The sequence below is a fragment of the Blastococcus colisei genome (genome assembly GCF_006717095.1).
In the GTDB taxonomy this organism is placed as follows: domain Bacteria; phylum Actinomycetota; class Actinomycetes; order Mycobacteriales; family Geodermatophilaceae; genus Blastococcus_B; species Blastococcus_B colisei.
Genome location: NZ_VFQE01000001.1, coordinates 1,200,455 through 1,257,479 on the forward strand (window position 1 = coordinate 1,200,455; position 57,025 = coordinate 1,257,479).

General features: G+C 73.4%; 54 protein-coding genes and 3 tRNA genes (2 of these 57 cut by a window edge). 38 read left to right on the plus strand and 19 right to left on the minus strand.

All coding sequences use genetic code 11. From position 1 onward, the window contains the following. On the minus strand, positions 1–125 hold the 5' end (the start) of the coding sequence (locus FHU33_RS05710; protein WP_142024482.1) for an ACT domain-containing protein. 559 nt of this gene lie to the left of the window's left edge; 125 of the gene's 684 nt are visible here — the first part of the coding sequence; it begins with the start codon at positions 123–125; its stop codon lies off the left edge, out of view. A gap of 176 nt (positions 126–301) precedes the next feature. Here FHU33_RS05710 and gatC point away from each other — a divergent pair, with 176 nt between their 5' ends. From gatC to gatB, 4 genes are all read left to right on the plus strand, one after another. Then, positions 302–601, plus strand: a complete 300-nt coding sequence (gatC, locus tag FHU33_RS05715; protein ID WP_142024483.1) for an Asp-tRNA(Asn)/Glu-tRNA(Gln) amidotransferase subunit GatC — start codon at positions 302–304, stop codon at positions 599–601. 74 nt (positions 602–675) lie between these two features. Further along, entirely contained in the window at positions 676–2,199 is a 1,524-nt protein-coding gene (gatA, locus tag FHU33_RS05720) for an Asp-tRNA(Asn)/Glu-tRNA(Gln) amidotransferase subunit GatA (RefSeq protein ID WP_246063290.1), read from the plus strand. Beyond that, positions 2,196–2,390 (plus strand): hypothetical protein, encoded by a 195-nt coding sequence (locus tag FHU33_RS05725; protein WP_142024484.1) that lies wholly within the window; start codon positions 2,196–2,198, stop codon positions 2,388–2,390. Before gatA ends, FHU33_RS05725 begins: the two co-directional genes overlap by 4 nt. Next, positions 2,387–3,889, plus strand: a complete 1,503-nt coding sequence (gene gatB / locus FHU33_RS05730; protein ID WP_142024485.1) for an Asp-tRNA(Asn)/Glu-tRNA(Gln) amidotransferase subunit GatB — start codon at positions 2,387–2,389, stop codon at positions 3,887–3,889. The genes FHU33_RS05725 and gatB overlap by 4 nt, the downstream gene beginning before the upstream one ends. 22 nt (positions 3,890–3,911) lie before the next feature. On the opposite strand, the gene FHU33_RS26140 is transcribed toward gatB, so the two are convergent. Both FHU33_RS26140 and FHU33_RS26145 read right to left on the minus strand, forming a co-directional pair. After that, on the minus strand, positions 3,912–4,526 hold the full coding sequence (locus tag FHU33_RS26140; protein ID WP_142024486.1) for an aminotransferase class V-fold PLP-dependent enzyme: 615 nt from the start codon (positions 4,524–4,526) through the stop codon (positions 3,912–3,914). Between the two features lie 32 nt (positions 4,527–4,558). Further along, positions 4,559–5,038 (minus strand): aminotransferase class V-fold PLP-dependent enzyme, encoded by a 480-nt coding sequence (locus tag FHU33_RS26145; protein ID WP_170182333.1) that lies wholly within the window; start codon positions 5,036–5,038, stop codon positions 4,559–4,561. Positions 5,039–5,431: 393 nt separating this feature from the next. On the opposite strand from FHU33_RS26145, the gene FHU33_RS25690 reads away from it, so the two are divergent. Both FHU33_RS25690 and FHU33_RS25330 read left to right on the plus strand, forming a co-directional pair. Continuing rightward, positions 5,432–7,066: an HNH endonuclease signature motif containing protein gene (locus tag FHU33_RS25690; protein ID WP_246063291.1), complete on the plus strand. Its 1,635-nt coding sequence runs from the start codon at positions 5,432–5,434 to the stop codon at positions 7,064–7,066. 351 nt (positions 7,067–7,417) lie between these two features. Next, positions 7,418–7,678 carry a hypothetical protein gene (locus tag FHU33_RS25330; protein ID WP_211355011.1) on the plus strand — a complete coding sequence of 87 codons (261 nt, stop codon included), beginning with the start codon at positions 7,418–7,420 and terminating at the stop codon, positions 7,676–7,678. Positions 7,679–7,740: 62 nt separating this feature from the next. Here the strand turns inward: FHU33_RS25330 and FHU33_RS05760 are convergent, their stop codons facing one another. After that, positions 7,741–8,919 carry a PQQ-dependent sugar dehydrogenase gene (locus FHU33_RS05760; RefSeq protein WP_142024488.1) on the minus strand — a complete coding sequence of 393 codons (1,179 nt, stop codon included), beginning with the start codon at positions 8,917–8,919 and terminating at the stop codon, positions 7,741–7,743. A gap of 48 nt (positions 8,920–8,967) precedes the next feature. Here FHU33_RS05760 and FHU33_RS05765 point away from each other — a divergent pair, with 48 nt between their 5' ends. Next, positions 8,968–9,915, plus strand: coding sequence for a 2-hydroxyacid dehydrogenase (locus FHU33_RS05765; protein ID WP_211355012.1), 948 nt, complete (start codon positions 8,968–8,970; stop codon positions 9,913–9,915). Here FHU33_RS05765 and FHU33_RS05770 read toward each other — a convergent pair. Together FHU33_RS05770 and FHU33_RS05775 are read right to left on the minus strand one after the other, a co-directional pair. Beyond that, positions 9,909–10,316 (minus strand): PH domain-containing protein, encoded by a 408-nt coding sequence (locus FHU33_RS05770; protein WP_142024489.1) that lies wholly within the window; start codon positions 10,314–10,316, stop codon positions 9,909–9,911. The genes FHU33_RS05765 and FHU33_RS05770 overlap by 7 nt on opposite strands. After that, positions 10,313–11,134, minus strand: coding sequence for a helix-turn-helix transcriptional regulator (locus tag FHU33_RS05775; protein ID WP_142024490.1), 822 nt, complete (start codon positions 11,132–11,134; stop codon positions 10,313–10,315). The genes FHU33_RS05770 and FHU33_RS05775 overlap by 4 nt, the downstream gene beginning before the upstream one ends. Positions 11,135–11,218: 84 nt before the next feature. On the opposite strand from FHU33_RS05775, the gene ilvD reads away from it, so the two are divergent. From ilvD to ilvC, 6 genes are all read left to right on the plus strand, one after another. Then, positions 11,219–12,943 (plus strand): dihydroxy-acid dehydratase, encoded by a 1,725-nt coding sequence (gene ilvD, locus FHU33_RS05780; protein WP_142024491.1) that lies wholly within the window; start codon positions 11,219–11,221, stop codon positions 12,941–12,943. An 85-nt stretch (positions 12,944–13,028) separates the two neighbouring features. Continuing rightward, the gene (locus tag FHU33_RS05785; RefSeq protein WP_142024492.1) at positions 13,029–15,671 is read left to right on the plus strand and encodes a putative bifunctional diguanylate cyclase/phosphodiesterase; all 2,643 of its coding nucleotides are present in this window, start codon (positions 13,029–13,031) and stop codon (positions 15,669–15,671) included. Next, positions 15,668–18,370, plus strand: a complete 2,703-nt coding sequence (locus tag FHU33_RS05790; RefSeq protein WP_142024493.1) for a GGDEF domain-containing phosphodiesterase — start codon at positions 15,668–15,670, stop codon at positions 18,368–18,370. The genes FHU33_RS05785 and FHU33_RS05790 overlap by 4 nt, the downstream gene beginning before the upstream one ends. A 207-nt stretch (positions 18,371–18,577) precedes the next feature. After that, on the plus strand, positions 18,578–20,503 hold the full coding sequence (locus tag FHU33_RS05795; protein WP_246063292.1) for an acetolactate synthase large subunit: 1,926 nt from the start codon (positions 18,578–18,580) through the stop codon (positions 20,501–20,503). Position 20,504: 1 nt separating this feature from the next. Further along, positions 20,505–21,032: an acetolactate synthase small subunit gene (gene ilvN / locus FHU33_RS05800; RefSeq protein ID WP_142024494.1), complete on the plus strand. Its 528-nt coding sequence runs from the start codon at positions 20,505–20,507 to the stop codon at positions 21,030–21,032. A 45-nt stretch (positions 21,033–21,077) separates the two neighbouring features. Continuing rightward, complete coding sequence (gene ilvC, locus FHU33_RS05805; protein ID WP_142024495.1) at positions 21,078–22,106, plus strand: ketol-acid reductoisomerase; 1,029 nt, start codon at positions 21,078–21,080, stop codon at positions 22,104–22,106. A gap of 99 nt (positions 22,107–22,205) precedes the next feature. On the opposite strand, the gene FHU33_RS25335 is transcribed toward ilvC, so the two are convergent. Continuing rightward, the gene (locus FHU33_RS25335; RefSeq protein ID WP_211355013.1) at positions 22,206–22,934 is read right to left on the minus strand and encodes a hypothetical protein; all 729 of its coding nucleotides are present in this window, start codon (positions 22,932–22,934) and stop codon (positions 22,206–22,208) included. 155 nt (positions 22,935–23,089) lie between these two features. Between FHU33_RS25335 and serA the strand changes: the two genes are divergently transcribed. The 3 genes from serA (at position 23,090) to cimA (ending at position 27,671) form a co-directional block, all read left to right on the plus strand. Beyond that, positions 23,090–24,703 carry a phosphoglycerate dehydrogenase gene (gene serA / locus FHU33_RS05815; RefSeq protein ID WP_246063293.1) on the plus strand — a complete coding sequence of 538 codons (1,614 nt, stop codon included), beginning with the start codon at positions 23,090–23,092 and terminating at the stop codon, positions 24,701–24,703. Between the two features lie 16 nt (positions 24,704–24,719). Further along, positions 24,720–25,742 (plus strand): 3-isopropylmalate dehydrogenase, encoded by a 1,023-nt coding sequence (locus tag FHU33_RS05820; protein WP_142024496.1) that lies wholly within the window; start codon positions 24,720–24,722, stop codon positions 25,740–25,742. Between the two features lie 330 nt (positions 25,743–26,072). Next, complete coding sequence (cimA, locus tag FHU33_RS05825; protein ID WP_142024497.1) at positions 26,073–27,671, plus strand: citramalate synthase; 1,599 nt, start codon at positions 26,073–26,075, stop codon at positions 27,669–27,671. Positions 27,672–27,676: 5 nt separating this feature from the next. Here the strand turns inward: cimA and FHU33_RS05830 are convergent, their stop codons facing one another. Both FHU33_RS05830 and FHU33_RS05835 read right to left on the minus strand, forming a co-directional pair. Further along, entirely contained in the window at positions 27,677–28,006 is a 330-nt protein-coding gene (locus tag FHU33_RS05830) for a putative quinol monooxygenase (protein ID WP_142024498.1), read from the minus strand. Between the two features lie 10 nt (positions 28,007–28,016). Further along, positions 28,017–28,397 carry a VOC family protein gene (locus tag FHU33_RS05835; RefSeq protein ID WP_142024499.1) on the minus strand — a complete coding sequence of 127 codons (381 nt, stop codon included), beginning with the start codon at positions 28,395–28,397 and terminating at the stop codon, positions 28,017–28,019. 42 nt (positions 28,398–28,439) lie between these two features. Between FHU33_RS05835 and FHU33_RS05840 the strand changes: the two genes are divergently transcribed. From FHU33_RS05840 to galK, 8 genes are all read left to right on the plus strand, one after another. Next, positions 28,440–29,261: a fumarylacetoacetate hydrolase family protein gene (locus tag FHU33_RS05840; protein ID WP_142024500.1), complete on the plus strand. Its 822-nt coding sequence runs from the start codon at positions 28,440–28,442 to the stop codon at positions 29,259–29,261. Continuing rightward, on the plus strand, positions 29,258–30,754 hold the full coding sequence (gene gltX / locus FHU33_RS05845) for a glutamate--tRNA ligase (RefSeq protein ID WP_142024501.1): 1,497 nt from the start codon (positions 29,258–29,260) through the stop codon (positions 30,752–30,754). The genes FHU33_RS05840 and gltX overlap by 4 nt, the downstream gene beginning before the upstream one ends. A 206-nt stretch (positions 30,755–30,960) precedes the next feature. Further along, positions 30,961–31,971, plus strand: coding sequence for a CPBP family intramembrane glutamic endopeptidase (locus tag FHU33_RS05850; protein WP_170182334.1), 1,011 nt, complete (start codon positions 30,961–30,963; stop codon positions 31,969–31,971). Positions 31,972–32,049: 78 nt separating this feature from the next. Continuing rightward, positions 32,050–32,121: transfer RNA gene (locus tag FHU33_RS05855), tRNA-Gln, on the plus strand. A 48-nt stretch (positions 32,122–32,169) separates the two neighbouring features. Continuing rightward, positions 32,170–32,242: transfer RNA gene (locus FHU33_RS05860), tRNA-Glu, on the plus strand. Positions 32,243–32,340: 98 nt separating this feature from the next. Further along, positions 32,341–32,413, plus strand: a tRNA-Glu gene (locus FHU33_RS05865). Positions 32,414–32,561: 148 nt separating this feature from the next. Beyond that, entirely contained in the window at positions 32,562–33,644 is a 1,083-nt protein-coding gene (galT, locus tag FHU33_RS05870; RefSeq protein WP_142024503.1) for a galactose-1-phosphate uridylyltransferase, read from the plus strand. Further along, the gene (gene galK / locus FHU33_RS05875) at positions 33,641–34,795 is read left to right on the plus strand and encodes a galactokinase (protein WP_142024504.1); all 1,155 of its coding nucleotides are present in this window, start codon (positions 33,641–33,643) and stop codon (positions 34,793–34,795) included. The genes galT and galK overlap by 4 nt, the downstream gene beginning before the upstream one ends. Positions 34,796–34,821: 26 nt before the next feature. On the opposite strand, the gene FHU33_RS05880 is transcribed toward galK, so the two are convergent. Together FHU33_RS05880 and FHU33_RS05885 are read right to left on the minus strand one after the other, a co-directional pair. Next, positions 34,822–35,940: a sulfite oxidase gene (locus tag FHU33_RS05880; RefSeq protein WP_142024505.1), complete on the minus strand. Its 1,119-nt coding sequence runs from the start codon at positions 35,938–35,940 to the stop codon at positions 34,822–34,824. Positions 35,941–35,981: 41 nt separating this feature from the next. After that, on the minus strand, positions 35,982–36,683 hold the full coding sequence (locus tag FHU33_RS05885; RefSeq protein ID WP_142024506.1) for an IclR family transcriptional regulator: 702 nt from the start codon (positions 36,681–36,683) through the stop codon (positions 35,982–35,984). Positions 36,684–36,778: 95 nt separating this feature from the next. On the opposite strand from FHU33_RS05885, the gene leuC reads away from it, so the two are divergent. Both leuC and leuD read left to right on the plus strand, forming a co-directional pair. After that, on the plus strand, positions 36,779–38,191 hold the full coding sequence (gene leuC, locus FHU33_RS05890) for a 3-isopropylmalate dehydratase large subunit (RefSeq protein ID WP_142024507.1): 1,413 nt from the start codon (positions 36,779–36,781) through the stop codon (positions 38,189–38,191). A 2-nt stretch (positions 38,192–38,193) separates the two neighbouring features. Next, positions 38,194–38,793 (plus strand): 3-isopropylmalate dehydratase small subunit, encoded by a 600-nt coding sequence (leuD, locus tag FHU33_RS05895; protein WP_142024508.1) that lies wholly within the window; start codon positions 38,194–38,196, stop codon positions 38,791–38,793. A gap of 66 nt (positions 38,794–38,859) precedes the next feature. Here leuD and FHU33_RS05900 read toward each other — a convergent pair whose 3' ends face one another. The 3 genes from FHU33_RS05900 to cofC are packed head-to-tail and all read right to left on the minus strand — an operon-like array spanning position 38,860 to position 42,541. Next, entirely contained in the window at positions 38,860–39,792 is a 933-nt protein-coding gene (locus FHU33_RS05900; protein ID WP_142024509.1) for an NUDIX hydrolase, read from the minus strand. Then, positions 39,782–41,851 (minus strand): RNA degradosome polyphosphate kinase, encoded by a 2,070-nt coding sequence (locus FHU33_RS05905; RefSeq protein ID WP_246063303.1) that lies wholly within the window; start codon positions 41,849–41,851, stop codon positions 39,782–39,784. The genes FHU33_RS05900 and FHU33_RS05905 overlap by 11 nt, the downstream gene beginning before the upstream one ends. Before the next feature lie 60 nt (positions 41,852–41,911). Further along, positions 41,912–42,541 (minus strand): 2-phospho-L-lactate guanylyltransferase, encoded by a 630-nt coding sequence (cofC, locus tag FHU33_RS05910; RefSeq protein WP_142024511.1) that lies wholly within the window; start codon positions 42,539–42,541, stop codon positions 41,912–41,914. A gap of 118 nt (positions 42,542–42,659) precedes the next feature. On the opposite strand from cofC, the gene FHU33_RS05915 reads away from it, so the two are divergent. The 3 genes from FHU33_RS05915 to FHU33_RS05925 are packed head-to-tail and all read left to right on the plus strand — an operon-like array spanning position 42,660 to position 45,651. Further along, the gene (locus tag FHU33_RS05915; RefSeq protein ID WP_246063305.1) at positions 42,660–43,493 is read left to right on the plus strand and encodes a lysophospholipid acyltransferase family protein; all 834 of its coding nucleotides are present in this window, start codon (positions 42,660–42,662) and stop codon (positions 43,491–43,493) included. Beyond that, a complete protein-coding gene (locus tag FHU33_RS05920) occupies positions 43,490–44,518 on the plus strand; it encodes an NAD(P)H-dependent glycerol-3-phosphate dehydrogenase (RefSeq protein WP_142024513.1) in 1,029 nt (342 codons plus the stop codon). Before FHU33_RS05915 ends, FHU33_RS05920 begins: the two co-directional genes overlap by 4 nt. Further along, positions 44,515–45,651: a cystathionine gamma-lyase gene (locus FHU33_RS05925; protein ID WP_142024514.1), complete on the plus strand. Its 1,137-nt coding sequence runs from the start codon at positions 44,515–44,517 to the stop codon at positions 45,649–45,651. The genes FHU33_RS05920 and FHU33_RS05925 overlap by 4 nt, the downstream gene beginning before the upstream one ends. Here FHU33_RS05925 and FHU33_RS05930 read toward each other — a convergent pair. Then, a complete protein-coding gene (locus FHU33_RS05930; protein WP_246063306.1) occupies positions 45,625–46,431 on the minus strand; it encodes a CDP-alcohol phosphatidyltransferase family protein in 807 nt (268 codons plus the stop codon). The two genes, FHU33_RS05925 and FHU33_RS05930, sit on opposite strands and share 27 nt — an antisense overlap. A gap of 40 nt (positions 46,432–46,471) precedes the next feature. Between FHU33_RS05930 and FHU33_RS05935 the strand changes: the two genes are divergently transcribed. Both FHU33_RS05935 and FHU33_RS05940 read left to right on the plus strand, forming a co-directional pair. Further along, positions 46,472–47,620 (plus strand): D-alanine--D-alanine ligase family protein, encoded by a 1,149-nt coding sequence (locus FHU33_RS05935; RefSeq protein WP_142024515.1) that lies wholly within the window; start codon positions 46,472–46,474, stop codon positions 47,618–47,620. Next, positions 47,617–48,282, plus strand: coding sequence for a hypothetical protein (locus tag FHU33_RS05940; protein WP_142024516.1), 666 nt, complete (start codon positions 47,617–47,619; stop codon positions 48,280–48,282). Before FHU33_RS05935 ends, FHU33_RS05940 begins: the two co-directional genes overlap by 4 nt. Positions 48,283–48,290: 8 nt before the next feature. Here FHU33_RS05940 and FHU33_RS05945 read toward each other — a convergent pair whose 3' ends face one another. Continuing rightward, entirely contained in the window at positions 48,291–48,923 is a 633-nt protein-coding gene (locus FHU33_RS05945) for a DUF3515 domain-containing protein (protein WP_142024517.1), read from the minus strand. Then, complete coding sequence (locus tag FHU33_RS05950; RefSeq protein WP_116453110.1) at positions 48,924–49,157, minus strand: Lrp/AsnC family transcriptional regulator; 234 nt, start codon at positions 49,155–49,157, stop codon at positions 48,924–48,926. Between the two features lie 108 nt (positions 49,158–49,265). Between FHU33_RS05950 and FHU33_RS05955 the strand changes: the two genes are divergently transcribed. The 3 genes from FHU33_RS05955 to FHU33_RS05965 are packed head-to-tail and all read left to right on the plus strand — an operon-like array spanning position 49,266 to position 51,491. Then, a complete protein-coding gene (locus FHU33_RS05955; RefSeq protein ID WP_142024518.1) occupies positions 49,266–50,306 on the plus strand; it encodes a thiamine-phosphate kinase in 1,041 nt (346 codons plus the stop codon). Continuing rightward, positions 50,290–50,874 carry a GNAT family N-acetyltransferase gene (locus FHU33_RS05960; RefSeq protein WP_142024519.1) on the plus strand — a complete coding sequence of 195 codons (585 nt, stop codon included), beginning with the start codon at positions 50,290–50,292 and terminating at the stop codon, positions 50,872–50,874. The genes FHU33_RS05955 and FHU33_RS05960 overlap by 17 nt, the downstream gene beginning before the upstream one ends. Continuing rightward, positions 50,862–51,491: a cytidylate kinase-like family protein gene (locus FHU33_RS05965; protein ID WP_142024520.1), complete on the plus strand. Its 630-nt coding sequence runs from the start codon at positions 50,862–50,864 to the stop codon at positions 51,489–51,491. Before FHU33_RS05960 ends, FHU33_RS05965 begins: the two co-directional genes overlap by 13 nt. Positions 51,492–51,626: 135 nt before the next feature. Here FHU33_RS05965 and FHU33_RS05970 read toward each other — a convergent pair whose 3' ends face one another. Both FHU33_RS05970 and rpmB read right to left on the minus strand, forming a co-directional pair. Then, positions 51,627–52,241 (minus strand): MOSC domain-containing protein, encoded by a 615-nt coding sequence (locus tag FHU33_RS05970; protein WP_246063309.1) that lies wholly within the window; start codon positions 52,239–52,241, stop codon positions 51,627–51,629. Between the two features lie 7 nt (positions 52,242–52,248). Further along, complete coding sequence (gene rpmB, locus FHU33_RS26460) at positions 52,249–52,611, minus strand: 50S ribosomal protein L28 (protein ID WP_425456759.1); 363 nt, start codon at positions 52,609–52,611, stop codon at positions 52,249–52,251. Positions 52,612–52,626: 15 nt separating this feature from the next. Between rpmB and FHU33_RS05980 the strand changes: the two genes are divergently transcribed. The 4 genes in view from FHU33_RS05980 to coaD are tightly spaced (at most 19 nt apart) and all read left to right on the plus strand, a layout consistent with a single transcriptional unit that may run on beyond the window. Continuing rightward, on the plus strand, positions 52,627–54,246 hold the full coding sequence (locus FHU33_RS05980) for a DAK2 domain-containing protein (RefSeq protein WP_142024521.1): 1,620 nt from the start codon (positions 52,627–52,629) through the stop codon (positions 54,244–54,246). A 19-nt stretch (positions 54,247–54,265) separates the two neighbouring features. Then, the gene (gene recG / locus FHU33_RS05985) at positions 54,266–56,467 is read left to right on the plus strand and encodes an ATP-dependent DNA helicase RecG (RefSeq protein ID WP_142024522.1); all 2,202 of its coding nucleotides are present in this window, start codon (positions 54,266–54,268) and stop codon (positions 56,465–56,467) included. Position 56,468: 1 nt separating this feature from the next. Beyond that, entirely contained in the window at positions 56,469–57,023 is a 555-nt protein-coding gene (rsmD, locus tag FHU33_RS05990) for a 16S rRNA (guanine(966)-N(2))-methyltransferase RsmD (RefSeq protein WP_142024523.1), read from the plus strand. After that, positions 57,020–57,025: the 5' end (the start) of a pantetheine-phosphate adenylyltransferase gene (coaD, locus tag FHU33_RS05995; protein WP_142024524.1), read on the plus strand. Its footprint extends 480 nt past the window's final position; the window shows 6 of its 486 coding nt (coding positions 1–6); it begins with the start codon at positions 57,020–57,022; its stop codon lies beyond the right edge, outside the window. The genes rsmD and coaD overlap by 4 nt, the downstream gene beginning before the upstream one ends.

Here is a 57,025-nt window from a genome sequence, read left to right on the forward strand (position 1 = left end):
ACACCGTTGCCGCGCTCCAGGACGTCGAGGGAGACGATGTCGACGCCGGCGGTGCCGAGCGCCGTGGCGACGGCGCCCAGGATGCCGGGCTTGTCGGGCACCACCAGGCGCAGGAGATAGGACACGGTTCCTCCGGGTCGTCCTCGCGGGCAGGCCGATCTCCGTCGATCGCGGTGCGTGCAGCTTCTCACGCCGCTTCCGCAGCCGAGGCCCTCGAACGGGCCCCACGTAGAGTGGCCCGGTCACGTACGCGGCCGAGAGCCGAGCCGCCGAGCACTGCGAAGTGGAGTTCCATCCCAGCATGAGCACGCTCTCCCGGAAGGATGTCGCCCATCTGGCGCGGTTGTCCCGCCTGGCGGTGACCGACGAGGAGCTCGACCTCTACGCCGGCCAGCTGTCTGCCGTCCTCGACGCCGTCGCGCAGGTGCAGAAGGCTCCCGTCGAGGACGTGCCGCCGACCACGCACGCGGTGCCCATGACCAACGTCTTCCGCGAGGACGTCGCCCGGCCGAGCCTGCCCCGCGACGCCGTCCTCGCCGGGGCGCCCGCAGCCGAGGACGACCGCTTCCGCGTGCCGCGCATCCTGGGGGAGGAGCAGTGAGCGAGCTCGCGAGCTCACCCGAGGACACAGCAGCCCCGCGAACGCGCTCCGACGAGCGCCAGCGAGGAGGGCGCGTGAGCAGCGACGTCACCACCATGACGGTGAGCGAACTGCAGAGCGCGCTGCGGGACGGCGCCACGGCCGCCGGCATCACCCAGGCGTACCTGGACCGCATCGCGGCCGACGACGACGCCCTCGGCTCCTACCTGCACGTCGACCCGGAGGCGGCGCTCGAGCGTGCCGCCGCGATCGACGGCGCCGGCACCGCCGGCACCGGCCTCGCCGGCATCCCGGTGGCGCTCAAGGACGTCGTCGTCACCGAGGGCGTCCCGACCACCAGCGGCTCGAAGATCCTCGACGGCTGGAAGCCCCCCTACGACGCCACGGTCGCCGCGCGCCTCAAGGCTGCCGACACCGTGCTCCTCGGCAAGACCAACATGGACGAGTTCGCGATGGGCTCCTCCACGGAGAACTCGGCCTACCGCGTCACCCGCAACCCCTGGAACCCCGAGCGGATCCCGGGCGGGTCCTCCGGCGGCTCGTCCGCGGCGGTCGCCGCGGGTATGGCCCCGTGGGCGATCGGCACCGACACCGGTGGCTCGATCCGCCAGCCCGCGGCCCTCACTGGCCTGGTCGGCCACAAGCCGACCTACGGGTCGGTCTCCCGCTACGGCCTCATCGCCTTCTCCTCGAGCCTGGACCAGGCCGGCCCGATGGCCCGCACGGTCCTGGACGCCGCGCTGCTCCACGAGGCGATCGGCGGGCACGACCCGCTGGACTCCACGAGCATCGACGCCCCCATGCCCGTGCTCGCCGAGTGCGCGCGTCGAGGTGCGGAAGGCGACCTCTCCGGCCTGAAGGTCGGGGTCGTCCGCGAGCTGGGCGGCGAGGGACACACCGACGGCTACGAGGACGGCGTCCTCGCCCGCGTCGCGGAGGCCGTCGCGCTGCTGGAGAGCATGGGCGCCGAGGTGCGCGAGGTGTCCTGCCCCGCGTTCGACCTGGCGCTGCCCGCCTACTACCTCATCGCCCCGAGCGAGGCGTCGTCCAACCTGTCCCGGTTCGACGGCGTCCGCTACGGCCTACGGGTGGGGGACGACGGGAACCGCGACCTCGACGAGGTCATGGCGCTCACCCGCGAGCAAGGGTTCGGCGCGGAGGTGAAGCGGCGGATCATCCTGGGGACGTACGCGCTCTCCAGCGGCTACTACGAGGCGTACTACGGCCAGGCGCAGAAGGTGCGGACGCTGATCAGCCGGGACTTCTCGGCCGGGTTCGCGGACGTGGACGTCCTCGTCAGCCCCACCACGCCGACCGTGGCGTTCCCGCTCGGTTCCCGCGTCGACGACCCGGTCGCCATGTACGCCGCGGACCTCTGCACCCTGCCGGCCAGCCTGGCCGGGGTGCCGGCCATCTCGGTGCCCTGCGGGCTGTCCGACGGCCTGCCCGTCGGTTTGCAGATCATGGCCCCGGCGCTCGCCGACGACCGCTGCTACCAGGTGGCCGCCGCGCTGGAGGCCGCGCAGGACGCCGCCCGCGGGTCGCGCTTCCTCGACCAGCTGTCCCGCCGGGACGCCCAGCCGGTGGGTGGCGCATGAACGGCGCTCTCAAGGCAGCCTGGGCGCTCACCGCCTTCGTGATCCTGGCCGGGATCGTCGGCTGGATCGTCACCGACCGCGCCGTCTTCGCCGTCTTCATCGTCCTGGGCGTCGTGACGGCGGCGGGTGCGCTGCTGGCCCTCCGTCCCGCCTCGGACCGTCCCGCCCGCAAGGAGGGCCCCACGTCGTGAGCACCGACACGCTGGTCGACTTCGACGAGGTCCTCACCCGCTACGAACCGGTGATCGGCCTTGAGACCCACGTCGAGCTGGGCACCGCCTCGAAGATGTTCTGCGGCTGCTCGACGACGTTCGGGGCAGAGCCCAACACCCAGACCTGCCCGACCTGCCTGGGCCTGCCCGGCTCGCTGCCGGTGGCGAACGCGATGGCGATCGAGTCGACCATCCGCATCGGCCTGGCGCTCGGCTGCCGGATCGCCACCTGGTGCCGCTTCGCCCGGAAGAACTACTTCTATCCGGACATCCCCAAGGGCTTCCAGACCACGCAGTACGACGAGCCGCTGTGCACCGCCGGGCACCTCGACGTCGAGGTCGACGGCGAGACGTACCGCGTGGAGATCGAGCGGGTGCACCTGGAGGAGGACACCGGCAAGAACCTGCACGTCGGTGGCTCCACCGGCCGGATCCACGGCGCCGACCACTCGCTGATCGACTACAACCGCGCGGGCATCCCTCTGGTGGAGATCGTCACCCGGCCGATCCCGGGAGCCGGGGCCAAGGCTCCCGAGGTGGCCAAGGCCTACGTCACCGAACTCCGCGAGATCCTGCTGGCGCTCGGCGTCTCCGAGGTCCGCATGGAGCAGGGCAACCTGCGCTGCGACGTGAACACCTCCCTCGCGCCGATCGGCAGCCTGGAGTGGGGCACCCGCACGGAGACCAAGAACGTGAACTCGCTGCGGTCGGTGGAGCGCGCCGTCCGCTTCGAGATGCGCCGTCAGGCCGCCGTGCTGGACACCGACGGCCGGGTGCTCCAGGAGACCCGGCACTTCCACGAGGACACCGGGACCACCTCACCGGGGCGCAGCAAGGAGGAGGCGACCGACTACCGGTACTTCCCCGAGCCCGACCTCGTGCCGGTCGCGCCCGACGAGGAGTGGGTCGGCAAGCTCGCCGCCACGCTGCCCGAGCTGCCCGCCGCCCGCCGGGCGCGGCTGTCCGAGGAGTGGGGGATCTCCCCGACCGAGATGGCCTGGCTGGTCAACGCCGGCGCCGTCGAGCTGGTCAGCGACACCGTCGCCGCCGGGGCGTCGCCGTCCGACGCCCGGAAGTGGTGGCTGGGCGAGCTGGCCCGCCGCGCCAACGACGCCGGCGTCGAGCTGGCCGCGCTGGCCGTCACGCCGACGCAGGTGGCCCAGCTGATCGGGCTGATCTCCGCCGGCACGATCAACGACCAGCTGGCGCGGCAGGCCCTCGACGGCGTGCTGGCCGGGGAGGGCGACCCGGCCGCGGTCGTCGAAGCCCGTGGGCTGGCCGTGCTGGGCGAGTCCGACGAGCTCGTCGCTGCCGTGGACGCCGCCATCGAGGCCAACCCCGACGTCGCCGAGAAGGTCCGGGGCGGCAAGGTGCAGGCCATCGGCGCGCTCGTGGGGGCGGTCATGAAGACCACCCGCGGCAAGGCCGACGCCGCCACGGTCAAGCGCATGCTCGAGGAGCGCCTCAGCGTTTCGTGATCCGTCCGTCCCACACGGGACCTCAGCGCCGCGCGGCTACGCCAGCAGGTCGAGGCTTTTCTGCGGTGCGATCCAGGTCCGAGTCGCTGGTGAAGTAGTGGGGCGCGAAGCGCAGGCCGTCGCCGCGCGGGGAGCAGCGGACTCCCTGCGACAGCAGTCGTTCGTACAGGATCTGGTGCGGGATGGCCGGGCTGCTGGTGATCACGATGCCCGAGCGCCGGTCGTCCCGATCAGGGAGGTGGACGGTCATCCCGGCCTCCTCCAGCAGTGCCGCGAGTCGGGCGGCACGGTCGAGGACCCGTTCCTCGACCCGCTGGCGGCCCAGTTCGTGCAGGAGGTCGACGGTGGCACCGAGCCCGGCGATGCCGGCGCTGTTCTCGGTGCCGGACTCGAACCGGCGGCCGTCGTGGGCGAGCACCGGTTCGTGGTCGAAGGCGAACGGGTCCTCGACGCTGAGCCAGCCGACGGTGGACGGGGCGAGCCGCTCCATGGCCCGGGCCGACAAGTGGGTGAAGCCGATCCCGAAGGGGCCCAGCATCCACTTGTGCGCGCTGACCGCGAGAACGTCGATCCCGTGGAGTCCGGCGTCGACGGTGACGGCGCCGACGGCCTGGGTGCCGTCGACGACGAACAGCACGTCACCGTTCTGGCAGGTAGTCCGGAGCGCGGCTAGGTCGTAGCCGTGGCGAGGAGTACTGCACTGCGCTGATCGCCAGGATCCTCGTGCGGGCGTCGAGGGCGGCCACGATGTCGTCGACCGGGGCGTGGCCGTCCGTCACGGCGACCTCGCGGACCCTGCACGCCGCGCCGCCGCAGCTGCAGCCACGGGTAGAAGTTGCTGGGGAACTCCCCGGCGGGGACGACCACGTTGTCGCCGTCGCGCCAGTCCAGACCGTTGGTCACGGTGGCCAGTCCCGTGCTGGTGTTCTGGGTGAATGCGATCCGGCCGGCTTGGCCACCGACCAGACGGGCGACGGAGGCACGGACGTGGCCGGCGTGCTCGCGCCAGCTCGGTGCGGCCGCGATTCCGAGCTGTTGGTGCTCGGATAGCACGGCGGTCATGGCGTCCCGGACTCGGGTCGAGATCAGGCCGACGGCCGCGGAGTCGAGGTAGGTCACGCCCGCCGTGCCGGGGTAGAGCGTCCTCACCTCGTTCCAGGTCAGGGACGGCCGATCGCCTCGCGGGATGACCAGGACCCAGAACGTACGTGGGCTCCCGCGTGCTGTCCCTGACGCGTCTGCGGCCCGAACGTTGCTGGGCGGGACGGACCGCGACCTCGGCGTCGGTCCGCGCCGCGACCGGAACCATGCTCAGCAGCGTGGGCCTGGCCACCACACCGGCCGGCAGGAGATCGACCCACCAGGGCGCGACGTCGTGATGGGGACTCTCAGGTCAACGACGACAAGCCGAGCCTGAGCGCAGGTGTCGCCGGCCCGTGGCCGGGATGTACGTCCGGGCTGAACGGCACCGAAACTGTCGGTGGTCGCACGTATGTTCGACTCGTGCAGCGGACGGCGGGTACCTCCAGGGTGGAGGCCTTGGTGGATGACTGGCTGCGGGCCCAGCCGGAGTCCGGGTCGCGGCTGCCCGTGTCGTGGCTGGATGACGAGGACGTCGCCGCCGAGCTGGGGCGGATCCAGCGCAACCGGGCGCGGGACGCTGCCCGGGAGGCGGATCTGATCCTGCGGCTGGCCGAACTACGTCCCGACGCCGACGATCCGCCCGCGGGGACGCCGGGTGCCCGCAGCCGGACGTGGCGGAAGACCGATCCGGAGTTTCCCGGGGTGAGTGAGTTCTTTCCCGACGAGGTGGCCCACGCGATCAATCTGGGCCGGGGCACCGCCGCCTTCCGGGCCCGGCGGGCCTACACGTGGCAACAGAAACTGCCGGCCACGTTCGCCGCGCTGCGCCGCGGGGAGATCGACGAACGCCGGGCCGGGGTGCTCGCCGACGCGCTGCAGCACACCACGCCGGAGCTGGCCGGTGCGGTGGAGGCGGCGCTGCTCCCGGAGGCGGGCGATCTGTCGCCGGCCCGGCTGCGGTCGCGGGCGCTGGAGCTGCTGGCCGAACTGGACGCCACCGCGATCGACGAGCGCCACGAGGAGGCCAAGCAGGCCGCCGACGTGCGCGCCTACGACACCGGCGACGGCATGGCGACCCTGGCCGGGGACATGACGGCCGAGGAGGCGGCGGCCTGCTACGACGTGATCGACCAGCTGGCGAGGATGGCCAAGGCCGACGGTGATCCGCGGCCGATCGGGCAGATCCGGGCCGCGATCCACGCGATGCTCATCCTGCGGCCGGCCGACCACGGCCTGCCCGGCGTCACGGTCAATCTGGCCGTCAGCGCCACCCTCGAGGGGCTGGAGGGCGCGACCACACGCGGCGGGACCCGGGGCGGCGAGGTCAACGGGTTCGCGATCACCGCCGCTCACCTGCGTGATCTGCTCCGCCGCGTCGGCGCCCTCGGCCTGACCACCCCCGAGGGCGGGTCGCTGACGTTCGCGCTCACCGACGAGCACGGGCGACTGCTGGCCACCGTCACCGCCGCCGAGCTGGCTCGCCTGGCGGCGAAGGGCTGCCCCGACCACCCCGACACGCCGCCGGCGGCCCAGCAGCCGCAGGCCGACAACCCGGACGCCGACGACTGCGATATCGAGCAGCCCGACGAGGTGCAGCCTGAGCAGACGCATCCGCAAGCTGAGCACTCGGAAGCTGAGCACCCGGAAGCTGAGCATCCGGAGGCGGGGCGTTCTGACACCGACGGGACCGACGCCGATGCGGCCGATGTGGGGTGCAGCTGCCCGGTGGCCGGCATGCCCCCGCCGACCGACGGCTACGAGCCGACGGCCGCCCAGCGTCGGTTCGTGAAGACCCGGGATCGCCGGTGCCGCATGCCCAACTGCGGGCAGCGGGCCGGCTGGGCCGACCTCGACCACGTGGTCCCGCACGCCCAGGGCGGGCCCACGACGTGCACGAACTTGTGCTGTGCCTGCCGCTCCCATCACCGGTTGAAGACCTTCGCCCGCGGCTGGGTCTTCCGCATGGACCCCGACGGCACCCTGCACGTCACCAGCCCGTCCGGGATCACCCGCACCACCCGGCCACCCGGCCTGCGGCCACCGGAACCCGAACCACCGCCGTACGACCCGGCGGACGACCCTCCACCCTTCTGACCGCCGGGGGACGGCGCATGTCGACTCGACCACAAGTCGACGAGCCGACAAGCGCCGCCCCGGCTACCGATGGCCGCGTGCCCCCGCAGGGCTGCCGATCAGCGCTCCAGCTCGGCGAAGGTGTCAGTCACCCAGTCGGCGATGAACGTAAGGTGTCAGTCACCCAGTCGGCGATGAACGTGATGACGTAGGACAGGTGATCCAGGCCGATGTGCTCGGTCGCGCCCTCCTCCGGCGTGAACACGCGCAGCTCCCGCTGGGGGCTGTTGACCGCCTGCTCGTAGCACCGGGTGCGCGTACTCCAGCGGGATCTGCCGGTCGTCGGCCCCGTGGGCGATCAGGAATGGCACGGTGATCTTCGACAACGCCGTGACCGGACCCGAAGGATCAAGCGGTGACCGTGTCATCCGCCGGCCACACGCCGGGCGACCTCAACGACATGGCGAGGCGGTCGAACAGCACGAGCTGCTCGACCGCGTGCTCCCCGGGCCGCTGCTGACCATGCCGACATTGCTGGAACACGAAGTCCGCTGGACCACGAGGAGTACGGACCGCAAGCCTGACTACACCAGCCCCGCTGCCGCAGAGATGCCCTCGGATCAGTTGTTGTGACCCCCGCTTTCAGGCGGTGAGTCGGCCGAGCAGTAGCGGCTGAGGTCAGCGGCGCGCGTGGCTCAGAGCGGCGACGTACCGGCTGCGGACGGCGGCAGGATCCGGAGTACCCGGTCGTCCTCCTCGACCGGCGTGCCGATGCCGTCGCGGTTGGACGTGGTGATCCAGAGCGCGCCCTCGGCGTCCAGGACGACGGTGCGCAGCCGCCCGTACTGGCCACCGAGGAACTCCTCCGGGTCGCCCACCACCGCACCGGTGCCGTCGAGGGTGTACGCGTGGACCCGCTGGCCGTCCAGCGCGCCGACGAAGACCGCGTTGCCCGCCGCGGCACAGCCGCCCGGTCCGCCCTCCTCGGCGGGGATCTCGATCAGCGGAGGCAGGACGGAGTAGTCGCCTCCCTCGGCGACCCGGTCCACCGCGTCCGGGCCCACCGCGGCGTCGTCGGTGGCGTAGAGGGTCGCCGTCGGGGCGCCCTCGCCGCCGGGCGCTCCCACCTCGCCGGGCTCCAGTGACTGGCACAACGCCGTCACGTCGCGGTGGCCGGTGCTGTGGACGGGGCCGGCGCCCACCGCACCTCCGAAGACGTCGATGTGCAGCACCTTCCCCGCCAGCGAGGTCGGATCCTGGGCCAGCGCCGGGTCGCCGACGTCGCCGGTGCCGACGAAGAGGGTCCCGTCGGGGGCGAAGAGCAGGCCACCGCCGTTGTGGGTCTCGCCCCTCGGGATACCGGTGAGCACGGGGTTCGGCGTCCCGCCGAGCGGAAAGCGCACCACCCGGTTGTCGGTGGCGGTCGACACGTAGGCGTAGAACAGGCCGTCCTCGAGGAACGTCGGGGAGATCGCCAGCCCGAGCAGGCCTCCGTCGCCGGCGGTGTCGATGCCCGGCACCGTCATGAGCTCGCGGGCGGGGGAGCGGTCGGCGAACACCTGCAGCAGCCGGCCGGTGTCGCGCTCGCCGACGACCGCGCTCCCGTCGGGCAGCAGGACCAACCCGGTCGGGACGGCGAGCCCGGACGCGACCACGTTCGGGTCCCCGGCCTCCTCGCCGGACCCGGGCTGCGCGGGATCGCCCGGGATCGGGGCGCTCGACGACGGCGGCCCCACCTGCGGCGGCGGGCCCTCGGGCAACGGGCGGAAGGGCCCGCTGGGCTGGTAGCCGTCGTCCCCGCACCCGGACAGGACGACGGCGGTGAGGACCGCGGCGAGCAGCCGCGAGATCCGTGTGCCCGCCCGTCGTCCCACGCGGATCACAGTACGTGCGCCGGACGGCCCGCCGCCTAGAGTCCGGACGTGCCGAAGCTGCCCCTGGAACCCGACGAGACCCTGCACGTGCTCGTTCCCTCCCGCGCCATCGGGGCGGCCGTGGAGTCGCTCTCGCCCCGCGTCCGTGCCCACCGCATCGATCCCGACGACGGTCCGCCGGCAGGGGATGCCGCGCTCGCCCGGGTCTGGGTGCCGCGCTCCGCCGGCGCGACGCTGCCGACCGACGGCTTCTTCGCGGGGCTGCCTCACCTCGGGCTCGTGCAGCTGCTCACGGCGGGTGCGGAGAACTTCGCCGGCCGGCTCCCCGACGGAGTGCTGCTGTGCAACGCCCGCGGGGCGCACACCCCGTCGACGGCGGAGTGGGCGGTCACCGCGATGCTGGCCGCCCAGCGGGGTATCCCGTTCTTCGTCCGCGAGCAGGACGGCGGGCGCTGGTCCTTCGGCACCCACCGGTCGATGGTCGGCGCCCGGGTCCTGGTGGTGGGCGCCGGTGACATCGGCCGGGCGATCGGTCGGATGCTGGCCGGGTTCGACGTCGACCTGACCTACGTCGCGCGGACCGCCCGGGACGGGGTGCGGGCCATCGACGAGCTTCCCGAGCTCCTGCCGCACGCCGACGTCGTCGTCCTCATCGTGCCCGTCACGCCGGAGACCCGAGGCATGGTGGACGCCGGCTTCCTCGCCGCGATGGCCGACGGTGCGCTGCTGGTCAACGCCGCCCGGGGCGTGGTCGTCGACACCGACGCCCTCCTCGCCGAGCTCACCCGGGGCAGGCTCCGTGCGGCCCTGGACGTGACGGATCCGGAGCCGCTGCCCCCGGGGCATCCGCTGTGGTCCGCGCCGGGGCTGCTGCTCACGCCGCACGTCGGGGGCGCCGTGCCGGAGACCGACGCCCGGGCTGCCGCCGCGGTCACCGAGCAGATCGCCCGGATCCTCGCCGGCGAGGACCTCGCGAGCGTCGTCGACAGCTACTGAGCCGGCGGTGCCGGAACCTCGATCCGGCCGCCGGAGAGCGCGGCCAGGCGGGGGAGGTCGCGGGCCCGCATGACCGGCAGCCGGATCTCCGTGCCCGAGGTCGTCACCAGCCACAGGTCCCCGCGCGGGGCGACGCGGATCCCCGCGACGTCCCTCCACGGAACCTGCCGCTGCCCGAACGTGGAGCGCACGGTCAGCCCCTCGTCGGCGATGTCCACCCCGGCGCGCAGCACCCAGAGCGCCACCATGAGGGGGATCAGCAGCAGGATCGGCGTCCAGGCCGCCGCGAAGGCCAGCGGCACGGTGCAGACGGCCAGGAGGCCTACCGGGAACAGCGCCGTCCGGTTCATCCGCAGCCGGGCAGGGGAGTCCACGGCGGCCGATCCTCCCAGACGCGTCATCCGAGCAGTCGAGCCAGTTTGACGGCGCTGTCACTGCCCGCGGCCGCGGTGTAGACCACCAGCTGGAGGCCCGGGGCGTCCGCGGGGGTCAGCTGGTGGTGCTCCAGCGCGAGGGTGCCCACGACCGGGTGCTCGAAGCGCCGTTCCGTCGAGCTGAAGCGGTCGACGTCGTGGCTCGCCCAGCCCTCGCGGAACGCGGGGCTCGCCGCCTGCAGCCGGGTGACGAGATCCACGATCTCGGGGTCGGCCAGGCGGGGACCGACCTCGGCACGGAACTGGGTGAGGAACCGTCGACTGTCGCCCGCCCAGTCGCCGAGCAGCGTGCGGACGGCAGGGTCGGTGAAGACCACCCACAGCAGGTTCCGGTCGGCGGCGGGCACCGCGGCCACCCCGGGATACAGGTTCTCGTAGGCGGAGTTCCAGCCCACGATCGACCACCCCGAGGTGATCGCGTAGGCGGGGGAGGAGCCCAGGGCGTCCAGCAGCCGCTGCAGGTGGGCCGGCATGGCCTCGACGGCCCCGGACGACGTCGCGCCGCCGTGACCGGAGAGCCGCAGGAGGTACTCGTGCTCGGCCGGCGACAGGCGCAGGGTCCGGGCGAGCGCGTCCATCACCTGGCGGGACGGCCGGATGTCGCGGCCCTGCTCCAGCCACGTGTACCAGGTGTGACTCACCCCGGCGAGGAGCGCGACCTCCTCCCGGCGCAGGCCGGGGGTCCGGCGGTTCCCGCCCGCGGGCAGGCCCACCGCGCCCGGCGCCAGCTGGCGACGGCGGGAGCCGAGGAACTCGGCGAGTTCCCGGCGGGCGGTGGCGGTCACGGGGCTCCCCGGCTCGGTGGTGGTACCGGTACCAGTATCACCACCGACTCGGCGCCCGCGGGGAACGGGCCTAGCATCGCCGCCGTGACGATCGGTGAGGACCTCATCCCCGGCAACGACTCCGCCAGCGAGACGCGCAGTCCGCTCAAGCCGCGCAGCTTCGAGGTGACCGACGGGGATGCCAAGGCCCCCGCCCGCGCCATGCTGCGCGCGGTCGGCATGGGCGACGAGGACTTCGCGAAGCCGCAGATCGGCGTCGCGTCGTCCTGGAACGAGATCACCCCCTGCAACCTCTCGCTGGACCGCCTGGCCAAGCGGGCCAAGGAGGGCGTGCGCGCCGCCGGTGGGTTCCCGCTGGAGTTCGGCACGATCTCGGTCTCCGACGGCATCTCCATGGGCCACGAGGGCATGCGTGCCTCGCTCGTCTCCCGCGAGGTGATCGCCGACTCCGTGGAGACGGTCATGTTCGCCGAGCGGCTGGACGGCTCGGTGCTGCTCGCCGGGTGCGACAAGTCGCTGCCCGGGATGCTGATGGCCGCCGCCCGCCTCGACCTCGCCAGCGTCTTCCTCTACTCCGGCTCCACGCTCCCGGGGAAGCTCGGCGACCGCGACCTCACGATCATCGACGTGTTCGAGGCCGTCGGCGCCTGCGCGCGGGGCCTGATCAGCCGGGACGAGCTCACCGCGATCGAGAAGGCGGCCTGCCCCGGCATGGGCTCCTGCGGTGGCATGTACACCGCCAACACGATGGCCAGCGTGGCCGAGGCGCTCGGCATGGCGCTGCCCGGCAGCGCCGCCCCGCCGGCGCCCGACAGCCGCCGGGACGCGTTCGCGGTCGCCTCCGGCGAGGCGGTGGTGAACCTGCTCCGCAAGGGCATCACGGCCCGGCAGATCATGACGCGGGAGGCGTTCGAGAACGCCATCACCGTCGTGATGGCGCTGGGCGGCTCGACCAACGCGGTCCTGCACCTCATGGCGATCGCACACGAGGCCCGGGTCGAGCTCTCGCTCGAGGACTTCAACCGGATCGGCGACCGGACCCCGCACCTGGCCGACGTCAAGCCGTTCGGTCGCTACGTGATGACCGACGTCGACCGCATCGGCGGCGTCCCCGTGGTGCTGCGTGCGCTGCTGGACGCGGGGCTGTTGCACGGCGACGTGCTGACCGTGACCGGCAAGACCATGGCGGAGAACCTGGCCGAGATCGCCCCGCCGGACCCGGACGGCGCGATCATCCACGCCATGAGCGAGCCCATCCACAGGACCGGTGGGCTCACCATCCTGCGGGGCTCGCTCTCCCCGGACGGGGCGGTGGTGAAGTCGGCCGGCTTCGACACCGACGTCTTCGAGGGCACCGCCCGGGTGTTCGACGGCGAGCAGGGCGCCATGGACGCCGTCACCGACGGCACCCTCGAGCCCGGCGATGTCGTCGTCATCCGGTACGAGGGCCCGAGGGGCGGCCCCGGCATGCGGGAGATGCTCGCCGTCACCGGCGCCATCAAGGGAGCCGGCCTCGGCAAGGACGTGCTCCTTCTTACCGACGGCCGATTCTCAGGCGGCACGACGGGTCTGTGCATCGGCCACGTCGCCCCGGAGGCCACCGACGGCGGTCCCATCGCCTTCGTGCGCGACGGTGACCCGATCCGGCTGGACCTCGCCAACCGGACCCTCGACCTGCTGGTGGACGTCGATGAGCTCGCCCGCCGGCGGGAGGGCTGGAGCCCGCTCCCGCCGCGCTACACGACCGGGGTGCTGGGCAAGTACGCCAAGCTCGTGGGGTCGGCGGCGCAGGGCGCCATCTGCGGCTGAGCCCGCCCCCAGCGGGGGTCACCCCGACGGGTGACGGCGGCACCGGCCGGCTCGTCCAGCCGTCCCCGGCTGCCGAGGGAACGGTGTGGACTCCCGTCGATGGTGGCTGCTCGCCGCCGCGGTGCCGGTCGCGCTCGGGTGTGCCCTGGCCGCGGCGCGACCTGCGCTGCACACCGCCGGAGAGATCGCGGTCGCGGCCGCCGGCCTGCTCGCCTCGGCGGTGCTGTGGTCCACGGCTGCACGTACCGCCCGCCCGCGCGCCTGGCGGTTGTTCGCCGTGGCCCCGCTGCTCCCGGTCGCGGGAGCGCTGGTCGCCGCGCTCGCCGATCCCCTCGACCCCGTCCAGCTGGCGGTGTTCCGCTGGGTGCCGACGGTGCCGGGCTACCTGATCGCCATCGTCGCGATCCTGAGCCTCGTCGACTGCCGCGGGCTGCGCGTCCGGCCCCGGGTCGCCGTCGAGGTGGCCCTGTTCCTCTTCGCGTCGCTGGTCATGGTCAGCCTGCTCGTCGCGGGCCCCGCCGATCACCGGTCGGCGCTCGGCGTGGACGAGGGGGCGGTCCTGGCCGCCGCCGTGCTCACCACCTCGGCCACGATGGCGGCGGCACTCACCGCGTTGAGCGTCGTGGAGCCCAGTCGCCGGACGATGGCCGTCGTCCTCCTGGCCGGCACCGCGCTGCTCACCGCCGGCCGCGGCCTCGGTACGTCGGCGATGCTCTCCGGGTCGCCGGTGCAGCTGGGCGCCGCCCGGTTCCCGGTGGCCGCGGGCCTGCTCCTCCTCGCCCTGGCCGTGCTCCTGGACGCCCGGCCGGTCGTGGCGACCTCCCGCCCACAGGGACGGCGCTCGCTCGACCTGGGACAGGTCCTGCCCCACCTCGCGCTGCTGGCGGCGGTCGTCACGGTCGGCGGCGTCGCGCTGACCGGCGTGCGGCCGACGCCCGGGATGATCGCCGGTCTGGTGTTCTGCGTCGCCCTGGCCGCCGTGCACCGGTGGCTGACCGCGCGCGAGGAGCACCGGCTCACCGCCCGCCTCCGGCGCAGCGAGGCCCACTTCCGCTCGGTGGTGCAGGCCGGCGGTGACGCCGTCGTCATGGTGGACGACGTCCTCACGATCCGCTGGGCGTCGCCGGCTCTCGACCGTTCCCTGGGGGACGCCGCGTCCGCGCTGGTGGGACGGTCGCTGCTGACGTCCGTCCACCCCGACGACCTGCCCGCCCTGACCGCGGCGCTGCCCGACGTCGCCGGGAGGCTCCGCCCGCCGCCGACGGGGAGCGGCCTGCTCACGCTCCGGCTGCAGGACGCGGCGGGGGAATGGCGGTACCTGGAGGCAAGCCTCTCCGACCTGCGGGACGACCCGGACGTCGGTGCCGTGGTGCTGCACTGCCGCGACATGACCGAGCGGCATGCCCGCGAGCAGGCGCTGCAGGCCATCGCCTACACCGATCCGATGACGGGCCTGCCCAACCGAGCGGGTGTCCTCCGGTCGCTGCAGGCGGCGCCGACCGATCCGGTGGGTGTGCCCACCACGCTGCTGATGATCGAGCTGGACGGCCTGACCGCCGTCCGGGAGAACGCCGGCCGCGAGACCGTGACCGCAGCCGTGGCGGAGGTGGGCCGCCGCTTGCGCGCCGCCGTGCGCGGCGAGGACATCGTCGCCCGCATGGGCGGCGGGGCGTTCGCCGTCCTCGCGCACGGGGACGACGCGGACGTCGACCGGCTGGCCGGTCGCTGCCTGTCGGTCGTCGAGCAGCCGATCCGGACCTCCGCCGGGCTCGTCGAGCTGACGTCCGGGATCGGCATCGCGGCGATCGATCGCGACTCGAGTGTGGAGGCCGTCCTGGAGCGGGTCGATCTCGCCGTCCGGGCCGCCCACGACGTCGGTCCGGGCTCCGCCCGGCGCTACGACGACTCGCTGGGCGACGCCGCCGCGCGTCGCGCCCGGCTGCGCCACGACCTGCAGGGCGCTCGCGCCCGGGGCGAGCTGTACCTGCTCTTCCAGCCCATCGTCTCGCTGGGGGAGCGCCGGATCACCGGCGTCGAGGCCGACCTGCGGTGGCGGCACGGAACCCTCGGCGAGATCCCGGCCGCCGAGTTCCTCCCGCTGGCCGAACGCGCCGGTCTCATCGGTGAGCTGGTGCGCTGGAGCCTGGAGGAGGCGGCCACCGCGGCCAGCCGCATGCCCTCGGTGGGTGCCCCGCTGCGCATCGGCACGAAGGTGCCGAGCCGCTACCTGGCCGGCGGCACGCTGGTCGGCGACGTCGAGTCCGCCCTGCGGGTCTCGGGCCTCGCACCGGAGCGCCTGGTCCTGGAGATCAGTCCCGGGGCGGTGATGGCCGACGACGACCGGCTGAAGCTGGACGTCTCCAGCCTCCGGCTCATGGGCGTGCACGTCGCGCTCCACGGCTTCGGCAGCGGCTCCTCGGCGCTGGCCAACCTGACCCGGCTCCCCATCGACATCGTCAAGCTCGACCGGTCCCTGATCACCCGCATCGACCGTGACCCGCAGAGTCGGGCGCTGTGCGAGTCCGTCGTCGGCATCGGCCGGGCGCTGGGCCTCGACGTCGTCGCCGAAGGTGTCGAGACCCCGGCGCAACTCGCCACGCTCAGCAGCTTCGGATGTGGCTTCGCCCAGGGCTTCGTGATCGCCCGTCCGATGCCGCTGTCCGGGATCACCGAGCTGCTCGCCGACGGCGACGAGGTGGTCCTGCCCGGACTCGTCGGCGCCCGATGAGCACCACCACTCGCCTCGAGTCGCGGACCGCCTACCTGGTGCTCGCGGCGATCGCACTGGTCATGGCCGTGCTGCGTCTCGCCGCGCCCTCGGCCGGCATGACGCCTCCGCTCCTGGCCCTGGCGTCCGGGCTCACGGCGACGGTCGTCTTCCGGCACGCCGCCCTACTGCCCACCCGCTCGGCCCGTCCGTGGCGGGCCCTCGGACTGGCGGGGGTGTTCCTCGCCGTCGGCCAGGCCGTCGCGACGGTCACCTGGGTCGGCCCGGAACGGGGCAACTGGGGCGACGTCCCGACACTGCTGGCCGTTCCGGCCGTCGTCGCCGCCTGCCTCCTGCTCCTGCCGCCCAGCGCCGGACGCCGCATCGGCTCCCGGGTGCTGCTCGACGGTGCCGTCGTGCTCGTGGCCGTGGCCCTGCTCGGGGCGGTGATCCTGCGCGACGTCATGGCGCGGACCGACGGTGCCGCGTCGGCGCTCATCACGGTCGGCTACCCGGCAGTGGGGGCGCTGCTGTGCGGGGTCGGGCTCGTCGCGCTGGCCCGTGTGCACGACGCGCGCCGGCCGGCGGCCGCCTGGCTGCTGGTCGCAGTCCTCGCCATGACCGTCGTGGCGGTGTCCGGCGCTCTCGGCCGGTACCTGGGCAGCGACACCGCCGCGGTGCTCACCCAGACGGCGTGGACGGCGATGCTCGCCGCGGCCATCCGTGCCGTCGACACCGACCCCGGGGAGCCCGAGGAGGTGCTCGAGCCGTCCGGCAGCCTGCCGCTGCTCGGCTTCCTCCTGAGCACGGTGTCGTCCTATGCCGTCGGCGGCCTCGTGCTGGTCCAGCTGATCGGCGGCCGATCGGCGTCCATGCTGGAGGGTCTGGGGCTCGGCGCACTGCTGACCCTGAGCTTCGTCCGTCAGCTGCTGTGGGCGCGGGACGGCGCCCGGCTCACGGGGCGACTGCAGCGGACCGAGGCCTACTTCCGCGCCCTGGTCAACAGTGCCGAGGACGTGACCGCCGTCGTGGACGCGCAGGGGACCGTCACCTGGCTGTCCGGAGCGGTCCGGGCCCAGCTGGGGTGGGCCGCCCAGGACCTCACCGGGCGCAACCTCACCGTGCTGCTCCACCCCGACGACCGGGGGATGGTCGACCGGGCCTCCGCGGTGCTCTCCGGAGCTCGGCCCACCGGCCTCCCGGCGACGGTCCGGCTGCGCACGCAGGACGGGGGATGGCGCGACGTGGAGGTCTCCGGCGCCGCGCGCGCCGGGGTGCCGGGCACTGCGCTGCGGGACGGTCTCGTGCTGCACCTGCGGGACGTCACCGAGCGACGCGCCGGCCAGCGCGAGCTGGAGCGGCTGGCCTACACCGACTTCCTGACCGGGCTCCCGAACCGGGCGCGGCTGATGGCCGCCCTGGCCACGGCCAGGGCGCAGGCGGCGAGCGGGGAGGCGGCCTGCCTCCTGCTGCTGGACCTCGACGGCTTCAAGCCGGTGAACGACATCGCCGGGCACGAGGCGGGCGACCACCTGCTGGTCCAGGTCGCCGACCGGCTCCGGGCCAACGTCCGCGACGGCGACGTGGTCGGCCGGCTGGGTGGCGACGAGTTCGCCCTCCTCGTGCGGAACGGGATGGAAGAGGCGACGGCGCTCGCCGAGCGCATCGTCGCCGACCTGCACACGGTCCGGCCGGACGTCGGTGCCAGGGGGTACGCCGACGGCGTCGTCTTCGACATCTCCGGGAGCATCGGGGTCACCGAACTGAACCCCGCCGACGAGGTGGCCACGACCATCCGGCGTGCCGATCTCGCCCTGCGCGCGGCCAAGGCAGCGGGCAAGAACTGCGTCCGCACGGCAGGTCACACCATCGACAGCGCCATGGGGCGCCGGGCGCAGCTCGCAGCCGACCTGCCGACGGCGCTCGAGGAGGAGCAGTTCCGGGTCGTCTACCAGCCGGTGGCCGGCGTCGAGGATCGCCGGATCCTGGGCCTGGAGGCCCTCGTCCGGTGGGACCACCCGGTGCTCGGGACCGTGCCCCCGGACGAGTTCATCGAGCTCGCCGAGGCCGACGGCCTGATCGTGCCGCTGCAGCAGTGGGTCCTGCGGAAGGCGACGGCTGACTTCGCCGGCCTGCTGGTCGACGACCGGGACCTCAAGCTCGGGGTGAACGTGTCCGTGCGGCACCTGCAGGCCGGGTGCCTCGCCCCGGACGTAGCGGCGGCTCTCGCGGACTCGGGTGTGCCACCGCACCGGCTGATGATCGAGGTCACCGAATCGATCATGCTCGACGCGGAGGACCGCCTGCAGAGCGATCTGGCCACGCTCCGGGACATGGGTTGCATCATCTCGCTGGACGACTTCGGCCGCGGCTACTCCTCGCTGGCCTACCTCGCCCGTCTCCCGGTCGACGTCCTCAAGATGGACCGCGAGTTCATCGGCGACATCGAATCGGACCCGCGTGGGGCGGCGCTCGTGGCAGCCGTCATCGACCTCGGGCGCACGCTGGGCATGGACGTCGTCGCGGAGGGGGTCGAGACCGCCGGTCAGCTGCACGCCCTGCGGGACATGGAGTGCCGCTACGTCCAGGGCTGGCTGCTGGGCCGGCCGATGGCGATCGAGGACCTGCCGGCGTTCCTGGAGGCCTTCGATCCTGCGATCCTCGACGCGCAGCCGTCGGATGTGGACACAGACGTCCACCTGGTGGGACAGGCTGGTTGACGAGCCGCGCCCGTGAGGCGCACAGTGTGCAGGTGCCTCGCGCCTGCATGCTTCACGACGGCTGCCCGCTCAGCCTCGTAATCGCCTAGCGCGCCGGTCCTCCGACCGACGCGCTGACCCCTCCGTGCCTGTGGCACGAGGGGTTTTTTGTTGCCCGCGGCCCGTGCCACCCCGCCCCACCCGCCTGCAAGCCAGGAGAACGCCGAGATGACCACCACCCCGAGCGAGCACGCCGCCCGCCCTGCTTCCCGGGTCGCCGGCTCCGCGGAGCCTGCCCCCCGGGATGCCGCCACCCGGGAGGCCGCCGCCGCCCTGGCCGGTGTCGAGACCACGGCCCGTTCCGTCGCCGAGGCCGCTGCCGAGCCGGCGACCGGCATCACCGGTGCACAGAGCCTCGTCCGCTCGCTCGAGGCCGTGGGCGTCGAGGTCATCTTCGGTATCCCGGGCGGGGCGATCCTGCCCGCCTACGACCCGCTGTTCGACAGCGCACTCCGCCACGTCCTGGTCCGTCACGAGCAGGGCGCCGGGCACGCCGCGACCGGGTATGCCCAGGCCACCGGCAAGGTCGGCGTCTGCATGGCCACCTCCGGGCCCGGAGCGACGAACCTCGTGACGCCGCTGGCCGATGCGCACATGGACTCCGTGCCGATCGTGGCCATCACCGGGCAGGTCCCCAGCCGCGCCATCGGGACGGACGCCTTCCAGGAGGCCGACATCCGCGGCATCACGATGCCGATCACCAAGCACAACTTCCTGGTCACCGACGCCGCCGAGATCCCGCAGCGGATCGCCGAGGCCTTCCACCTCGCCTCGACGGGTCGGCCGGGCCCGGTTCTCGTCGACATCCCGAAGGACGTCCTGCAGGCGCGGACCGACTTCTCCTGGCCGCCGCGGCTGGACCTGCCCGGCTACAAGCCGACCACGCGACCGCACGGCAAGCAGGTGCGTGAGGCAGCCACGCTGATCGCCGGTGGCCGCCGGCCGGTCCTCTACGTGGGCGGCGGCGTCCTCAAGGCCGGTGCGACCGAGGAGCTCGCCGAGCTCGCCGCGCTGACCGGCGCGCCGGTCGTCACCACGCTGATGGCCCGGGGCGCGTTCCCCGACAGCCACCGCCAGAACCTGGGGATGCCCGGCATGCACGGCAACGTCACAGCGGTCACCGCACTGCAGAAGGCGGACGTCATCGTCGCGCTGGGTGCCCGTTTCGACGACCGGGTGACCGGTGACCTGACCAGCTTCGCGCCGCACGCGCAGGTCGTGCATGCCGACATCGACCCCGCGGAGATCGGCAAGAACCGCAAGGCCGACGTCCCGATCGTGGGCGACGCCAAGGAGACCATCGCGCAGCTGGTCGACGCTCTGCGCGGCGAGCACGAAGCCGGCCGGACCCCCGACCTGGCCGGCTGGTGGGCGCAGCTGGAGGACTGGCGGACGCGTTACCCGATGGGTTACGACTGGCCCGAGGACGGCTCGCTGTCGCCGCAGTACGTGATCGAGCGGCTCGGGGCGATCGCCGGACCCGACGCGATCTACGCCGCCGGCGTCGGCCAGCACCAGATGTGGGCCGCCCAGTTCGTGAAGTACGAGAAGCCCGGAACCTGGCTCAACAGCGGCGGTCTGGGCACCATGGGCTACGCCGTCCCGGCCGCGATGGGCGCCAAGTACGGCTGCCCCGACACCACGGTGTGGGCGATCGACGGCGACGGCTGCTTCCAGATGACCAACCAGGAGCTCGCCACCTGCGCCATGGAGGGCATCCCGATCAAGGTCGCCGTCATCAACAACGGCAACCTGGGCATGGTCCGGCAGTGGCAGACCCTGTTCTACGAGGGCCGCTACTCCAGCACCAAGCTGCACGCCCGCAACCCCGACGGCACTCCCAAGCCGGTCCGCATCCCCGACTTCGTCACCCTGGCCGAGGCGCTGGGGTGCGTGGGTCTGCGCTGCGAGAGCAAGGACGACGTGGACGCGGTGATCGAGAAGGCGATGGCGATCGACGACGCCCCGGTGGTCATCGACTTCGTCGTCGGCCATGACGCCCAGGTGTGGCCGATGGTCGCCGCGGGCGCCAGCAACGATGACATCCTGGCCGCGCGCGACGTGCGCCCGGTCTTCGGCGAAGGGCAGGTGTGAGATGAGCAGGCACACGCTCTCGGTGCTGGTCGAGAACAAGTCCGGTGTCCTGACCCGGGTCGCGGCGCTGTTCAGCCGCCGCGGGTTCAACATCGAGTCCCTCGCCGTCGGGCCGACGGAGAACCCCGATCTGTCCCGCATGACGGTCGTCGTCGACGCCGACACCGCGCCGCTCGAGCAGATCACCAAGCAGCTGAACAAGCTGATCGAGGTCATCAAGATCGTCGAGTTGGACTCCACCGCCGCGGTGCAGCGCGAGCTGCTGCTGGTGAAGGTGCGCGCGCCGATGGCCGAGCGCACCCAGGTGCTGCAGACCGCCGAGCTGTTCCGGGCCCACGTCGTCGACGTCAACCCCGACACCGTCACCCTCGAAGCGACGGGAACCCCCGACAAGCTGCAGGCGCTGCTCGCCGTCCTCGCCCCCCTGGGCATCAAGGAGATGGCGCAGTCCGGAACCGTGGCCCTGGGCCGGGGTCCGCGCTCGATGTCGGGCGCCGGTACCTTGCGGCCCGTCGAGCGCTCCGCCTGAACTCCACCGCACTCGTACAGACCGACCGAAGGGAACAACCACAGCATGGCCGCCGAGATCTTCTACGACGACGACGCCGACCTCTCGATCATCCAGGGGCGCACGGTCGCCGTCCTGGGGTACGGCAGCCAGGGGCACGCGCACGCGCTCTCCCTGCGTGACTCGGGGGTCGACGTGCGCGTCGGCCTGCCGGAGGGCAGCAAGAGCCGGCCCAAGGCCGAGGCCGAGGGGCTCCGTGTCGTCACCCCCGCCGAGGCCGCCGCCGAGGCGGACCTGATCATGATCCTGGCGCCCGACCACGTGCAGCGGACCCTCTACGCCGAGTCGGTCGAGCCCAACCTGCAGGACGGCGACGCGCTGTTCTTCGGCCACGGCTTCAACATCCGGTTCGGCTACATCAAGCCCCCGGCCGGGGTCGACGTCGCCATGGTGGCGCCCAAGGGGCCGGGCCACCTGGTGCGCCGCGAGTTCGAGAACGGCAAGGGCGTGCCCTGCCTGATCGCCGTCGAGCAGGACGCCGGCGGCAGCGCACAGGCCCTCGCGCTGTCCTACGCGAAGGGCATCGGCGGCACCCGGGCCGGCGTCATCAAGACGACCTTCGCCGAGGAGACCGAGACCGACCTCTTCGGTGAGCAGGCCGTGCTCTGCGGCGGCGCCAGCGCGCTGATCACCGCCGGGTTCGAGACCCTCACCGAGGCCGGCTACCAGCCCGAGGTCGCCTACTTCGAGTGCCTGCACGAGCTGAAGCTGATCGTCGACCTCATGTACGAGGGCGGTATCGCCAAGCAGCGCTGGTCGGTCTCCGACACCGCCGAGTACGGCGACTACACCTCCGGCCCGAAGGTCATCGACGCCCGCGTCAAGGAGTCGATGAAGGAGGTCCTCGGCGCGATCAAGGACGGCTCGTGGGCCGCGGCCTTCATCGCCGACCAGGACGCCGGCGCGCCGGACTTCAAGGCCAAGCGGGCCGCCGCCGAGGCACACCCGATCGAGGAGACCGGGCGCAAGCTGCGCGGTCTGATGAGCTGGGTGTCGGCCTCGGACGACTACACCGGTACCGCCGCCCGTAGCTGAAGAGGGATCCCCGGCAGGGGGCCCAGGCCCGGGATCGTGTCGAACGCGAACGCGAACACGATCCCGGGCCCCAGCCGGCCCAGCGGCCGTGGACGGAGGTCAGCGGCCCCGGCGGACGCGGTGGGCGGCGAAGAAGTCCGCCGACGGCCTGCGCGCGAGCAGCACGACGATCGCCAGCGCCCCGGCGAGCAGCAGCAGGCTCCAGATGATTCCGCCCGCACCCGAGGTGTCGGCGTCCGCGAGGCTCGCCAGGAATCCGAGCAGGGTGAACGCCAGGGCGATCGACCCGCCCACCAGCAGCAGCACCCGGCTGCGTCCCGTCAGCGCCCACACCGAGCCCCAGATGACGACGATGGTCCAGACGGCCATCAGCACGCCGACGAGGGCGAAGATGGCGAAGAGGCCGGTCGTGACGTCGTCGTCCTCCGCCAGATCCCCGAAGATCGAGGCGGTGGCTGTGCCGGCCACGAACGTCAGCAGCGTGAAGATCACCCCGAGGGCGCCGAAGACGAAGCCCAGGACCGCCGCGGTGACCACCGAGCCGGGCTTGGCCGGCTGGCCGGAGCCGTACTGGCCGTAGGCCGGTGGCTGGCCGTACTGATCGCCGTACGCCGGCGGCTGACCGTAGGCCGCCGGATACTGCTGCTGGCCGTACGCGGACTGCTCGTAGCCGGGCTGCCCGTAGGGCGGCGGCGCCGGCTGGCCGTACTGGGGCTGTCCGAACGACTGCCGCCCGTACTCCGGCTGGCCGTACTGCTGGTGGCCGTACTGCTGTTGGCCGTACGGGGGCCCCTGCTCGGAACGACCGTGGTCGTCGGACTGGCTCATGATTTCCTCCGTAGACGCCGGCGTGCCCGACTCCCACGGCCAGGATGTCCGGGCGGCCGGAGGGGCACAAGGACGCCGCTCCCGGCTGTGGACACGTCGTCGTCCTGCCGGTGCGGTGTCGTCCCACTCTGCGGACGCTCCTAGGCTGTGCGCCTGTGACTGCCACTGTGTCGGGGACCATGCCCGTCGTCCTGATCGCAGAAGAGCTGGCTCCCAGCGTCCTGGAGGTGCTCGGGAGCGACGTCGAGATCCGCCACGTGGACGGCGCGGACCGCAGCGCCCTGCTGCCGGCGTTGGCCGACGCCGCCGCGGTGATGATCCGCAGCGCCACGCAGATCGACGCCGAGGCCCTCGCGGCGGCGCCGAACCTCAAGGTGGTGGCGCGGGCCGGGATCGGGCTGGACAACGTCGACGTCTCCGCCGCCACCGAGCGCGGCGTCATGGTGGTGAACGCGCCGACGTCGAACATCGTGAGCGCCGCCGAGCACGCCGTCGCCCTGCTGCTGGCCGCGGCCCGGCAGATCCCGGCGGCGGACGCCTCGCTGCGCGAGGGCGCCTGGAAGCGGTCGAAGTTCATGGGCGTCGAGGTCACCGACAAGACCGTCGGCGTGATCGGGCTCGGACGGATCGGGATCCTGGTGGCCCAGCGCCTGGCCGCCTTCGGCGTCACGCTGATCGCCTACGACCCCTACATCCAGCCCGGACGTGCCGCCCAGCTCGGGGTGCGGCTGGTCTCGCTGGAGGAACTGCTCCGCGAGTCGGACTTCATCACCATCCATCTGCCCAAGACGCCCGAGACGCTCGGTCTCATCGGCGCCGCCGAGCTCGCCACCACGAAGCCGGGCGTGATCATCGTCAACGCCGCGCGAGGTGGACTGGTCGACGAAGCCGCGCTCGCCGAGGCGCTCGCGTCCGGGCAGGTGGCCGCCGCGGGCCTCGACGTCTACGCCAAGGAGCCGTGCACCGACAGCCCGCTGTTCGGGCTGCCGAACACCGTCGTCACCCCGCACCTGGGGGCCTCCACCACCGAGGCCCAGGACAAGGCCGGCTCGGCCGTCGCCCGGTCGGTGCGGCTGGCCCTGATGGGCGACTTCGTGCCCGACGCCGTCAACGTGCAGGCGGGGGGCGTGGTCGCCGAGGACGTGCGACCGGGCCTGCCGCTGGCGGAGAAGCTCGGCCGGGTGTTCACCGCGGTCGCCGGTGGGCTGGCGCAGTCGGTGACCGTGGAGGTGCGCGGGAAGATCGCGGAGTTCGACGTCTCCGTGGTGCAGCTCGCCGTCCTCAAGGGCGTCTTCTCCGACGTCGTCGAGGAGCAGGTCACCTACGTGAACGCGCCGCTGCTGGCCGAGCAGCGCGGCCTGGAGGTGGCGCTGTCCAGCGACGTCGAGAGCCCGGACTACCGCAACCTCATCACCGTGCGCGGCGCCATGGCCGACGGCACGCAGGTGACGGTCTCCGGCACGCTCTTCGGCAAGAACCAGGTGCCGAAGATCACCGAGGTCGACGGCTTCGACATCGACCTGGACCTGTCGGGTTACCTGCTGTTCTTCGTCTACACCGACCGGCCGGGCGTGGTCGGCACCGTGGGCGCGGCCCTCGGCGAGGCGGGCGTCAACATCGCCGGGGCGCAGGTCAGCCGGACCACCCGCGGCGGCGAGGCGCTCATGGCCGTCACCGTGGACAGCCGGGTGCCCGCCGAGCTGCTCGGTGACATCGCCGGCCGGATCGGTGCCCGCCAGGCCCGCGCGGCCGACCTCAACCCGTTCTGACCCAGGAGTTCTCACCATGCGCTTGGCAGTGATCGCCGGAGACGGGATCGGCCCCGAGGTCGTGACCGAAGGCCTGAAGGTTCTGCGGGAGGTCGCTCCCGACGTGGAGCCCACCCACTACGACCTCGGCGCCATGCGCTGGCAGCGCACGGATGAGCTGCTGCCCGACACGGTGCTCGACGAGCTCCGGGGGCACGACGCGATCCTGCTCGGCGCCATCGGTGACCCCAGCGTCCCGCCGGGGATCCTCGAGCGCGGGCTGCTGCTGCGGCTGCGCTTCGAGCTCGACCACCACGTCAACCTCCGCCCGGCGCGGCTGTTCGACGGCGTCACCAGCCCGCTGGCCGACCCCGGGCCCGTCGACATGCTCTGCGTGCGGGAAGGCACCGAGGGCCCCTACGTCGGCAACGGCGGCGTCCTCCGCAAGGACACCCCGCAGGAGGTCGCCACCGAGGTAAGCCTCAACACCGCCTTCGGCGTCGAGCGGGTGGTGCGCTACGCCTTCGAGCGGGCCGTCACGCGGCCGCGCAAGCACCTGACGCTGATCCACAAGACCAACGTGCTCACCCACGCCGGCGGCCTCTGGTCGCGCACGGTGGAGGAGGTGTCGGCCGAGTTCCCCGAGGTCACCGTCGCCTACCAGCACGTCGACGCCGCCTCGATGTTCTTCATCACCGACCCGGGCCGCTACGACGTCATCGTCACCGACAACCTCTTCGGCGACATCGTCACCGACATCGCGGCCGCGGTCACCGGCGGCATCGGGCTGGCCGCCAGCGGCAACCTGGACGTGTCGGGCACCAACCCGAGCATGTTCGAGCCGGTGCACGGATCGGCCCCCGACATCGCCGGGCAGGGCATCGCCGACCCCACCGCCACCGTCCTCTCGGTCGGGCTGCTGCTCGAGCACCTCGGCCGCACCGAGCAGGCCAGGAAGGTCAACGCCGCGGTGGCCTTCGACCTCTCCACCCGCTCGCCGCAGGGGCCGGTGCGCACCACCGACGTCGGCGACCGGCTCGCCGCCCTCGCGAGCGGCTGACCCCCGAGCGGGCCGCATCCCCTCGGCCGCACCGGTCCGCGCCTCGGACCGGTGGGCTTCCACCGCCCGCTCCGGGTGGCGGACCGGGCCGTCCGGGTCCACCGGTGTCGATCCGGCAAGCACCGCCGCGCCCGAGCCCCCGGAGCCGGTGCCACCGCCGGATCGATGCGCGTGGTCTACTGGACCGCGATGCCCACCGTCGGCGCGATCGCCATCGCGACCCTCATTATCACGTAGCGCGCAGTCACCTCCCCGACTGCGCGCAGACCTCCCGTACCCGGGGGGTCTTTTTCGTGTTCGGGCCGAGCGTTCCCCTTCCTGGAGAGCCCCATGACCAGCACCGACTTCCACGTCTTCGACACCACTCTGCGCGACGGCGCCCAGCGCGAGGGCATCAGCTACTCCGTCGCCGACAAGCTGGCCGTGGCGCGGCTGCTCGACGAGATCGGCGTGGGCTTCATCGAGGGCGGCTGGCCCGGTGCTCTGCCCAAGGACACGGAGTTCTTCGCGCGCGCCCGCACGGAGCTCAAGCTGCGGCACGCCCAGCTCGTCGCCTTCGGCGCGACCCGGAAGGCCGGCGTCCGGGTGGCCGACGACCCGCAGGTCCGTGCGCTGCTCGACGCCGAGACGCCGGTCGTGTGCCTCGTCGCGAAGTCCGACGTCCGCCACGTCCGGGAGGCACTGCGCACGACGCTCGAGGAGAACCTGGCGATGGTCGCCGACACGGTCGCGTTCTTCGTCGGGCACGGCCGCCGCGTCTTCCTCGACTGCGAGCACTTCTTCGACGGCTACGCGGCCGACCCGGACTACGGGGTGCGGGTACTGGAGAGCGCGTTCGCCGCGGGCGCGGAGGTGGGGGTCCTCTGCGACACCAACGGGGGGATGCTCCCGATGGGCATCGGCCGCGTGGTCGCCGACGTGCGGGCGCGCACGACCGGCACGCTGGGCATCCACTGCCAGGACGACACGGGGTGCGCGGTGGCGAACACGCTGGCGGCGGTCGAGGCGGGCGTCTCCCACGTGCAGGGGACCGCGAACGGCTACGGCGAGCGGGCCGGCAACGCCGACACGTTCGCGCTGATCGGCAACCTGGTGACCAAGATGGGGCTGCCCGTGGTGCCCGCGGAGTGCCTGCCCGAACTCCAGCGGGTCAGCCACGCGATCGCGGAGCTGGCCAACATCGCCCCCGATGAGCACCAGCCCTTCGTCGGCGCGTCCGCCTTCGCCCACAAGGCCGGTCTGCACGCCAGCGCCATCAAGGTGCGGCCCGAGCTGTACAACCACCTCGACCCGGCCGTCGTGGGCAACGACATGCGGATCCTGGTCACCGAGATGGCCGGCCGCGCGTCCATCGAGCTGAAGGGGCGCGAGCTCGGCGTCGACCTGGCCGGCCAGGGCGATGCGATCGGGCGGGTCGTCGACCAGGTGAAGGTGCTGGAGGCCGACGGCTGGTCGTTCGAGGCGGCGGACGCGTCGTTCGAGCTGCTGCTGCGGGCCCAGCTGCCGGACGCGCCGCCGCCGCTGTTCGAGCTGGAGAGCTACCGGACCTCGGTCGAGCACTGGGGCAACGGCGTGGTGGTCAGCGAGGCCACCGTGAAGGTCCACCTGATCGACGCGGACGGCACGCGCGAGCGGATCATCAGCACCGGCGAGGGCAACGGCCCCGTGAACGCGCTCGACAACGCGCTGCGGCAGGCGCTGGTGACCCGGTACCCACAGCTGGCCGAGGTCTCGCTGGCCGACTACAAGGTCCGGATCCTGGGCTGGAAGGGCGGCACGAGCGCCACCACGCGCGTGCTGGTCGACACGACGGACGGCGTGCGGGAGTGGACCACCGTCGGGGTGCACGACAACGTCGTCGAGGCCTCCTGGCACGCGCTCGTGGACGCGCTCACCTACGCCGTGGTGCGGCGGCCGTCCGCCGGCTGACCGGCTCAGCCGCGGGGCCGGATCTCGCCCATCGGTCCCCAGCCCGGGACGTCGGCCGCATCGACGTAGATGATCTGCGGCTGCGCGGTCACCAGATCAGGAGCCGTCTCGACGAAGTTCTTGAAGGCCTGCGTCCCGACGTGCGCGGCACCTGCGCCGGCGTCCCGGAAGCCCTCGATGCACACCCATGTGCCGGGCTCCTCGACGCTGCGCGACCACTCGAAGAAGAGGCTGCCCTCCTCCGCGTTCACCGCACGGGCGTAGTCGGCTGCCAGGGCGGACCACTCGTCCTCGCGCTCGGGACGGACGGGCATCTTCACGACGATGAGGATCAACGGAGCTCCTTCACAGCGGGTCGAGCCTGCGGCGCAGCAGGCAGAAGTGGTTGCCCTCCGGGTCGGCGAGCACGTGCCACCCCTCGTCCCCGGACTGACCGACGTCGCCCGGGGTGGCACCGAGTGCGAGCAGCCGTTCAAGCTCCGCGTCCTGCTCGCGGTCGGTGGCGTTGACGTCGATGTGCAGTCGCACCTTGCCCGGAGTCGGGTCGGCCACCGGGGCGAACACGAGCGTGGGCGCGGGGCCGCCGAATCCGGCCTCGGGGCCGATCTCGACCGCCCCGTCCTCGTCCCTGCCCAGTACCCGGTAGTCGAGGACCTCGGCCCAGAAGGCGGCCAGGACCTCGGGGTCGCGGCTGTCGACGACGAGTTCGGAGAAGCGGCAGGCCATGGGCGCACGGTAGGCAGCGAGCGGCCCGGCTAACCTCGGTCCGTGCGCATCGTTCGTTTCGCCTCCCCCCAGGGCATGTCCTTCGGCGTCCTCGACGGAGACGGCCGGGTGGCCCAGATCGAGGGCCACCCCTTCGGCCGCATCTCCTTCACCGGCGCCCGTTACGCGCAGGCCGACATCCGGCTGCTGTCGCCGATCCTGCCGAGCAAGGTGGTGTGCGTCGGGAAGAACTACGCCGACCACATCGAGGAGATGAAGAGCGTCACCGGCGGCAGTGCGCCGGCCCAGCCGCTGATCTTCCTCAAGCCATCGACGGCGGTGATCGGCCCCGGCGATGCGATCCGCATCCCGCCGGGCAGCACCAACGTCCAGCACGAGGCCGAGCTCGCCGTCGTCATCGGCGCCCGGGGCGCCCGGAACGTGACCCCCGATCAGGCCGCCGCCAGCATCTTCGGCTACACGATCGGCAACGACGTCACCGAGCGGGACATGCAGAAGAGCGACGGCCAGTGGACCCGTGGCAAGGGGTTCGACTCCTTCTGCCCGATCGGTCCCTGGATCGAGACCGACCTCGGCGGGTTGAGTCTGGACCCGGCCGACCTGGAGGTCACCTGCACCGTCGACGGCGAACCGCGCCAGCAGGGCCGCACCAGCCAGCTCATCTTCGACGTCCCGACGCTCATCTCCTACATCTCGCAGGTGATGACGCTGCTGCCCGGCGACGTCGTCCTCACCGGCACCCCGTCCGGCGTGGGCCCGATCCGCGCCGGCCAGCAGGTCGAGGTCACGATCCAGGGCCTCGGCTCCCTCACCAACAGCGTCACCGCGGCCGAGGGCGTGTCCACCGCGGGCGACGCGCGATGAGTGCTGTCCGCACCCGGTTCTGCCCGTCGCCGACGGGGATGGTGCACGTCGGGCTGATGCGGACCGCGCTGTTCAACTGGGCGCACGCCCGGCACACCGGTGGCACCTTCGTCTTCCGCATCGAGGACACCGACGCCTCCCGCGACTCCGAGGAGTCCTACCGGCACCTGCTCGACTGCCTGCGCTGGCTGGGCCTGGACTGGGACGAGGGGCCCGAGGCCGGGGGACCGCACGGGCCCTACCGCCAGTCGGAGCGGCACGACGTCTACCGCGAGGTGGCCGCGAAGCTGCTCGCGTCGGGCCATGCCTACGAGTCCTTCTCCACGAACGAGGAGGTCGACGTCCGCCGCCGGGCGGCGGGTCAGGACCCCAAGCTCGGGTACGACAACCACGACCGGTACCTGACCGACGCGCAGAAGGTCGCCTTCCGGAACGAGGGCCGGACGCCGGTCCTGCGGCTGCGGATGCCCGACGAGGACCTCGCCTGGACCGATCTCGTGCGCGGCGAGGTGCGCTTCGCCGCGGGCTCCGTGCCCGACTTCGTGCTCGTCCGGGGCAACGGGGCGCCGCTCTACCCCTTCGTCAACCCCGTCGACGACGCCCTGATGGGTATCACCGACGTGCTGCGCGGTGAGGACCTGCTGCCCTCCACCCCGCGGCAGTTGGCGCTGTACGCGGCCCTCACCGACATCGGGGTCGCCTCGGGAACGCCCCGCTTCGGCCACCTGCCCTACGTGACCGGCGACGGCAACAAGAAGCTCTCCAAGCGCGACCCGCAATCCAACCTCGACGTCTACCGCGAGCGCGGCTTCCTGCCCGAGGGCTTCGCCAACTACCTGGCGCTGCTGGGCTGGTCGATCGCCGAGGACCGCGACATCTTCTCGATGGCCGAGATGGTCGAGGCCTTCGACGTCACCCGGGTGAGCGCCAACCCGGCCCGCTTCGACCTCAAGAAGGCCGAGGCGATCAACGCCACCCATCTGCGCGCGCTGCCGATCGAGGAGTTCACCGCGCGGGTGACCCCCTACCTCGCGACGGCCGGCCTCGTCGCCGAACCGCCGACCGCGGAGCAGCAGCAGGTCCTGCGGGCCATCGCGCCGATGGCCCAGGAGCGGATGATCGTGCTGTCGGAGGCCGTGGGGCTGCTCCGGTTCCTGTTCGTCGAGGACGTCGACATCGAGCCGGCGGCCGCCGAGAAGCAGCTGGACGGATCCGATGCCGCCGAGGTGCTGGAGGCCGCGACGAGCGCGCTGACGGCGCTCGCCGACTGGTCGACCCCGGCGATCGAGGAGGCCCTGAAGACGGCGCTGGTCGAGGGGCTGGGCCGCAAGCCCCGGCAGGCGTTCGGTCCCGTGCGGGTGGCGATCAGCGGGCGCACCGTCTCGCCGCCGCTCTACGAGTCGATCGAGATCCTGGGACGCGAGCGCACGCTGGCCCGCCTCGCCGCCGCCCGCGCCGTGACCGGGAACTCCGGCGGGCCGACCGCGGGATGACCGGACCGGGGAGGGACGCCGCACCCGATGTGTACGAGGGGCCGCCGCCGACGCGCCGCCCCGAACCATGGCAGGTGGCTCCGGTCGTCCACCCGTGGGGTGCTCCGTCCATGGCACCCGGCCCCTGGGGTCCTCCGCCCATGGCTCCCGGCCCTGGTCCATGGGCGCCGCAATGGGCGCCGCAGCAGTGGGCGCCGGGTCAGTGGGTGCCCGGTCAGGGGGTGCCGCCGCCGGTGGTCCGGTGGGTGCCCCCGCCCGGCACTCCGCCGCACGACCAGCCGACGACGTTCCTCCGGGCCATGCGGTCCCGCGACTGGGCGTGGTGGCGGCCGCTGCTGGGGCTGCTCCTGCTCGTCGTGGTGTACGCCGCGCTGGCCGTGGTGACCGCCGTCGCCGGTGTGCTCGGCCTGGTGGCCTCCGGGGTCGACCCCGGCACGCTCCCTGATCTGGCCCTCGACGAGTTCACCGATCCCTGGGTGCTGCTCTTCCTCAACGCCTCGCTGATCGTCGCCATCCCGTCCGTCTGGATGGTGTGGGCCGTCGTCCACGGCATGCCCCGCGGCTGGTCCTCGTCGGTGCTGGCGCGGCTACGCCTACGGCTGCTGCTGCCGTACACGCTCCTCGCCCTGGTCACCCTGGGGGTCGGGATCGGGGTCTCGGTGCTGCTCGGTTTCACGGCGGGGGGCGAGGAGGTCACCGGCCCGGTGCCCTCGTTCGGCTGGCTCCTCGTCGTCGTGCTGCTGACGACGCCGCTCCAGTCGGCCGCGGAGGAGTACGTCTTCCGCGGCTACCTCAGCCAGGCGGTCGCCGGATGGATCCGCGCCCCGCAGGTGGGCGCCGTGGTGGCGGCGCTGCTCACCGCCGCGCTGTTCGCGGCGGCGCACGGCCCGCAGGACCTCCTGACCTTCCTCGACCGCTTCGCGTTCGGGCTGGCCGCCTCCGCCGTGGTCTGGCTGACGGGCGGGCTGGAGGCGGCGATCGTGCTGCACGCGGTCAACAACGTCCTGGTGTTCGTGCTGGCCGGTGCCCTGGGCGAGGGGGTGGCCACCACCGAGGTCCCCGCCGGGATCGGTCTCGGGTTCGCGGTGCTCAGCCTCGCGACGATGGCCGCCTACGTCGTGCTGGTGGCCCGGTCGCGCCGCCGGTTGCTGCCCGAGATCTGGACGGCCGCCGTCGACCTGCGGGTGCCGGCAGCGGCGCTGGTTCCCGCACGCTGACCCGCCAGGACGGGGGCGGTGCCACCCCGGTCGGATGCGTCGGGTATCGTCTTCTGCGGCGCCGCGAGGTGCCAGCCATGGGGTATGGGGTAATTGGCAGCCCGACGGTTTCTGGTTCCGTTAGTCTAGGTTCGAGTCCTGGTACCCCAGCGAGGAAGCATCGGTTCCTGGAGATGCAGCTCCTCCGCACCACTGCACGGCCCCGTCGTCTAGCGGCCCAGGACGCCGCCCTCTCACGGCGGTAGCGAGGGTTCGAATCCCTTCGGGGCTACAGCGCACGAGAGCCCCCGGCCTTCCGGTCGGGGGCTCTCGGCGTCTCCGGGGGGTCTGCGCACCGGCTCGTGGCGCCATGGCAGAATGTGCGGGCACGGCCCCGTCGTCTAGCGGCCTAGGACGCCGCCCTCTCACGGCGGTAGCGAGGGTTCGAATCCCTTCGGGGCTACACCGCGCGAGAGCCCCCGACCTGCCCGGTCGGGGGCTCTCGCCGTTTCGGGTCATGTCCGCCGGCACGGACTGGCCGGTGATCGCCGGGCGGGCTAGCGTCGTTAGGCTCCTCACGCACAGTGACGGGCGGTAGAGGGGTGGCACCGGTGATCCGCACGAGCCGTCGCCTGGCCGACGGCCGGGAAATCCTGTATTTCGACCGGGAGGCGACCGCACGGAACGCAGTCGACCGGCGTGATCTGCCCCCGGTCGCCACCCACTCGCAGCTGCGTTTCGACGCGTTGCTGGGGGAGTGGGTGACCGTCGCCTCCCACCGCCAGACCCGTACCTTCCTCCCGCCCGCCGACGAGTGCCCGTTGTGCCCGTCGCGGGAGGGCCGGGCCACCGAGATCCCCGAGAGCGACTACCAGGTCGTCGTCTTCGAGAACCGCTTCCCGTCGCTGGCCACCGGCGTCGCCCGGGACGTGCCCGCCACCGCGCCGGGAGCCGGGCTGGCGGAGCTGCGCCCGGGGTTCGGCCGCTGCGAGGTCGTCTGCTTCACCAGCGACCACGACCGCGTCTTCGCCGACCTCGGACCTGAGCGGGCCCGGCTGGTCGTCGACGTCTGGGCCGAGCGCACCGCCGAGCTCTCGGCCGTCGACGGCGTGGAGCAGGTGTTCTGCTTCGAGAACCACGGCGAGGAGATCGGGGTGACGCTGTCGCACCCCCACGGCCAGATCTACGCCTACCCGTTCGTCACCCCCCGCGTGGAGAAGGTGCTGAGGGCGGTGCACCGGCACCGCGAGACGACGGGGGGCGATCTGTTCGCCGAGGTGGTCGCCGAGGAGACGACCGGCCCACGCGTGGTCGCAGCCAACGAGCACTGGACGGCCTTCGTCCCGGCCGCCGCTCGCTGGCCCTACGAGGTCCAGTTCTTCCCGCTCCGCAAGGTGCCCGACCTGCCGGCGCTGGGCGACGACGAACGGGACGCCTTCGTGCAGGTCTACCTCGACGTCCTCGCCCGGTTCGCCCGCCGGTTCGACACCCCGATGCCCTACATCGCGTCCTGGAACCAGGCGCCGGTGCGCAGCCGGGACGACTGGTGGCTGCACCTGCAGCTGTTCTCGCTGCGCCGCGCCCCCGGCAAGCTCAAGTACCTGGCCGGGTCCGAGTCGGGGATGGGCGCGTTCATCACCGACACGAACCCCGAGGACATCGCCGAGCAGCTGAGAGCGGTCGTCGTCGAATGATCAGCGACCACGACGCCGCCGCCCGCGCCACCGAGGCCTTCCGCGAGCGGTTCGGTGGCGCACCCGAGGGCGTCTGGGCGGCGCCCGGGCGGGTCAACGTCATCGGCGAGCACACGGACTACAACGACGGCTACGTGCTCCCCGTGGCCTTGCCGCACACCACGCGGGCGGCGGTCGGCCGGCGCACCGACGGGCGGCTCGCCCTGGCGTCGCTGCGGGGCGACGGCGCGGTCGTCGAGCTGGCGATGGACGAGCTCGCGCCCGGCCGGCCCGGCGGCTGGGCCGGCTACCCGGCCGGTGTGGTCGAGGGCCTGCGCGAGCGGCTGGTCGGTGGCGTGAACGTCCTGGTCGACACCGACGTCCCGGTCGGCGCCGGGCTGTCGTCGTCGGCGGCCCTGACCTGCTCGGTGGCGCTCGCCCTGCGCGACCTCGTCGCCCCCGAGCTGAGCCGCACGGACCTCGTCGAACTGGCCCGGCGGTCGGAGAACCACTTCGTCGGGGCCCCGACCGGGATCCTCGACCAGTCCGCCGCGCTGCTGTGCACGGCCGGGAATGCGCTGTTCCTCGACACCCGGGAGCAGCGGACCGAGCAGGTACCGCTCGACCTGGCCGCGGCGGGGCTGGAGCTGCTGGTCGTCGACACCGGCACCTCGCACACCCACGCCGACGGCGGCTACGGCGACCGGCGCCGGGAATGCGAACAGGCCGCGGAGCGGCTCGGGGTGCCGGCCCTGCGGGACGTGGCCGACGTCGCCGGGCTGGCCGCGCTGGACGACGACGTGCTGCTGCGCCGGGCCCGGCACATCGTCACTGAGAACGCGCGGGTGCTCGAGGTGGTCGGCATCCTGCGCCGGGACGCCGACCCGCGAAGCATCGGCCGCGTGCTGACCGAGGGGCACGCGTCACTCCGCGACGACTTCCAGATCTCGACCGTCGAGCTGGACGCCTGCGTCGACGCGGCGGTCGAGGCGGGGGCGCACGGCGCCCGCATGGTGGGCGGTGGCTTCGGCGGCAGCGCAGTGGTGCTGGTCGACGGGGACCGCGCCGGGGCCGTCGCCGACGCCGTCCGCGAGCGGTTCGCCCGCGCGGGCTTCGCCCCGCCGCGCACGTTCGACGTCGTGCCGTCCGCCGGCGCCCGACGGATCGCATGAGCCGAGGGCACCGCGGCGCCCGGGCCTCAGTCCAGCACCGTGACCGGCACCCGCTGGACGAGGTTGTTGGCCATGCCCTGGCGGTTCCACTCCTGCTCGACCGGCTGGGTGCCCTGCTCGTCGGTGGCCCGGACGAGCACTTCGTGCGGTCCCGGGGTCGCCGTCCAGGCGTAGGTCCAGGCCCGCCAGGCGAAGGGGTGGTCGGCGTCGGCCGGCGCCAGGACGGCGTCGTCCCAGCTGCGGCCGCCGTCGGTGCTGACCTCGACGCGGGTGACCGGTGCACGGCCGGACCACGCCCGACCGGACAGCGGCACGGCACCGGCACGGACGAACCGCTCGCGGGTCATGAAGTCCGGCCATCCCGGCGGGGCCAGCAGGGCGCGCGGCCGGATCCGGGTGACCGGCTCGCCGCTCTCGTCCGCGTCCACCTTCAGCCGGTAGGCGGTGGCGTTCTGGTAGCCGGTGAACGGCTCGGTCAGGACGTCGATCCGGGTCAGCCACTTCACGTGGGCCATCCCGTACCAGCCGGGGATCAGCAGCCGCAGCGGAGCGCCGTGCTGCGGCGGCAGCGGTTGCCCATTCATCGCCCAGACCAGCAGCGCCTCCGGGCGCACCGCCTCGGCCAGCGGTAGCCCGCGGGCGTAGTCCTGCTCGACCCCGCGCTCCACGCCGTGGTCGGCGCCGGTGAAGACGACGTCGACGGCGGCGGGGGAGAGCCCTGCCTCCTCCAGCAGCGGAGCCAGCGGCGTGCCGGTCCACTCCGCCGTCCCGACGGCCTCCAGCAGCCACGGCTGGCTGACCGGCCGCGGCTCGAGCCGGGCCCGTCCGTTCCCGGCGCACTCGAGCAGCACGCGCGTGGTGACGGCAGGGCGGCGCATCAGGTCGTCCAGCCGCAGGGTGAGCGGCCGGTCGACCGCGCCGCCGATCCGAAGTTCCCAGGAGGCCGGGTCGGCGGCGGGGATGTCGAAGTGGGTGAGGACGTAGTGCAGGCCCGGTGGCGTCACGTCGTACCGGAGGGCCTCCAGCGGCATCCCGTGGTTGCGGGTGGCCAGGGCCAGCTCGTCGAGGCCCACCCCCTCGCCGGGGTCGGCGACGCGGGCACGCCCGGCAGGGGCGAGAGCGACCGGGGCGACGTCGGCGGCCATGGGGCGAGTGTGGCCGCTCCGCGGGGGAAGGAGAAGGGGCGTCAGCGGGCCGCGCGGGAGATGGCGGCCGCGGCGTCGAGGACGGCGCCGATGATCTCCGGGCTCGGCCGGCGGCCCAGCCGCTCGACCGGCCCGGAGATGGAGACAGCACCCAGGACCGTGCCCGAGCCGTCGCGCACCGGCGCGGACAGCGACGCGACGCCCGGCTCCCGCTCGGCCACGCTGTGCGCCCACCCGCGCCGGCGGACGTCGAGCAGGGTGCGGGCGGTGAAGCTCGCGGACGGCAGCAGGCGGGTGACCTCCTCGGCCGGCGTGAACGCCAGCAGCGCGTGGGCGGCGGATCCCGCCGTCATCGGCAACCGGGCACCGACCGGGACCGTGTCGCGCAGGCCGCTGGTCCGCTCGGCCGCGGCCACGCAGACGCGGGTGGCGCCGTCCCGCACGTAGAACTGCGCGCTCTCCCCGCTGGCGTCGCGCAGGGTGACCAGGTGCCGTCCGGCCAGGTCGGCGAGGTCGGCGCCCCCGCGACCGAGCTCGGCGAGGGCCGGCCCCGGGGCCCAGGTGCCGTCGGAGCTGCGGCGGACCAGCCGGTGCCCCTCCAGCGCGACAGCCAGCCGGTGGGCGGTCGCCCGGGGGAGTCCCGTCCGATTGACCAGCTCCGCGAGGGTGGCCGGCTCGTCGGCGACGGCGCGGAGGATGGTCACCGCTTTGTCCAAGACGGCAACGGGGTTAGGCTGTCCCATACAGCAATACTGGCATCCCACATAGTGAGATCGCTACCGAGACCTCTCGTAAGCGTGACTCCCGACGTGGGGGTGCCCCGGTGAGAGGACGAACCGTGCCGAAGACCCTGGCGGAGAAGGTCTACGAGGCCCACGTGGTGCGCAGCGCCGCGGGCGAGCCCGACCTGCTCTACATCGACCTGCACCTCGTGCACGAGGTCACCAGCCCGCAGGCCTTCGACGGTCTCCGGGCCGCCGGCCGCACCGTCCGTCGTCCCGACCTCACCATGGCGACCGAGGACCACAACGTCCCGACCCTCGACATCCTGGCCCCCATCGCCGACCCGGTGAGCCGGGCGCAGATCGAAGCGCTGCGGAAGAACACCGCCGAGTTCGGCATCCGGCTGGCCCCGATGGGCGACCGCGACCAGGGCATCGTGCACGTCATCGGCCCGCAGCTGGGGCTGACGCAGCCCGGCATGACGATCGTCTGCGGCGACAGCCACACGTCCACGCACGGGGCGTTCGGCGCGCTGGCCTTCGGCATCGGCACCAGCGAGGTCGAGCACGTGCTCGCCACGCAGACCCTGCCGCAGTACGAGCCCAAGCAGATGGCCGTCGCCGTGAACGGGCAGCTGCCGCCGGGGGTCTCGTCGAAGGACATCATCCTGGCGGTCATCGCCGAGATCGGGACCAACGGCGCCCAGGGCCACGTCATCGAGTACCGCGGCAGCGCGATCGAGGCGCTGTCGATGGAGGCGCGGATGACGATCTGCAACATGTCGATCGAGGCGGGCGCCAAGGCCGGCCTCATCGCCCCCGACCGGACCACGTTCGACTTCCTGCAGGGCCGCCCGCACGCGCCCCAGGGTGCCGACTGGGACGCCGCGGTCGAGCACTGGTCCACGTTGCGCACCGACGAGGGGGCGGTCTTCGACCGCGAGGTCGTGCTCGACGCATCGGCCCTGACCCCGTTCGTCACCTGGGGTACGAACCCCGGCCAGGGCCTGCCGATCGACGGCGCCGTGCCCGACCCGGCCGACTTCGCCGACGAGGGCGAGCGCCGGGCCGCCGAGCAGGCACTGGCCTACATGGGCCTCACACCGGGCACGCCGCTGCGCGAGATCGAGGTCGACACCGTCTTCCTCGGCTCCTGCACCAACGGCCGGATCGAGGACCTGCGGGTCGCCGCGGAGCTGCTGCGCGGCAAGCGGATCGACCCCGAGACCCGGATGCTCGTCGTCCCCGGATCGGTCGGCGTCAAGGCGCAGGCCGAGGCCGAGGGGCTGGACCGGGTCTTCCTCGACGCCGGAGCCGAGTGGCGCGGCGCGGGCTGCTCGATGTGCCTGGGCATGAACCCCGACCAGCTCGCGCCCGGCGAGCGCTCGGCCTCGACCAGCAACCGCAACTTCCAGGGCCGGCAGGGCAAGGGCGGGCGCACCCACCTGGTGTCGCCGTCCGTCGCCGCCGCGACCGCCCTCACCGGGAAGCTGACCGCTCCCGCCGACCTCGAGACCGTTGGAGCCTGACGATGGATGCCTTCACCACGCACACCGGCACCGCGGCGCCCCTGCGCCGGTCGAACGTCGACACCGACCAGATCATCCCGGCCGAGTACCTCAAGCGGATCACCCGCACCGGCTTCGCCGACGGGCTGTTCAAGGCATGGCGGACCAACGAACCGGACTTCGTGCTCAACCAGCCGCAGTACGCCGACGCGTCGGTCCTGGTGGCCGGACCCGACTTCGGCACCGGCTCCTCCCGTGAGCACGCCGTATGGGCGCTCAAGGACGGCGGCTTCCGCGTCGTCATCAGCTCGCGGTTCGCCGACATCTTCCGCAACAACTCCACCAAGGACGGCCTGCTCACCGTCGTCCTCCCGCAGGCCGACGTCGAGGCCCTGTGGTCGCGGATCGAGGCCGACCCGGCCACGCAGGTGACCGTCGACCTGCAGGCCAAGCAGGTGACCTACGGCGGCACGACGGTGCCGTTCGACGTCGACGACTACACCCGCTGGCGGCTGCTGGAGGGTCTGGACGACGTCGGGCTGACCGAGCGCAACCTCGACGACATCGAGGCGTTCGAAGCCACCCGCCCCGCCTGGCTGCCGAAGGCGCAGCCGGTCGTCTGAGCCCCGGCCGCCCAGGCATAGGTACCTTTACATGCGGTTCGGCCTAGAAAACGCACGTAAAGGTACCTATGCCTCGGGCGCGGCCGGGTCGGCGTCGAAGTTGCGGTAGTAGTCGGCGGTCATCGCGCCCGGCCGGCCGCCCAGCACCCAGACGCTGCCCTTGGCCGCGGGCGGGTACAGGCGGCCTTTCACGCCCTCCCAGCGCACCCCCAGGCTGAGCAGCACCGACGGGATCGCCCCGCCCTGGCTGCAGACGACGGTCACCCCGGGCGCGGGGCGCGGGGCCAGCAGCCGCTCCACCACGGCCAGCCCGGCCTGCGGGTCGTCGGCGAACTCTTCCTCGCCCAGCTCGGCCACCGGCGCGACCGGGAGCCCGAGCCGCTCGGCCAGCGGCGCGACGGTCTCCTCGCACCGGGTGCGCCGGGCCGAGAGCACCGCGGTGGGCGCGAAGGACGGCAGGACGTCGGCCAGCCGGGCGGCCTCCCGCCGGCCCCGGTCGTCGAGGGGGCGGAGGTCGTCCGGTCCGTCCCACTCGGCGCGGCTGCCGGCGTGCCCGTGCCGGACCAGCAACAGCGTGGGCATGCACGGGACGTCGTCCCGCTTCAGGTCGGCCACCACCGCCCGGTCGTGCTCTTGCGTGCAGAGAGCGGCGGCGTCGCCCGGTGGAAGCCAGCGCAGGTCGTCCACCTCGTCGTTGGGCTCGAACTCACCACCGACCGCCTGCATCACCCAGTAGTCGACGCGCTTGATGCCCTCGACGACCGGATAGCTGGTCCGGATGCTGCGCCGGCCGACCACGACAGCGAGACCGGTCTCCTCCGTCACCTCGCGGACTGCGGCGGGCAGGAGGTGCTCCCCGTGGTCGAGCTTGCCCTTGGGCAGGGACCAGTCGTCGTAGCGCGGACGGTGCGCGACGGCGACCTCGATCCCGCCGTCCGCGCCCGGACGCCACACCACGCCGCCGGCCGCGACGACGGTGCGGACCTGCTCAGCCGGCATGCTCACGGACCCTCGCGAGCCGTTCCGCCTGGTAGTCCCGCTCGCCGGTGCGCGTCCAGTTGCCGTCCCCGCCCAACTGCCAGCTCCTGACGTCGTCGGCCATGGCGTCGTCGAACATCCCGGCCAGCTCGCGGCGTGCGGTGCCGTCGCAGATCCGCAGCAGCACCTCGACGCGGCGGTCGAGGTTGCGGTGCATGAGGTCGGCGCTGCCGAGCCACCACTCCGTGTCGCCGTCGTTCTCGAAGGACATCACCCGCGAGTGCTCCAGGAAGCGGCCGACGATGGAGCGCGCCCGGATCGTCTCGGAGAGTCCCGGCACGCCCGGCCGGAGGGCGCAGATGCCGCGGATGAACAGCTCCACCGGCACACCGGCTGCCGAGGCCTCGTAGAGGGCATCGATGATCCGCTCGTCGACCAGCGAGTTGAGCTTGAACCGGATGCCCGACGGCTTGCCTTCGGCGGCGTGCCGGGCCTCCCGCCGGATCTTCTCCAGCAGGCCCGTCCGGACGCCGTGCGGAGCCACCATCAGCATCCGGTAGTTCGTCTGCCGCGAGTACCCGGTCAGCGTGTTGAACAGGTCGGTGAGGTCGGCTCCGACGCGCGGGTCGGCGGTGAGGATGCCGAGGTCCTCGTAGTGGCGGGCGGTCTTCGGGTTGTAGTTGCCGGTGCCGACGTGGCAGTACCGGCGCAGGACCCCCTGCTCGCGGCGGACGACCAGCGCCGTCTTGCAGTGGGTCTTGAGCCCGACGAGTCCGTACACCACGTGGCAGCCGGCGCGCTCCAGCGAACGGGCCCAGGTGATGTTGGCCTCCTCGTCGAACCGCGCCTTGATCTCGACGAGGACGACCACCTGCTTGCCTGCCTCGGCCGCCTCGATGAGGGCGGTCACGATCGGCGAGTCGCCGGACGTGCGGTAGAGCGTCTGCTTGATCGCCAGGACGTGCGGATCGGCCGCCGCCTGCTCGATGAAGCGCTGCACGCTCGTGGCGAACGAGTCGTAGGGGTGGTGGACCAGCACGTCGCCCTCGCGCAGAGTGGCGAACACGCTCTTGGGCGTCTCGCCCTCGCTCAGCCTCGGGTGGGTTGCGGGCACGAACGGCTCGTCCTTGAGCTCGGGTCGGTCCAGGTCGTAGAGCGCGACCAGGGCCGCGAGGTCCAGCGGGCCGGGCACGGTGACGACGTCTGCCTCGCTGATCTCCAGCTCGGAGACGAGGACGTCGAGGATCTGCGGGTCCATGGAGTCGGTGACCTCCAGGCGCACCGCCGGCCCGAACCGGCGCCGGGCCAGTTCGCGCTCGAGCGCCTGCAGGAGGTCCTCGTCGCGGTCCTCCTCGACCTCGACGTCGGCGTTGCGGGTGACCCGGAACAGGTGGTGGTCGAGCACGTCGAGGCCGGGGAAGAGCTGCGGCAGGTGTGCGGAGATGAGGTCCTCGAGCAGGAGGAACGTCGTCGTACCGGCCGGCCCCACCGGGATGAACCGCGGGACGTTGTTGGGGACCTTCAACCGGGCGAACCGCGGGCTGCCGGTGTCGGGGTCGCGCACGGAGACGGCGAGGTTGAGCGACAGCCCGCTGATGTAGGGGAAGGGGTGTGCCGGGTCGACGGCCAGCGGGGTGAGCACCGGGAAGACCTGGTCGCGGAAGTACTCGCGCAGCCGGCGGGCGTCCTCGTCGGCGAGGTCGGCCCAGTGGACGATCCGGATGCCGACGTCCTCCAGCCGCGGGGCGACGTCCTTGATGAAGACGTCGGCGTGCCGCTGGACGAGCTCCTGAGTGCGCTCGGTGGTCAGTTCCAGCTGCTCGCGGATGGTCAGGCCGTCGGGGGAGCGGACCGTGAGGCCGGTCGTCTGCCGGCGCTTGAGCCCGGCGATGCGGACCATGAAGAACTCGTCGAGGTTGCTGGCGAAGATCGACAGGAACTTCACCCGCTCCAGCAGCGGCAGCTCCTCGTCCTCGGCCAGTTCGAGGACGCGCGCATTGAAGTCCAGCCACGAGACCTCCCGGTTCAGGAAGCGGTCCGACGGCAGGGCTCTGGTCCGGGACGGGCTCTCGGAGGGCACGACGCCATCGTGCCCCACCGGGGTGAACGGTGAATGATCAACTCCGCCGGCAGCCGGAGTTCACCGCGCCAGGCGCGCCACGACCTCGGTCGTGCGCGGCCCGGCGCCCAGCCCCAGCGCCGCCCGCAGGTCGTCCTCGGTGTCGACGTCGCGCACCAGCCCGGGCCAGCTGCCGGCCAGCGCCACGGCGCCGCCGGTGAGGTGCGCCTCGGCCGATCCGGGACCGAACCGCGGCAGCAGATCGGTACCGACGGCGGTCAGAAGCGTCGTCCCGGTGCCCTGGGCGTCGGCGACGAAGGCGCGGGCGGCACCGCCGGCGGCGTGCAGGGCCGCGGCGAGCTCGGCCGGCCGCAGCGCCGGCAGATCGGAGGAGAGCGCGGCCACCGCCGGTCCCGGGGCGCTGCGCGCCCCGTGCTCGAGAGCAGGGTTCAGCCCGCGGTCGGGTTCGTCGGCGACGGTCGTGGCGCCGAGCGCCCGGACGACGTCGCTCGCGCGCGGATCGTCGGTGACGACCACGACCACGCCGACGACGGAGCACGCGACGGCTGCGGCGACCGTGTCGGCCAGGAGCGCCAGGACCAGCTCACGGTGCGCCGCCACGGCGTCGTCCCGGCTCTCGGTGAGCGGGCGCAGCCGCGTCTTGGCGACGTCGAGCCGCTTGGCGGGGACGACGACGGACCAGGAGGGCACGGACCCATGTCAGCACACCGCGTCCGGTGCTCGACTCTCCCGGGGGACCCGGTTCGCGTCCCGGGGACGGGGAGGGTCGATCATGGGCAGGATCACAGCGACGAGGGGAGGTGAGCCGGTGGTGGAGCAGACGTCCCCGGGTGGCGCGGGAGCGCAGCGTCCGGCGGTCGCGCGTCCTATCGGAGCGCGCCCGGCGAAGTGGCGCACCCGCGGCCGGCTCACGTACGGCATGGTCGCCGCGATCGTCGTCGTCTACCCCGTGTCCTCGCTGATGTTCCGGCTGCGGTACCGCCACGGCGACCGGCTGCCGGCGACCGGGCCGGTCCTCCTCGTCGCCAACCACATCTCGATCCTCGATCCGCTCGCGTGCGCGCGGCTGGTGTTCGACAACGGGCGGCTGCCGCACTTCCTGGCCAAGGAGTCGGTGTTCACGGGCTTCGCCGGCACGCTGCTGCGCAGCGCGGGCCAGATCCCCGTGGCGCGCTTCTCCGACGCCGCGCACGAGGCGCTGGACGCGGCGAAGGCCGATCTCGACAGCGGCAACGTCGTCGTCATCTACCCCGAGGGGTCGGTCACCCGGGACGCGGACTGGTGGCCCATGCAGTCCCGCACCGGCGTGGCCAGGCTGGCCCTCACCACCGACGCGGTCGTCCTCCCGGTGGCCCAGTGGGGCCCCCAGGAGGTGCACGACTACCACCGCAAGAAGCTGCGAATGCGCTTCCGGGCACCCGCCGACTACCTGGTCGGCGAGCCGGTGGACCTGGCAGACCTTCGGGCCCGCGTGCGGGACGGGCATCCGCTGACCGCCGCACTGCTGAGGGAGACGACGGACCTGATCATGACCCGCGTGCGCGACGGACTGGCCGAGCTCCGTGGCGAGCCCGCACCGCAGACCTTCCACCCGCGCCCACGTCGGGAGCTTCCCGGCGACCTCTCCGGGAGCGCCGCATGACCGAACTCGCGAGGGCGTCCGACGGCAGAGCGACCCGCGCCGCGGTCCTCGGCGCCGGATCCTGGGGGACCACGTTCGCGAAGGTCCTGGCCGACGCCGGATGCGACGTGATGCTGCACGCGCGCCGCCCGGAGCTGGCCAAGTCCATCACCGAGGACGGGGAGAACCGCGACTACCTGCCCGGTGTGCGGCTTCCGGCGGCGGTCCGGGCCACCGCGGATCCGGCCGAGGCGCTCCTGGACGCCGAGGTCGTCGTCCTCGCCGTCCCCTCCCAGTCGCTGCGCGGCAACCTCACCGACTGGGCCTCCCTCCTGCCGGGCGACGCCACTCTGCTCTCGCTCATGAAGGGCATCGAGCTGGGGACGACGAAGCGGATGAGCGAGGTCATCTGCGAAGTCACCGGCGCCGGCACCGATCGCGTCGCGGTGCTCTCCGGCCCCAACCTCGCCCGTGAGATCGCCGAGGAGCAGCCGGCCGCGACGGTCATCGCCTGCCCGGACACCGAGCGGGCCGGCCGGCTCCAGGCCGCCTGCCACACGCGCTACTTCCGGCCCTACACCAACCCCGACATGGTCGGCTGCGAGCTCGGCGGCGCGGTCAAGAACGTCATCGCGCTGGCCTGTGGCATCGCGGAGGGGCTCGGCTTCGGCGACAACACGCGGGCCTCCCTGATCACCCGCGGGCTGGCCGAGACTGCCCGGCTGGGGATGGCCCTGGGAGCGGAGCTGACCACGTTCGCCGGGCTGGCCGGGTTGGGTGACCTGGTGGCCACCTGCAGCTCGCCGCTGTCCCGCAACCGCACTTTCGGCGAGAAGCTGGGCCGCGGGATGTCGGTCGCCGAGGTGCAGGAGAGCACCCGCCAGACGGCGGAGGGCGTGAAGAGCTGCCGGTCGGTGCTCGACCTCGCCCGCGCCCACGGCATCGACGTGCCGATCACCGAGGCGGTCGTGCGGGTCTGCCACGAGGGCGAGGCCCCGGGACGGATGGTGGGCGAGATCATGTCGCGCGAGGCGAAGTCGGAGTGAGCGAGATCGCTTGGGGTGACGGCACCCGGTCGGTCCGGGCGGGGGAGGGGGTCCCTGTCGCCGGGTCACCGCTGCGGCCGTCCCCGGTGTTCGCCGCCCCCTTCCACCTCGCCGACCTGGCACCCAGGGCGGGCGGCGCCGACGCCTACGCCCGCACCGAGCACCCGACGCTGCGCGACTTCGAGTCCGCCGTCGGCGAGCTGGACGGCGGCCGGTGCCTCTCGTTCGCGACGGGGATGGCCGCCCTCACCGCCGCCGTCCTGGCCTGCGCCGGGTCGGGGGACCGCGTCGTGCTCCCCTCGGACGGCTACTACACGACCCGGCTGCTCGCGGCCGAGGAGCTGCAGCGATTCGGGATCGCCGTCGAGTACGTGCCGACGCCCGGCATCGAGGAGTTCGCCGCAGGGGGCGGGCTGGACGGCGTCCGGCTGGTGCTGCTGGAGACCCCCAGCAACCCGCAGCTCGACGTCTGCGACATCGCCGCGGTCGCCCGCGCCGCGACGGCCGCCGGTGCCCTGGTCGCCGTCGACAACACCACCGCCACGCCGCTGGGCCAGCGGCCGCTGGAGCTCGGTGCCGACATGACCGTCGGCAGCGACACCAAGGCGCTCACCGGGCACAGCGACCTGCTGCTCGGGCACGTGAGCACGGCCGACGACGAGCTCTTCGCGCGCGTCAAGGGCTTCCGCGACCGCACCGGCAGCACGCCCGGCCCGTTCGAGGCGTGGCTGGGCCACCGCTCGATGAGCACGCTGGACCTGCGGCTGGCCCGCCAGGCGGCGAACGCCGCCGCCGTGGCCCGGCTGCTCGCGTCCACGCCGTCGGTCAGCGGGGTCCGGTGGCCCTGGCTGCCCGGGGACCCGTCCTTCGCGCTGGCGTCGGCGCAGATGCTGCGGCCCAACGGCGTGGTCTCGGCCGAGCTGCCCGACGCCGACGCCGTGGCCCGCCTGCTGGCCGGGACCCGGCTCTGGACGGCGGCCACCAGCTTCGGCGGCGTGCACAGCTCGATCGACCGGCGCGCCCAGTGGGGCGGGGACGCCGTCGCCCCGGGGTTCGTGCGGCTCTCCTGCGGCATCGAGGACACCGCGGACCTCGTGGCCGACCTGTCAGACGCCCTCAGCGGGCTGAGCTGAGTCCTGACGGCCGCGCAGCCGGGCGCGCACCGTGAAGTACAGGCTCAGCCCGACGTAGTAGACGAGGTAGGCCAGGCTCAGGGCGACCACGACCGGGTTCGGGTCCGGGTACTGCACCAGCAGCACGGCGTAGGTGACCAGCCAGACGGCGGCCAGGGCCAGGTTGAGCCCGCGCAGCCGGTTGGTGCGTGAGGGGTACACGTAGCGCACCGGCACGAAGACCAGCACGGTCAGGGTCAGGAGGGCGACCGCCACGCCCGTCCGGCCGACGTCGAGGACGATCGCGTAGAAGACCACCACGTTCCAGTAGCTCGGGAAACCCAGGAAGAAGTGGTCGGCGGTCTTCGCGTCGACGCGGCAGAACTGGTAGCAGGAGGCCAGCAGCGGCAGGGAGGCGAGCACCCAGCCGACCGGCCCGTCCGGAAGCCGGTCGGTCGTCCAGAGCAGCACGACGGGCGCGAAGACGTAGGTGAGGTAGTCGACGATGTCGTCCATCCGGGCGCCGTCGAACCAGGGGATCGTCTCCTTGACCCGGAACCGCCGGGCGAGCATCCCGTCCGTGCCGTCGATGAACAGCGTCGCGAGCACCAGCCAGAGCGCCGTCTGCACATCGCCCTCGAAGGCGGCGAGGACGATCAGCAGGCCGAGAACGGCGCCGCTGGCGGTGTAGAGGTGCACGGCTGCCCCGGCCAGGCGCATGCCCGGCGAGAACCGCTCGGGCACGGCATGTGTCTCCCCAGGGGCCTCGGGGGCCGCCGCGTCGGCCGCGTTCTCGCGCACGCGACGAGGTTGCCACACCCGCTCCACTAGGGTCGCGGTGATGAGCGGGATGGCGGCCGTGCGGTCGGAGAAGGTACGGGTCGCGGTCGTGTTCGGGGGCCGTAGCGCCGAGCACGCCATCTCGTGCGTCTCCGCCGGGAGCGTGATCGCCGCCCTCGATCCCGACCGCTACGAGGTCGTGCGGGTCGGTATCACCCCCGACGGTGGCTGGGTGCTGGCCGATCCCGACCAACGACTGGCGATCACCGACGGGAAGTTGCCCGAGGTCACCGGCGGCACGGCGGTGTCCCTGGTCGGCGACCCGGCCGGGCGGGGCCTGGCGGTGCTCGACCCCGGCGCAGCGATCGGGCCGGCGCTCACCGGCGTCGACGTCGTCTTCCCGGTCCTGCACGGCGCCTACGGCGAGGACGGGACGATCCAGGGCCTGCTGGAGATGGCCGGGCTGCCCTACGTCGGGTCGGGGGTGTTCGCCAGCGCGGCCTCGATGGACAAGGAGTTCACCAAGAAGCTGCTGGCCGCCGCCGGGCTGCCTCAGGGGGACCACGTCGTCCTGCGCGACGCCACCGGGGCGGTCAGCGCCGACCCCGAACTGCTGGACGAGGCGGCGCGGGAGCGGCTGGGCCTGCCGGTGTTCGTGAAGCCGTCGCGGGCCGGCTCGAGCATCGGCATCACGAAGGTCACCGACTGGGCGCAGTTCCCCGCGGCGGTCGCCACCGCGGCGGCGGTCGACCCGAAGGTGATCGTCGAGGCCTCGGTGCCCGGCCGCGAGATCGAGTGCGGCGTCCTCGCCGGCGTCGACGGCGGCCTGCCGCAGGCCAGCCTCCCGGCCGAGATCCGGCTGCGCCCGGGCGTCGACTGGTACGACTTCTCGGCCAAGTACCTCGACGACTCCGTGGACCTCGACGTCCCGGCCGACCTGACCCCGGAGCAGACCGCGGCGGTGCAGGCGGCATCGCTGCGGGCCTACCAGGCCATGGACTGCCAGGGGCTGGCCCGCGTGGACTTCTTCCTGGGCTCCGGCCCCGACGGCCGTGACCGCCTGGTCATCAACGAGGTGAACACGATGCCCGGCTTCACCCCCATCTCGATGTTCCCCCGCATGTGGGCGGCCAGCGGCGTTCCCTACCCCGAGCTGGTGGATCGGCTGGTGAGGTCGGCACTGGACGGCGGCTCCCGGATCGCTCGGTGACCCCCGGGCGGCGGCCCCGGCCCTGCCGGGGGGTCGTCCTGCTCGCCGTCCTGCCCTGCCTCCTGGCGCTTCCCGGCTGCACCCGCGCGGTCGACGGCGTGCCGACGGCGGGGAGCACCGGGTCGCTCCCCGAGTCCCCGGAGCAGCTGGAGCCCCTGCTCGTCACCGAGGTGCCCTCGGGCCTGCCCCGGCTGCAGGACGACGAACTGGAGCCGCCCGCCGGCGCCAAGCGCGCGAACGACGTCGCCGCCTACGCCGACGACCCGGCGCGTGAACGGGACGTGCTCGAGGACTACGGCTACCGGTTCGGCTGGGAACGGTTCTGGGGTGCCGGCCCGGCGTCGGTGACCGGGGTCTTCGTCGACCAGTTCGAGACGCGGGCCGGCGCGTCGGCCTACGCCGAGGACCTCGCCCGCAACGACGCGGCGCACTACGCGGGCGTGCTCGACGAGGACCCGCGCGACCTGCCCGGTGGGTGCCGGCTCCTGTCGGTCGAGCACCCGGAGCCGGGACGCGGGCTGACGGGGTCGGCCGCCTTCGTCTGGTGCGGCCACGGGGTGTTCAGCGTCGGGGTGACGGCCGTGGCGGGTTCGGTCGACGCGGCCGAGGAGGAGGTCCGCGCCGTCCTGGCCGAGCAGCTGGACCGGCTGCCACCGCGGTGACGTGCGCGTCAGTCGCCGGGGTCGGGCTCCCGGTAGGGCAGCGCGGCGGCGATCTGCGGGGTGAGCGCGGTGACCGGGGCGCTGTCCACCTCGGGCGGCAGGGTGATCTCGACGTACACCGGCCGGTCGACCGTCGTCCACACCGTGGCGTCCGGATCGGAGGTGTCCACGTACCACTGGACGCCGTTGATCTGGATCGCGGACACCCCGGCGACGTAGTCCTCGGGCCGGTCCACACCGCAGACGAGCACGATCGGGGGCTCGCCCCAGGCGTAGGCGTTGAGCGTGTCGGAATCCACGCGCCGGGAGGTCTCGCCGGCCAGCTCGAACGGCAGCGAGCCCATCAGCGCCGGGCAGGAGGCCTCGGCCTCGGGGGTCACCGGCGGCACGTCGACGGGGAGGATCGGCAGGTCCTCCCGGGGCGCCGGTGCGCCGCCCTCGACGGCGGCCGGTCCGTGCCCGGAGTGGTCACCGTCGTCGGCGGCGTCGGAGCTCCCGAGGACGTTCACCACGACGACCAGTGCGACGACGAGGGGAACCAGGACGGCGGTCGCGATCAGCGCGAGACGCCGCAACGGGTCCTGCGGCGGCGCCCCCGGGGCCGGGGTGTCCTCGGTCGGGGGAGGGACGTCAGGAGGCACTCAGATGTTCACGACCGGGCAGGTGAGCGTCCGGGTGATCCCGTCGACCGACTGGACCCGGGCCACGACCAGGCGGCCGAGCTCGTCGACCGAGTCGGCCTCGGCCCGGACGATGACGTCGTAGGGGCCGGTGACATCCTCGGCCTTGGTCACCCCGTCGATCTCGCTGATCGTCGCTGCCACCTGGGCGGCCTTGCCGACTTCGGTCTGGATGAGGATGTAGGCGTGGACCACGGGAGCCCCCTCTTCGGGCAACACTGCCTCGGGCAACACTGCCGGTTCGTCGTCCCCGCCGGGCGGCGGTCAGTTCGCCGAACCTACCTCAGCACCGGAAGGGAACCGATGACTCGCCCTCGCCCGCTCGTCCCCAAGGGCGACCCCGCCGACACCGTGAAGGTGGTCGGGGAGTTCGGGGTGATCGACCGCGTGCTCGCCCAGGCCGGCACCGCACGGGCGGCGCAGGTGGGACCCGGGGACGACGCCGCGGTCCTCCGCACCCCGGACCGGCGGGTGGTCGCGACCACCGACGTCCTCGTGGAGGGCCGGCACTTCCGGCGCGACTGGTCGTCGGCCGAGGACATCGGGCACAAGGCGGCGGCGGCCAACCTGGCCGACGTCGCCGCCATGGGCGGGGTGGCGACGGCGCTGCTGGTGGGCCTCGCCTGTCCCTCGTCCACCCAGACGGCCTGGCTGGAGGGCGTGGCGGCGGGCCTGGCGGCGGAGTGCGCCCCGCTGGGTGCGGCCGTGGTGGGCGGCGACCTGGTGGCCTCGGCCGCCGACAGCGCGTCCGTCGTCCTCTCGGTGACCGCGCTGGGGGACCTCGGTGGGCGGGCTCCCGTCCTGCGCTCGGGCGCCCGGTCCGGGGACGTCGTCGCGCTGGCCGGCCGCCTCGGCTGGTCGGCCTGCGGTCTCGCCGTCCTGCGCCGGGGGTTCAGCAGCCCGATCGCGGTGGTGGCCGCGCACCGTCGGCCCACCCCGCCGTACGCGGCCGGCCCGGGGGCGGCCGAGGCCGGGGCGACCGCGATGTGCGACGTCAGCGACGGCCTGCTCGCCGATCTCGGCCACATCGCCGCCGCCAGCGCGGCCGTCGTCGACGTGGACCGGGCGGCGCTGGTGCGGGCCTGCCTGGAGCCGGCCGGGCCGCTGCAGCAGGTCGGCTCGGCGCTGGGGGTGGATCCGCTGGCCTGGGTGCTCACCGGGGGCGAGGACCATGCCCTCGTGGCCACCTTCCCGGCACGCACGCCGCTGCCGGTGGGCTGGACGCCGATCGGCGTGGTGCGCAAGAGCGGCCGCAAGCAGGGCGTGCTGGTGGACGGCGAGCCGGCCGCGGACGTCGTCCGGGCGGTCGGGGCGGAGGGAGCGGGTCATGTGCACTTCAGCTAGCAGGGCCACGTCGGCCGAGCGGCCGGCTACGGCGGGGCGGTCCTTCCGGACGGAAGGCGAGCTACGGGACGGGACGGCGGCGACCCTGCGGGCGCTGCCCTACGACGACCCGTTGGCGCAGTACCTGGTGGAGGCCGTCCAGCAGGAGTACGTGCAGCGCTACGGCGGACGGGACGCGGCCGTGGTGGACCCTGCGGAGTTCCTCCCGCCGCGCGGGATCTTCCTCGTCGTCGAGGTGGACGGCGTCCCGGCCGGGTGCGGTGCCTGGCGGGCGCTGCCGTCGGGGGCGGCCGAGATCAAGCGGGTGTACGTCGAGCCGGCCTTCCGGCGGCGCGGCGTCGCCCGGCTGGTCGTCGCCGCGCTGGAGGAGGGCGCGGCGGCGGCGGGACACCGGCAGGTGGTGCTCAACTCCGGCCGGGAGCAACCCGAGGCGCTGACGCTCTACGCCGCGCTGGGCTACCGGCCGGTGCCCGGCTACGGCGTGTACGCGTGCGCGCCTGATGCCGTCTTCCTGGGCCGGTCGCTGACCACGGCGAGCGAGCAGGAGGAGCCGTCGTGGGCGTCGTGACGATCTCGGCGGCCTACGGGGCGGCCGGGGCCGAGGTGGCGCCGGCCGTGGCGCGCCGGCTCGGGTTGCCCTTCCACGACCGGGCGATCCCGGCCCAGGTCGCGGGACGGCTCGGCGTGCCGGTCGAGGAGGCCGAGGCCAACGACGAGACGGTGGTGCGGGGACTCTGGCGGCTGGTGGCGTCGCTCGGCACCATGCCCGACCCCGTCGGCGGCGTCCTGCCGGCGTCCGCGCTGCCCGACGCGCGGACCTACCGGGAGCAGACCGAGCGGGTGCTGGCCGAGATCGCCTCCGGGAACGGGGGAGTGGTCCTGGGCCGGGCCGGGGCGATGGTGCTCCGCGACCGGCCGGACGTCCTGCACGTGCGCCTCGACGGGCCGCGCGACCGCAGGTTCCAGGCGGCCGTCGCGCGGTCGGGGCGCCCGCCGGAGGAGGTGCGCCGGGAGATGGAGATGAACGACCGCTCCCGCGAGGCCTACGTGCGGCACTTCTACCGCTGTGACCCGGCGTCGCCGCGGCACTACCACCTGGTCGTCGACGGGACTGCGCTGCCGGTGGAGACGGTGGTCGACCTCGTGGTGACGGCGGCGCGAGCGCGAGGGATCGGCGCGAGCTGAACTGCGCGAGCCGGTCGAGCCCGTGGTGGCACGGCGGCGTCGCGCATGGCCCCCCTCTTGCGGTGGTCCCTCCGCGCTTGCGGCGCTGCACCGCCGCAAGAGCGGATGAAGCACCGCAAGACCTTGTCGACTGCGCTAGACGCGATCGAGGGCTACGTGCGGGCCGGCCGGTCGTCGGACGGCGATCGCGGCGCCCGGCCGGACGGTCCCGCCGGTGATCACCACTGCCATGACACCGGCCTTGCGCACCACGCTCCCGTCGGCGGCACGGCCGACGACCTCCTTCAGCAGACCGGGACGGAAGTCCTCGATCTGCCGACACGGATTGCGCAGGCCGGTCAGCTCCACCACGGCGTGCTCGCCCAGTCGCAGGCGGGTCGCGCGCGGCAGGGACAGGAGATCGAGGTCGCTGGTCATGACGTTCTCGCCGAGCTGACCCGGCTCGACCTCGAAGCCGGCCGCGGCCAGCTCCGCGAGCAGTTCCGCCGGGATCAGGTGCACCTGCCGCAGGTTGGGCTGCGTCGGATCGACGGCGACGCGGGATCGGTGCTGGACGGTCGTGCCGGCATGTGCGTCACCCTCCACCCCGAGACCGGCGACGAGCCGGATCTCGGCGGCGGGCTGCTTGCTGAAGCGGTGTACGACGTCCCGGGACACCGCGATGACACGAGGACGGGTGCCGACGGCCTCGGGCGCACGCGAAGAAGCCCGGAGGTGGGTGACCTCCGGGCTTCCCTGACTCAGGTTCACGCCTCGATCAGGCGCGCACGACCTTGCCGGCGCGGATGCACGACGTGCACGCGTTGATCCGGCGACGGTTGCCGGGGGCGATCAGCGCCCGCACGGACTGGATGTTCGGGTTCCACCGGCGCGGCGTGCGGCGGTGCGAGTGCGACACCGACATACCGAAACCGGGGCCCTTGCCACACACATCGCACACGGCAGCCACGGTTGAATCACTCCCAGAGAATCGTTCACAGACGGCGGGGCAAGGCAGCACCCGCAGCAAGACCGTCCAGCAGTCTAACCGCTCGCGACGGGCCGTGTCGCCAGGCCCCTCCGCGGTTCGCCCGGCACGGAGGGGCGATCCCGTCTGACGACCGGTCCTGTCGGTTCCCACAGGTACCCTCCGGCCGTGGTGGAGGCGCTGGACGACGCCGCGGTCGGGCAGTGGTACCGGACCGCGGTCGAGGTCCTGTCCGAGTCCCGCGGCCGGCTGGACGACCTCAACGTCTTTCCCGTGCCCGACGGCGACACCGGCACCAATCTCCTCCTCACCGCCCGGGCGGCCGTGGCGGCGCTCGACGCCGAGCAACGGCGCACGACCGAGTCCGCGTGGTCGGTCCTCGCCCGCGGGGCCGTCCTCGGCGCCCGTGGCAACTCCGGCACGATCCTCGCCCAGCTGTTGCGCGGCCTGGCCGACCAGCTCGCCGGGCAGGCCCCCGCTGACGGTCCCGTCTTCGCGGCCGCGCTGCAGAAAGCGGCCGACACCGCGTACGGCGCGGTGGCCGATCCGGAGGAAGGCACCTTCCTCACCGTCGCGCGCGCCGCGGGTGAGGCCGCCGTCGCGGCGGTCGACGCGGGGCGGACGGCGCTCGCCGACGTCGTCCGTGCCGCTGCCGACGGCGCCCGGGTCGCCCTCGAGGCAACCCCCTCCCAGCTGGCAGTCCTGCGCGAGGCCGGTGTGGTCGACGCCGGCGGCGCCGGCCTCTGCCTGGTCCTCGACGCCCTGGTGACGACGGTGACCGGCGTGGAGCCGGCGCGCCCGCCGCTGGCCCGCCGCGACCGGTTCGACAAGCGGGGCCACAAGCACTCGGGGGAACACCTCCCGCACGCACCGCCGGCCGGTCCGGGCAGCGAGGTGCAGTTCCTGCTGGCCGACGCCGACGAGGAGTCCGTGGCCCGCCTGCACGAGCGTCTGGCCGGCCTCGGCGACAGCCTCGTCGTCGTGGGTGTCGACACCCCGACCGGCCGGGAGTGGAACGTCCACGTCCACGTCGCCGACGTCGGCGCCGCCATCGAGGCCGGCATCGAGGCCGGCCGGCCGTACCGGATCTCGGTGACCCCGCTCGCTCCCGTCCAGCCCAGCGCCCCGGTCCCCGGCACCCGGGCGGTGGTGGCCGTCGTCTCCAGCGAGGGGCTGGCCGGGTTGTTCGGCGGCGAGGGCGTCCGGGTCGTCACCTGCGGCCCCGACGGCGTGCGGGAGGACGACGTCCTGGAGGAGGTCCTCGGCTCCGCCGCCCACGAGGTGGTGCTGCTGCCGAACGACCCCGAGCTGATCCCCATCGCCGCACGCGCCGCGACCCGTGCGCGCGAGGCCGGGCGGGACGTCGGCGTCATCCCGACGAGGTCGCCGGTGCAGGCACTGGCCGCGATCGCGGTGTCCGACCCCGCGCGCCGGTTCGGTGACGACGTGATCGCGATGGCCGAGGCCGCGGCCGCGACCCGCTGGGCCGAGGTCACCGTCGCCGAGCAGGAGGCCCTGACGTCGGCCGGTCTGTGCCAGGCCGGTGACGCGCTCGGCTCCGCCGAGGGCGACGTGGTGGTCGTCGGCAGGGAGCTGGCCGCCGTCGCGTGCGAGCTCCTCGACCGGCTGCTGTCGGCCGGTGGCGAGATGGCGACGCTGCTCGTGGGCGAGGACGACCAGCTCGGCGACACCGTCTGCCGGCACCTCGCCACGGCCCACCCCACCATCGAGGTGAGCCGGTACGGGGGCGGCCCCGGCCACATCCCCCTGCAGGTCGGCGTCGAGTGACGGACGGGAGGGCGGTTCTGTGGCGGTGACCCTCGAGACGCCGCTCGCCCGGGTGCTGGGGCCCAAGACGGCGACGAGCATGGCCGAGCAGCTCTCCCTGCACACCGTGCGGGACCTCCTGCGCCACTACCCCCGCCGCTACGCCCGCCGGGGGGAGCAGGCCGACCTGGCCGACGTCCAGGTCGGAGACCGCGTCACGGTCGTGGCCCAGGTCCGCAGCGTCACCACCCGCCCGATGCGCAACCGCAGGGGGAGCCTCACGGAGGTCGTCGTCGGTGACGGCAGCGGCCGGATGAAGCTGGTGTTCTTCAACCACCGGCACACCAAGCTCGCGGTGAACGCCTGGGGGATGTTCGCCGGCACGGTGGGGGAGTACCGCGGCGAGAAGCAGTTCGCCCACCCGGACATGCACCTGCTCGACGGCGACAACAGCGACGACGACTGGGCCCGGGCGCTCATCCCGATCTACCCGGCGACCAAGGACGTCTCGAGCTGGGTGATCCAGAAGTCGCTGAAGCTGCTGCTCGGTCCGCAGGCGAACCTCGCCGGCCTGGTCGAGGACCCGCTGCCCGAGGAGATCCGGACCCGGCACGGCATCCTGCCGCTCGCCGCCGCCCTGCTCGACATCCACCGCCCCACGACGATGGACGACGTCGAGCGCGCCGCCCACCGGCTGAAGTGGGACGAGGCGCTGACCCTGCAGCTGACCCTCGCCGCCCGCCGCCGGGCCGCGGCACTCGAACCCGGGACGGCCCGCCCGCGGCGCCCGGCCGGGCTGCTCGACGCCGTCGACGCCGCCCTGCCGTTCGCCCTCACCGAGGGGCAGCGGGCCGTGGGGGAGGAGCTCGCCGCCGAGCTCGACCGCGACCAGCCCATGCATCGGCTGCTGCAGGGCGAGGTCGGCTCCGGCAAGACCGTCGTCGCCCTGCGCGCCATGGCCCAGGTGGTGGACGCCGGCGGCCAGGCCGCCCTGCTGGCACCCACCGAGGTGCTGGCCGCGCAGCACGCCCGCGGCATCCGGGAGCTTCTCGGTCCGCTCGGCCGGGCCGGGGAGCTCGACGGCGACCCGTCCGGCACGCGGGTCACCCTGCTCACCGGCTCGCTCAAGGCGGCCGCGAAGCGGCAGGCCCGCGCGGAGGTCGCCGAGGGCCGTGCGGGCATCGTCGTCGGGACGCACGCCCTGCTGCAGGAGGGCGTGGAGTTCGCCGACCTCGGGCTGGTGGTGGTCGACGAGCAGCACCGGTTCGGCGTCGAGCAGCGTGACGCCCTGCGGGCCAAGGGCAGCCGGCCGCCGCACGTCCTGGTCATGACCGCCACGCCCATCCCGCGCACCGTCGCCATGACCGTCTACGGCGACCTGGAGATCTCCACGCTGCGTCAGCTGCCCAGCGGGCGCGGCGGGGTGTCGAGCTCGGTCGTGCCGGTGAGGGAGAAATCGAACTGGCTCGACCGCGCCTGGGAGCGGCTGCGCGAAGAGGTCGCCGCCGGCCGGCAGGCCTACGTCGTCTGTCCGCGGATCGGTGACGAGGCCGATTCCCCGGCGAGGGCCGACGACGAGCCCGACGACGTCGACGGCGCCCCCGAGGAGGAGTCGCGGAGCGACCGGCGCCCGCCCCTGGCCGTCCTCGACGTCGCCGAAGGCCTGCGCAGCGGCTCGCTGGCCGGACTCCGGCTCGACGTCCTGCACGGCCGGCTGACCGCGGAGGAGAAGGACGCCCGGATGCGTGCCTTCGGCGCCCGCGAGATCGACGTCCTCGTGGCGACGACGGTGGTCGAGGTCGGCGTCGACGTCCCCAACGCCACGGTCATGGTCGTCATGGACGCCGACCGGTTCGGGGTCAGCCAGCTGCACCAGCTCCGCGGCCGGGTCGCCCGTGGCAAGCACCCCGGTCTCTGCCTGCTGGTCACCGATGCGCCGTCCGCCTCGCCGACCGGCCAGCGGCTGGCGGCCGTCGCGGCCACCTCCGACGGCTTCGAGATGGCCCGGCTCGATCTGGAGACCCGGCGCGAGGGCGACATCCTGGGCGCGGCCCAGTCCGGCCGCCGGTCGGGGGTACGGCTGCTGTCACTGCTGGCGGACGAAGAGCTGATCGCCGCCGCGCGAGCCGAGGCTACGGCGCTGCTGGAGACCGAACGCGGCCTGGCCGACCACCCCGGTCTCGCCGCCGAGGTGGCCCGGCTGGCCACCGACGAGCGCGCGGACTACCTGGAGAAGGCCTGAGATGACACGGATCGTCTCGGGGGTCGCCGGAGGACGCCGTCTCAAGGTGCCGCGCACGGGGGTGCGGCCCACCGGTGACCGAGCCCGCGAGGCGCTGTTCAACTCCCTCAGCCACCTGGTCGACCTGCACGGCGCCGCGGTGCTCGATCTGTACGCGGGATCGGGCGCCCTCGGACTCGAAGCGCTGTCCAGAGGTGCGGCGAGCGTCGTCTTCGTGGAGAACGGGCAGGGCGTGCTGCCGGTCCTCAAGGAGAACCTTGCCGCCGTGGGTCTCCCGGGCGGCCGGGTGGTCACCGGCTCGGTGCCCGGCGTCGTGGCCGGCGCGGCGCCGGCGCGGTTCGACGTCGTCCTCGCCGACCCGCCCTACGCCACACCGGTCGAGGAGGTGCTCGGCGTGCTCGAGGCGCTGGTGAGCGGCGGCTGGCTGGCGCCGGAGGCGGTGCTGGTGGTCGAGCGGAGCAGCCGCGAGCAGCCCTGGGAGTGGCCGACACCGCTGATCGGGTTGCGCGACCGCCGCTACGGAGAGGCTCAGCTCCGGTACGGTCGCTCCCCGTGAGG

Coding starts and splice junctions, on each gene's coding strand:
- gatC (WP_142024483.1), top strand. CDS start 302: ATGAGCACGCTCTCCCGGAAGGATGTCGCCCATCTGGCGCGGTTGTCC.
- FHU33_RS05725 (WP_142024484.1), top strand. CDS start 2,196: ATGAACGGCGCTCTCAAGGCAGCCTGGGCGCTCACCGCCTTCGTGATC.
- FHU33_RS05770 (WP_142024489.1), bottom strand. CDS start 10,316: ATGACGCGTCTGGGAGGATCGGCCGCCGTGGACTCCCCTGCCCGGCTG.
- FHU33_RS05790 (WP_142024493.1), top strand. CDS start 15,668: ATGAGCACCACCACTCGCCTCGAGTCGCGGACCGCCTACCTGGTGCTC.
- FHU33_RS05795 (WP_246063292.1), top strand. CDS start 18,578: ATGACCACCACCCCGAGCGAGCACGCCGCCCGCCCTGCTTCCCGGGTC.
- ilvN (WP_142024494.1), top strand. CDS start 20,505: ATGAGCAGGCACACGCTCTCGGTGCTGGTCGAGAACAAGTCCGGTGTC.
- ilvC (WP_142024495.1), top strand. CDS start 21,078: ATGGCCGCCGAGATCTTCTACGACGACGACGCCGACCTCTCGATCATC.
- FHU33_RS25335 (WP_211355013.1), bottom strand. CDS start 22,934: ATGAGCCAGTCCGACGACCACGGTCGTTCCGAGCAGGGGCCCCCGTAC.
- FHU33_RS05820 (WP_142024496.1), top strand. CDS start 24,720: ATGCGCTTGGCAGTGATCGCCGGAGACGGGATCGGCCCCGAGGTCGTG.
- cimA (WP_142024497.1), top strand. CDS start 26,073: ATGACCAGCACCGACTTCCACGTCTTCGACACCACTCTGCGCGACGGC.
- FHU33_RS05835 (WP_142024499.1), bottom strand. CDS start 28,397: ATGGCCTGCCGCTTCTCCGAACTCGTCGTCGACAGCCGCGACCCCGAG.
- gltX (WP_142024501.1), top strand. CDS start 29,258: ATGAGTGCTGTCCGCACCCGGTTCTGCCCGTCGCCGACGGGGATGGTG.
- galK (WP_142024504.1), top strand. CDS start 33,641: ATGATCAGCGACCACGACGCCGCCGCCCGCGCCACCGAGGCCTTCCGC.
- FHU33_RS05880 (WP_142024505.1), bottom strand. CDS start 35,940: ATGGCCGCCGACGTCGCCCCGGTCGCTCTCGCCCCTGCCGGGCGTGCC.
- FHU33_RS05885 (WP_142024506.1), bottom strand. CDS start 36,683: ATGGGACAGCCTAACCCCGTTGCCGTCTTGGACAAAGCGGTGACCATC.
- leuD (WP_142024508.1), top strand. CDS start 38,194: ATGGATGCCTTCACCACGCACACCGGCACCGCGGCGCCCCTGCGCCGG.
- FHU33_RS05900 (WP_142024509.1), bottom strand. CDS start 39,792: ATGCCGGCTGAGCAGGTCCGCACCGTCGTCGCGGCCGGCGGCGTGGTG.
- FHU33_RS05920 (WP_142024513.1), top strand. CDS start 43,490: ATGACCGAACTCGCGAGGGCGTCCGACGGCAGAGCGACCCGCGCCGCG.
- FHU33_RS05935 (WP_142024515.1), top strand. CDS start 46,472: ATGAGCGGGATGGCGGCCGTGCGGTCGGAGAAGGTACGGGTCGCGGTC.
- FHU33_RS05955 (WP_142024518.1), top strand. CDS start 49,266: ATGACTCGCCCTCGCCCGCTCGTCCCCAAGGGCGACCCCGCCGACACC.
- FHU33_RS05960 (WP_142024519.1), top strand. CDS start 50,290: ATGTGCACTTCAGCTAGCAGGGCCACGTCGGCCGAGCGGCCGGCTACG.
- rsmD (WP_142024523.1), top strand. CDS start 56,469: ATGACACGGATCGTCTCGGGGGTCGCCGGAGGACGCCGTCTCAAGGTG.